Source organism: Streptomyces sp. NPDC059398, from assembly GCF_042751845.1.
In the GTDB taxonomy this organism is placed as follows: Bacteria; Actinomycetota; Actinomycetes; order Streptomycetales; family Streptomycetaceae; genus Streptomyces.
The window spans coordinates 1-53106 of the sequence record NZ_JBHYWP010000036.1; the positions used below are offsets into that span (position 1 = coordinate 1).

General features: G+C 69.8%; 45 protein-coding genes and 3 pseudogenes. 21 read left to right on the forward strand and 27 right to left on the reverse strand.

Annotated features, from left to right (window positions below; genetic code table 11):
* Positions 1-131: 131 nt before the first annotated feature.
* Complete coding sequence (locus tag ACFXBC_RS15495) at positions 132-1346, reverse strand: helix-turn-helix domain-containing protein (RefSeq protein WP_385023730.1); 1215 nt, start codon at positions 1344-1346, stop codon at positions 132-134.
* An 873-nt stretch (positions 1347-2219) separates the two neighbouring features.
* Between ACFXBC_RS15495 and ACFXBC_RS15500 the strand changes: the two genes are divergently transcribed.
* On the forward strand, positions 2220-2741 hold the full coding sequence (locus ACFXBC_RS15500; protein ID WP_385023732.1) for a universal stress protein: 522 nt from the start codon (positions 2220-2222) through the stop codon (positions 2739-2741).
* Between the two features lie 214 nt (positions 2742-2955).
* Here ACFXBC_RS15500 and glmS read toward each other — a convergent pair whose 3' ends face one another.
* Both glmS and ACFXBC_RS15510 read right to left on the reverse strand, forming a co-directional pair.
* A complete protein-coding gene (gene glmS, locus ACFXBC_RS15505; protein WP_385023734.1) occupies positions 2956-4773 on the reverse strand; it encodes a glutamine--fructose-6-phosphate transaminase (isomerizing) in 1818 nt (605 codons plus the stop codon).
* A 26-nt stretch (positions 4774-4799) separates the two neighbouring features.
* Positions 4800-5075, reverse strand: a complete 276-nt coding sequence (locus ACFXBC_RS15510) for a hypothetical protein (RefSeq protein ID WP_385023736.1) — start codon at positions 5073-5075, stop codon at positions 4800-4802.
* Between the two features lie 216 nt (positions 5076-5291).
* On the opposite strand from ACFXBC_RS15510, the gene ACFXBC_RS15515 reads away from it, so the two are divergent.
* Complete coding sequence (locus tag ACFXBC_RS15515; protein ID WP_385023738.1) at positions 5292-6947, forward strand: beta-N-acetylhexosaminidase; 1656 nt, start codon at positions 5292-5294, stop codon at positions 6945-6947.
* Positions 6948-7038: 91 nt separating this feature from the next.
* On the opposite strand, the gene ACFXBC_RS15520 is transcribed toward ACFXBC_RS15515, so the two are convergent.
* The 7 genes from ACFXBC_RS15520 to ACFXBC_RS15550 form a co-directional block, all read right to left on the reverse strand.
* A complete protein-coding gene (locus tag ACFXBC_RS15520) occupies positions 7039-8067 on the reverse strand; it encodes an ABC transporter substrate-binding protein (protein ID WP_385023740.1) in 1029 nt (342 codons plus the stop codon).
* 217 nt (positions 8068-8284) lie between these two features.
* On the reverse strand, positions 8285-8995 hold the full coding sequence (locus tag ACFXBC_RS15525) for a response regulator (RefSeq protein WP_385023742.1): 711 nt from the start codon (positions 8993-8995) through the stop codon (positions 8285-8287).
* Positions 8992-10233: a sensor histidine kinase gene (locus ACFXBC_RS15530; RefSeq protein WP_385023744.1), complete on the reverse strand. Its 1242-nt coding sequence runs from the start codon at positions 10231-10233 to the stop codon at positions 8992-8994. The genes ACFXBC_RS15525 and ACFXBC_RS15530 overlap by 4 nt, the downstream gene beginning before the upstream one ends.
* A gap of 74 nt (positions 10234-10307) precedes the next feature.
* Positions 10308-10868: a hypothetical protein gene (locus tag ACFXBC_RS15535; protein WP_385023746.1), complete on the reverse strand. Its 561-nt coding sequence runs from the start codon at positions 10866-10868 to the stop codon at positions 10308-10310.
* A 315-nt stretch (positions 10869-11183) separates the two neighbouring features.
* The gene (locus tag ACFXBC_RS15540; RefSeq protein WP_385023748.1) at positions 11184-11915 is read right to left on the reverse strand and encodes an amino acid ABC transporter ATP-binding protein; all 732 of its coding nucleotides are present in this window, start codon (positions 11913-11915) and stop codon (positions 11184-11186) included.
* Positions 11915-13414 carry an ABC transporter substrate-binding protein/permease gene (locus ACFXBC_RS15545; protein WP_385023750.1) on the reverse strand — a complete coding sequence of 500 codons (1500 nt, stop codon included), beginning with the start codon at positions 13412-13414 and terminating at the stop codon, positions 11915-11917. Before ACFXBC_RS15545 ends, ACFXBC_RS15540 begins: the two co-directional genes overlap by 1 nt.
* Positions 13415-13532: 118 nt before the next feature.
* Positions 13533-14279, reverse strand: a complete 747-nt coding sequence (locus ACFXBC_RS15550; RefSeq protein WP_385023752.1) for an IclR family transcriptional regulator — start codon at positions 14277-14279, stop codon at positions 13533-13535.
* Between the two features lie 296 nt (positions 14280-14575).
* On the opposite strand from ACFXBC_RS15550, the gene ACFXBC_RS15555 reads away from it, so the two are divergent.
* Together ACFXBC_RS15555 and ACFXBC_RS15560 are read left to right on the forward strand one after the other, a co-directional pair.
* The gene (locus ACFXBC_RS15555) at positions 14576-15040 is read left to right on the forward strand and encodes a MarR family transcriptional regulator (protein ID WP_385023754.1); all 465 of its coding nucleotides are present in this window, start codon (positions 14576-14578) and stop codon (positions 15038-15040) included.
* Between the two features lie 1081 nt (positions 15041-16121).
* Entirely contained in the window at positions 16122-17150 is a 1029-nt protein-coding gene (locus ACFXBC_RS15560) for a hypothetical protein (RefSeq protein ID WP_385023756.1), read from the forward strand.
* Positions 17151-17166: 16 nt separating this feature from the next.
* Here ACFXBC_RS15560 and ACFXBC_RS15565 read toward each other — a convergent pair whose 3' ends face one another.
* Positions 17167-17622, reverse strand: a complete 456-nt coding sequence (locus tag ACFXBC_RS15565) for a hypothetical protein (protein ID WP_385023758.1) — start codon at positions 17620-17622, stop codon at positions 17167-17169.
* Between the two features lie 449 nt (positions 17623-18071).
* Here ACFXBC_RS15565 and ACFXBC_RS15570 point away from each other — a divergent pair.
* Positions 18072-18403 (forward strand): annotated as a pseudogene (locus ACFXBC_RS15570) (transposase); the annotation flags it as partial.
* Positions 18404-18492: 89 nt separating this feature from the next.
* Here the strand turns inward: ACFXBC_RS15570 and ACFXBC_RS15575 are convergent.
* Both ACFXBC_RS15575 and ACFXBC_RS15580 read right to left on the reverse strand, forming a co-directional pair.
* Positions 18493-18657 (reverse strand): hypothetical protein, encoded by a 165-nt coding sequence (locus ACFXBC_RS15575; protein WP_385023760.1) that lies wholly within the window; start codon positions 18655-18657, stop codon positions 18493-18495.
* Positions 18654-19064, reverse strand: a complete 411-nt coding sequence (locus ACFXBC_RS15580) for a hypothetical protein (protein ID WP_385023762.1) — start codon at positions 19062-19064, stop codon at positions 18654-18656. Before ACFXBC_RS15580 ends, ACFXBC_RS15575 begins: the two co-directional genes overlap by 4 nt.
* Before the next feature lie 162 nt (positions 19065-19226).
* On the opposite strand from ACFXBC_RS15580, the gene ACFXBC_RS15585 reads away from it, so the two are divergent.
* The 3 genes from ACFXBC_RS15585 to ACFXBC_RS15595 are packed head-to-tail and all read left to right on the forward strand — an operon-like array spanning position 19227 to position 20435.
* The gene (locus ACFXBC_RS15585) at positions 19227-20180 is read left to right on the forward strand and encodes a Scr1 family TA system antitoxin-like transcriptional regulator (protein WP_385023764.1); all 954 of its coding nucleotides are present in this window, start codon (positions 19227-19229) and stop codon (positions 20178-20180) included.
* Positions 20137-20253 carry a DUF397 domain-containing protein gene (locus tag ACFXBC_RS15590; protein WP_385023766.1) on the forward strand — a complete coding sequence of 39 codons (117 nt, stop codon included), beginning with the start codon at positions 20137-20139 and terminating at the stop codon, positions 20251-20253. Before ACFXBC_RS15585 ends, ACFXBC_RS15590 begins: the two co-directional genes overlap by 44 nt.
* Positions 20253-20435, forward strand: coding sequence for a DUF397 domain-containing protein (locus tag ACFXBC_RS15595; RefSeq protein ID WP_385023768.1), 183 nt, complete (start codon positions 20253-20255; stop codon positions 20433-20435). Before ACFXBC_RS15590 ends, ACFXBC_RS15595 begins: the two co-directional genes overlap by 1 nt.
* Before the next feature lie 3 nt (positions 20436-20438).
* Here ACFXBC_RS15595 and ACFXBC_RS15600 read toward each other — a convergent pair whose 3' ends face one another.
* Positions 20439-21854, reverse strand: coding sequence for a DHA2 family efflux MFS transporter permease subunit (locus tag ACFXBC_RS15600; RefSeq protein ID WP_385023770.1), 1416 nt, complete (start codon positions 21852-21854; stop codon positions 20439-20441).
* A gap of 65 nt (positions 21855-21919) precedes the next feature.
* Between ACFXBC_RS15600 and ACFXBC_RS15605 the strand changes: the two genes are divergently transcribed.
* A complete protein-coding gene (locus ACFXBC_RS15605; RefSeq protein ID WP_385023772.1) occupies positions 21920-22651 on the forward strand; it encodes an ArsR/SmtB family transcription factor in 732 nt (243 codons plus the stop codon).
* Positions 22652-22690: 39 nt separating this feature from the next.
* On the opposite strand, the gene ACFXBC_RS15610 is transcribed toward ACFXBC_RS15605, so the two are convergent.
* The 4 genes from ACFXBC_RS15610 to ACFXBC_RS15625 form a co-directional block, all read right to left on the reverse strand.
* Positions 22691-23851, reverse strand: a complete 1161-nt coding sequence (locus ACFXBC_RS15610) for an acyl-CoA dehydrogenase family protein (RefSeq protein ID WP_385023774.1) — start codon at positions 23849-23851, stop codon at positions 22691-22693.
* Between the two features lie 2 nt (positions 23852-23853).
* A complete protein-coding gene (locus ACFXBC_RS15615; protein ID WP_385023776.1) occupies positions 23854-24795 on the reverse strand; it encodes a hydroxymethylglutaryl-CoA lyase in 942 nt (313 codons plus the stop codon).
* Positions 24792-26882 carry a biotin carboxylase N-terminal domain-containing protein gene (locus tag ACFXBC_RS15620; RefSeq protein WP_385023778.1) on the reverse strand — a complete coding sequence of 697 codons (2091 nt, stop codon included), beginning with the start codon at positions 26880-26882 and terminating at the stop codon, positions 24792-24794. Before ACFXBC_RS15620 ends, ACFXBC_RS15615 begins: the two co-directional genes overlap by 4 nt.
* A 92-nt stretch (positions 26883-26974) precedes the next feature.
* The gene (locus ACFXBC_RS15625) at positions 26975-28597 is read right to left on the reverse strand and encodes a carboxyl transferase domain-containing protein (protein ID WP_385023780.1); all 1623 of its coding nucleotides are present in this window, start codon (positions 28595-28597) and stop codon (positions 26975-26977) included.
* Positions 28598-28783: 186 nt separating this feature from the next.
* On the opposite strand from ACFXBC_RS15625, the gene ACFXBC_RS15630 reads away from it, so the two are divergent.
* Entirely contained in the window at positions 28784-29425 is a 642-nt protein-coding gene (locus ACFXBC_RS15630; protein WP_385023782.1) for a TetR/AcrR family transcriptional regulator, read from the forward strand.
* Between the two features lie 137 nt (positions 29426-29562).
* Positions 29563-30345, forward strand: a complete 783-nt coding sequence (locus ACFXBC_RS15635; RefSeq protein WP_385023784.1) for a phosphatase — start codon at positions 29563-29565, stop codon at positions 30343-30345.
* A 60-nt stretch (positions 30346-30405) separates the two neighbouring features.
* On the opposite strand, the gene ACFXBC_RS15640 is transcribed toward ACFXBC_RS15635, so the two are convergent.
* Positions 30406-30927 carry a hypothetical protein gene (locus ACFXBC_RS15640; RefSeq protein WP_385023786.1) on the reverse strand — a complete coding sequence of 174 codons (522 nt, stop codon included), beginning with the start codon at positions 30925-30927 and terminating at the stop codon, positions 30406-30408.
* A gap of 18 nt (positions 30928-30945) precedes the next feature.
* Here ACFXBC_RS15640 and ACFXBC_RS15645 point away from each other — a divergent pair.
* Together ACFXBC_RS15645 and ACFXBC_RS15650 are read left to right on the forward strand one after the other, a co-directional pair.
* Positions 30946-31057 (forward strand): annotated as a pseudogene (locus ACFXBC_RS15645) (IS5/IS1182 family transposase); the annotation flags it as partial.
* The gene (locus ACFXBC_RS15650) at positions 31054-31314 is read left to right on the forward strand and encodes a hypothetical protein (RefSeq protein ID WP_385023788.1); all 261 of its coding nucleotides are present in this window, start codon (positions 31054-31056) and stop codon (positions 31312-31314) included. The pseudogene ACFXBC_RS15645 and the gene ACFXBC_RS15650, both read left to right, overlap by 4 nt.
* Before the next feature lie 161 nt (positions 31315-31475).
* Here ACFXBC_RS15650 and ACFXBC_RS15655 read toward each other — a convergent pair whose 3' ends face one another.
* The gene (locus tag ACFXBC_RS15655) at positions 31476-31673 is read right to left on the reverse strand and encodes a hypothetical protein (RefSeq protein WP_385023790.1); all 198 of its coding nucleotides are present in this window, start codon (positions 31671-31673) and stop codon (positions 31476-31478) included.
* Between the two features lie 836 nt (positions 31674-32509).
* The gene (locus ACFXBC_RS15660; RefSeq protein WP_385023792.1) at positions 32510-32638 is read right to left on the reverse strand and encodes a hypothetical protein; all 129 of its coding nucleotides are present in this window, start codon (positions 32636-32638) and stop codon (positions 32510-32512) included.
* A gap of 859 nt (positions 32639-33497) precedes the next feature.
* On the opposite strand from ACFXBC_RS15660, the gene ACFXBC_RS15665 reads away from it, so the two are divergent.
* Positions 33498-34124, forward strand: a complete 627-nt coding sequence (locus ACFXBC_RS15665) for a hypothetical protein (protein ID WP_385023794.1) — start codon at positions 33498-33500, stop codon at positions 34122-34124.
* 91 nt (positions 34125-34215) lie between these two features.
* Here ACFXBC_RS15665 and ACFXBC_RS15670 read toward each other — a convergent pair whose 3' ends face one another.
* From ACFXBC_RS15670 to ACFXBC_RS15685, 4 genes and pseudogenes are all read right to left on the reverse strand, one after another.
* Positions 34216-35088, reverse strand: coding sequence for an acyl-CoA thioesterase (locus tag ACFXBC_RS15670; protein WP_385023796.1), 873 nt, complete (start codon positions 35086-35088; stop codon positions 34216-34218).
* A gap of 82 nt (positions 35089-35170) precedes the next feature.
* Positions 35171-36328 carry an acyl-CoA dehydrogenase family protein gene (locus ACFXBC_RS15675; protein ID WP_385023798.1) on the reverse strand — a complete coding sequence of 386 codons (1158 nt, stop codon included), beginning with the start codon at positions 36326-36328 and terminating at the stop codon, positions 35171-35173.
* 181 nt (positions 36329-36509) lie between these two features.
* Positions 36510-36722, reverse strand: a pseudogene (locus ACFXBC_RS15680) (VapC toxin family PIN domain ribonuclease); the annotation flags it as partial.
* A 25-nt stretch (positions 36723-36747) separates the two neighbouring features.
* Positions 36748-38265 (reverse strand): PucR family transcriptional regulator, encoded by a 1518-nt coding sequence (locus ACFXBC_RS15685; protein ID WP_385023800.1) that lies wholly within the window; start codon positions 38263-38265, stop codon positions 36748-36750.
* 182 nt (positions 38266-38447) lie between these two features.
* Between ACFXBC_RS15685 and ACFXBC_RS15690 the strand changes: the two genes are divergently transcribed.
* The 3 genes from ACFXBC_RS15690 to ACFXBC_RS15700 all read left to right on the forward strand — a co-directional run bounded on the left by ACFXBC_RS15690 (position 38448) and on the right by ACFXBC_RS15700 (position 42693).
* A complete protein-coding gene (locus tag ACFXBC_RS15690) occupies positions 38448-39980 on the forward strand; it encodes a sodium:solute symporter (protein WP_385023802.1) in 1533 nt (510 codons plus the stop codon).
* Positions 39981-40051: 71 nt separating this feature from the next.
* Positions 40052-41020, forward strand: coding sequence for an agmatinase (speB, locus tag ACFXBC_RS15695; RefSeq protein WP_385023804.1), 969 nt, complete (start codon positions 40052-40054; stop codon positions 41018-41020).
* Positions 41017-42693: a thiamine pyrophosphate-binding protein gene (locus ACFXBC_RS15700; RefSeq protein WP_385023806.1), complete on the forward strand. Its 1677-nt coding sequence runs from the start codon at positions 41017-41019 to the stop codon at positions 42691-42693. Before speB ends, ACFXBC_RS15700 begins: the two co-directional genes overlap by 4 nt.
* A 20-nt stretch (positions 42694-42713) precedes the next feature.
* Here the strand turns inward: ACFXBC_RS15700 and ACFXBC_RS15705 are convergent, their stop codons facing one another.
* On the reverse strand, positions 42714-43055 hold the full coding sequence (locus ACFXBC_RS15705) for a helix-turn-helix domain-containing protein (protein ID WP_385023808.1): 342 nt from the start codon (positions 43053-43055) through the stop codon (positions 42714-42716).
* A gap of 311 nt (positions 43056-43366) precedes the next feature.
* Between ACFXBC_RS15705 and ACFXBC_RS15710 the strand changes: the two genes are divergently transcribed.
* The 4 genes from ACFXBC_RS15710 (at position 43367) to ACFXBC_RS15725 (ending at position 50828) form a co-directional block, all read left to right on the forward strand.
* Positions 43367-47185: an ABC transporter ATP-binding protein gene (locus ACFXBC_RS15710; RefSeq protein WP_385023834.1), complete on the forward strand. Its 3819-nt coding sequence runs from the start codon at positions 43367-43369 to the stop codon at positions 47183-47185.
* A 313-nt stretch (positions 47186-47498) separates the two neighbouring features.
* The gene (locus tag ACFXBC_RS15715; RefSeq protein WP_385023809.1) at positions 47499-48686 is read left to right on the forward strand and encodes a hypothetical protein; all 1188 of its coding nucleotides are present in this window, start codon (positions 47499-47501) and stop codon (positions 48684-48686) included.
* Between the two features lie 121 nt (positions 48687-48807).
* Positions 48808-49296: a hypothetical protein gene (locus ACFXBC_RS15720; RefSeq protein WP_385023811.1), complete on the forward strand. Its 489-nt coding sequence runs from the start codon at positions 48808-48810 to the stop codon at positions 49294-49296.
* 98 nt (positions 49297-49394) lie between these two features.
* Positions 49395-50828, forward strand: a complete 1434-nt coding sequence (locus ACFXBC_RS15725) for a S28 family serine protease (protein WP_385023813.1) — start codon at positions 49395-49397, stop codon at positions 50826-50828.
* Positions 50829-50921: 93 nt separating this feature from the next.
* Here the strand turns inward: ACFXBC_RS15725 and ACFXBC_RS15730 are convergent, their stop codons facing one another.
* Positions 50922-52748 (reverse strand): glycoside hydrolase family 3 protein, encoded by a 1827-nt coding sequence (locus tag ACFXBC_RS15730; protein WP_385023815.1) that lies wholly within the window; start codon positions 52746-52748, stop codon positions 50922-50924.
* Positions 52749-53106: the final 358 nt, after the last annotated feature.

Consider the following 53106-nt stretch of genomic DNA (forward strand, 5'->3'; position numbering starts at 1 on the left):
TAAATCTCGCAGTCGAACCACACCATGCGATCGTTCTTGCGCCCTACCTTAGCCCGGCCGGCACGGGGCGCCGCCGTCCCCCGGCGGCGGTGGGTCCCGCGGGGGCCGAGCTCCGGCCCCCTCGGGCACTCCTAGGTCGCGCTCCGCTGCCCGGGCACCACCGGGCGGCCCGGTGCATAGGTGTCCGAGCCCGGCTTTCCCGGCTCGGGCTGCACGGGGGAGCCGGGCTGTGGCGCCGTGGGCCGGTCGCCGCCCGGCGCCGGGACGCGGCGGGACTGCGGGACGCCCTCCGCCACCGGGACCACGGCCACGGCCTCGGACGGCTGCGGCCTGCGGGCCCGGTACGCCGTCCGGTACGCGGCGGGCGAGGAGCCGAGCTGGCGCCGGAAGTGGCCGCGCAGCGCGACCGGCGACCGGAAGCCGCAGCGGCCCGCGACCTCGTCCACCGAGTAGTCCGACGTCTCCAGGAGGCGCTGCGCCTGGAGCACCCGCTGGGTGATCAGCCACTGGAGCGGCGCACTGCCGGTGAGCGAGCGGAACCGGCGGTCGAACGTCCGGCGGCTCATGTACGCGCGGGCCGCCAGCGTCTCCACGTCGAACTGCTCGTGGAGGTGCTCCAGCGCCCAGGCGACGACCTCCGCCAGGGGATCGGAGCCGATTTCCTCGGGTAAAGACCTGTCGAGGTAGCGCTCCTGGCCGCCGCTCCTGCGCGGGGGGACCACCAGCCGCCTGGCGAGCGCGCCCGCCGCGTCCGCGCCGTGGTCCGTCCGCACGATGTGCAGGCACAGATCGATTCCCGCCGCGGTCCCGGCCGAGGTCAGGACGTCGCCGTCGTCCACGAAGAGCTCACGCGGGTCCACATGGACCGACGGATAGCGCTTCGCGAGCGTCGGAGCGTACATCCAGTGGGTGGTCGCCGGCCTGCCGTCGAGGAGTCCGGCGGCGGCGAGCACGAACGCGCCGGTGCACAGCCCGACGATCCGGGCGCCCTCCTCATGGGCGCGGCGCAGCGCGTCCAGCGCCTCGGGCGGCGGCGGCGAGGTGATCGACCGCCAGGCCGGGACGACGACGGTGCCGGCCCTGCTGATGGCCTCCAGGCCGTACGGCGCGGTGAGTTCGAGACCGCCCGTGGTGCGCAGCGGGCCTTCCTCGCCCGCGCTCACCAGCAGCCGGTAACGCGGCACCCCGGCGTCCTGCCGGTCGATGCCGAAGACGGAGAGCGGAATCGAGCTCTCGAATATGGGGCCGCCGCTGAAGAGCAGTACCGAGACGATCTCCTTGCGGCGGCGCCCGGAGAGCTTTCTTACGGTCTCCGCCACGGCGGTGGAGTCCTGGCCCTGACTCATGGTGCTAAGCCCCCCTCGGTGCTCACGGCTCCCTGATCCTGTCGGGACTGTCGCTCCTGCAAACTGCTTTTAATCGTCACAGCCCCTCGGTCCAGCACGAGATCCCCCGCCTTTTACCCATGATCGAATCTACTGTGTCCCGTGCTTCTGGCGTGACAAGTTCGACTGTCGGCGTTATGTCGACATGGCAACTTGGCGCGAAGCATTCGATCAGGAAGCGTTTCACTCAGGAAGCCCCCAGGGAAGTGGGCAATCCGTGCATGGCCCGTCCCAGTAGGGTGCGTGAGCCGCCGTTGGTCCTTTCATCCCTGGTGGCACGGGGGTTGACGTATCGTTCCGCCAAGGTCGGGGTAGGTCACTTAAGTTGGCTGAAAACGATCGGGCGTGCAGGTGGGATTCAGTCAGTGGACCGGCGTGCGCCTCTCAGGCTGCCACTGGAACCTGTGCGCTCCCGGCACGCCGGGCCCGCGCGCCGCGTGTACGGCGGCCGGACGGCAGCCGTACGGCCCCTGCCTGCGCGACCCGGCCCCTGCGGGCGCCCGGCAGCCGTCCGGCGGGCTGCCGTCCGGGATCCGGCACGCGCGCCGGGGAGCGCGGCGGAGCCCGTACGGGAGGCGCGCCGCGGCCGCTCTCCGGCTCCCGCGGCCCGGCGGGGAAGCTGTAGACACCACCTGGCATTGCCATTTACCGGCCTGCTCGGGCATGCTCCCTGGAACGCCGGACCGGATCGGCGGGCAGTGGGCAGGAGAGGAGTGTCGCCGTACTCTGGAGGGTATGGGCTTGGGAAGATGATTCCCGGACACAGCTCCGCCGGACACGCTCCACCGTCAACTGCCGTTCCCTCCCAAGAGGATCTTCTTCGCCGAGATACCGATGGCCGGTTACGAATTCTCCGAACCCGCGGACCGCAGGCAGATCGCCGATCCATCGGCCGAACTCCATGCGGCGGACGAACCACGTCACGCATGTGATCCCGCTTTCAGACACGGGGTCGTCGTCGGTTTCGACGGCTCGACCTCCAGTGAGCGGGCCCTCGCCTATGCCATCGGCATGGCCGTACGACTGGGCTCCGGCCTGATCATCGTCCATGTCGCCAACCGGCTGCCGACCACGGTCTGGGCGGGCTGCGAGCCCCCCGTCTTCGTGGACGTGCCGGACCACAGAACCGAAGTGCTCGGCCTCGAACTGGCCTGCGCGGACTACCTCGCCGATGTGCCGTGGATCCTGGTGGAGCGCGGCGGCGACATCTGCCACGAACTGGAGGAGGTCGGCCGGGAGTACGAGGCGAACGCGATCGTCGTCGGCTCCACCCACGGCATCGTCGGGCGGATCTTCGGTTCGGTGGCCGGCCGCCTCGCGCGGCGCGCCCAGCGGCCGGTCATCGTCATCCCGTAACGCCTGCGGGTCCGGCCCGTGTGTGCCGTCTGCCCGGAGCCGGTCCCGCGGGCCGTCTGCCCGGAGCCGGTCCCGGGGCCCGTCCACCCGGCCGCCCGGCACACAACACCGGCTGCCCCCGGGGCGGTTGGCGCCGGGAGCAGCCGGGAGCAGCCGGACGCGGTGGACGGCAGCCGGTCACGGCAGGCCGGGGCGTCCGTGACCGGCCGGGCGGCTACTCGACGGTGACCGACTTCGCCAGGTTGCGCGGCTTGTCGATGTCCCGGCCCAGGGACAACGCCGTGTGGTAGGCGAGCAGTTGCAGCGGGATGCCCATCAGGATCGGATCCAGCTCGTCCTCGTTCTTGGGCACCACGACCGTGTGGTCGGCCTTCGGCTGCTCCTGGTGCGCGACCGCGAGGATGCGCCCATCGCGCGCCTTGATCTCCTCCAGCGCCGCCCGGTTCTTCTCCAGCAGATCGTCGTCGGGCACGATCGCGACGGTCGGCATGGCGGGCTCGATCAGCGCGAGCGGCCCGTGCTTCAGCTCCGACGCCGGGTACGCCTCGGCGTGGATGTACGAGACCTCCTTGAGCTTCAGGGACGCCTCCCGTGCCACCGGATAGCCGCGCACCCGCCCGATGAACATCATCGACCTGGCGTCCGCGTACTCGGCGGCCAGCTTCTCGATCTCGTCCTCCCGGTCCAGGATCTCGGCGATCTGGCCCGGCAGCTTGCGCAGCCCCGCGATGATCCGCTTGCCGTCCGCCACCGAGAGGTCACGGATCCGGCCCAGGTGGAGCGCGAGCAGTGCGAAGGAGACGACCGTGTTGGTGAAGCACTTGGTCGAGACGACACAGACCTCCGGGCCCGCGTGCACATACACCCCGCCGTCGGTCTCGCGGGCGATGGCGGAGCCGACGACATTCACCACGCCCAGCACCCGGGCGCCCTTGCGCTTCAGCTCCTGCACCGCCGCCAGCACGTCGTACGTCTCACCGGACTGGGACACGGCGACATACAGCGTGTCGGGGTCCACCACCGGGTTGCGGTAGCGGAACTCGGACGCCGGCTCGGCGTCCGCGGGGATCCTGGCCAGCTCCTCGATCAGCTGGGCGCCCATCTGCCCCGCGTGGTACGAGGTGCCGCAGCCGAGGATCTTCACCCGGCGTACGCCCCGCGCGTCCCGGGCGTCCAGGTTCAGTCCGCCCAGGTGCACGGTGGAGAAACGGTCGTCGATCCGGCCGCGCAGCACCCGGTCGACCGCCTCGGCCTGCTCGGAGATCTCCTTGTGCATATACGTGTCGTGGCCGCCCATGTCGTACGACTCGGCCTCCCACTCCACGGTGGTCTGCGTCGGCGATGTGGTGGAGCCCTCGGTCGTGTACGTACGGAAGTCGTCGGCCTTGAGGGTGGCCATCTCGCCGTCGTCCAGCGTGACGACCTGGCGGGTGTGCGAGACGAGGGCCGCCACGTCGGACGCGACGAACATCTCCTTCTCGCCGACGCCCAGGACGACCGGCGAGCCGTTGCGGGCGACGACGATGCGGTCAGGGAAGTCCGCGTGCATGACCGCGACGCCGTAGGTGCCCTCGATCAGCCGCAGGGCCTCGCGGACCTTCTCCTCCAGCGTCGCCGCGGGGGAGCGGGCGATGAGGTGGGTGAGTACCTCGGTGTCGGTCTCGGAGAGGAACTCCACGCCTTCGGCGTTGAGCCGGGCGCGGAGGTCGGACGCGTTGTCGATGATGCCGTTGTGGACGACGGCGACCTTGTTCTCCGCGTCCAGGTGCGGGTGGGCGTTGTGGTCGCTGGGGGCGCCGTGGGTGGCCCAGCGGGTGTGGGCGATCCCGGTGGTGCCGGTGAACCGCTTGGGGACCCGGGCCTCCAGGTCACGCACGCGGCCCTTCGCCTTGACCATCTTCAGCGCGGCGGACTTGGGCGAGGAGATGACGATGCCGGAGGAGTCGTACCCCCGGTACTCAAGCCGCTGCAGCCCCTCCAGCAGCAGCGGTGCCACATCGCGCTTGCCGATGTACCCGACGATTCCGCACATATCGTTCCTCGGTTTCCTCTTGGTTCCTAGCCGTAGATCATGCGGCGCAGCTGCCGCAGCGAGAGCTCGGGCGGTGCCACTGCACGATGAGGCAGCTCGTCCGAGATCTGCTGGAAGATGTCCGGGTTCGTCTGTCCACGGGCCTGCAGTTCGCGGTGGCGCCTGCGGACGAACTCCTCCGTCGTCTCGTCGAAGTAGGCCAGCACATCGAGGACCACCCGGGCGGCTTCGCCGCGCTGGAGGGCGGAGCTGCGCACCAGGTGGTCGATGAGGTCGTCGTACGACGGACGGGATGCGGACACCTGTTGATATTGGAGTGGTGCGAGGTCATGCGCAATATTTCTGCCCGGTATCGGGCAGATATGGCCCGGTCGGCCGCTACGGAATCAGTTGTTCCGGCCCCATGCGCCCCCAGGAGTGGTCTATACCCTTGACCCTCCCAGGGGCGTGCGGTACCCATGGGGCACGTTCGGTTGCCCAGCACCACAGTTGCGAGACCCTCCGAAGGGAATCCGCTTGTGAGACTGCACAGAACACCCGGATCCAGGTCCCTGCACCGGTCCCTGCCCAGGTCCCTGCCCCGGTTCCTCGGTACTTTCCTGCTCGTCGCGGCCGCCGGGTTCGCCGGCACCGGAGCGGCCCCCGCCGCCGGCCCCACCGCGTCCGCCGCCCCCGCCGTCCGTCCGCTGGGCGCGATCATCCCGGCGCCCTCCTCCGTGCACCCCGGCGGCGCCCCGTACGCGATCACCGCCAGGACCCGCATCCGGGCGGACTCCGCCGAGGCGCGCCAGGCCGGCTCGTATCTGGCGGGGCTGCTCCGCCCTTCCACCGGATACCCGCTGCCGGTCACCGGCGCCGCGCACGGCGGCCGCGACGACATCACCCTGACGCTCAGCCCCCGTGAGCACGGCCTCGGCGACGAGGGGTACCGGCTGGTCAGCTCCGTACGAGGGCTCACCATCACGGCGCGGAAGTCCGCCGGGCTCTTCCACGGTGTCCAGACGCTGCGTCAGCAACTGCCGGCGGCCGTCGAGGCGCACCGGCGGCAGCCCGGACCGTGGCAGATCGCGGGCGGCACCGTCACCGACGTACCCCGGTACGCCTACCGGGGCGCCATGCTCGATGTCTCGCGCCACTTCTTCACCGTCCAGCAGGTCGAGCGGTACATCGACGAGCTGGCGCTCTACAAGATCAACAAACTGCATCTGCACCTCAGCGACGACCAGGGCTGGCGCATCGCCATCTCCACCTGGCCGAAGCTCGCCACCTACGGCGGCTCGACCGAGGTCGGCGGCGGCAAGGGCGGCTACTACACCAAGGCGGACTACCGGGAGATCGTGCGTTACGCGGCCTCGCGCCATCTCGACGTCGTCCCCGAGATCGATCTGCCCTCGCACACCAACGCGGCCCTCGCCTCCTACCCGGAGCTGAACTGCGACGGCGTCGCGCCCCCGCTCTACACCGGCACCGAGGTCGGCTTCAGCTCGCTGTGCGTGCCCAAGCCGGTGACGTACGACTTCGTGGACGACGTGGTGCGTGAACTGGCCGCGCTCACCCCCGGGCAGTATCTGCACATCGGCGGCGACGAGGCGCACTCCACCAGCCAGGCCGACTACAACGCCTTCATGGACAAGGCGAAGGCCATCGTCACCAAGCACGGCAAGAAGGTCGAGGGCTGGCACCAGATCACCGCGGCGGCCCCGGTGAAGGGCGAGATCGCCCAGTACTGGGGATATGACGCGACCGGCGCCGCCGAGCGTGCGGAGGTCGTGGCGGCGGCGAAGAAGGGCACCAAACTGGTGATCTCGCCGGCCGACCGCGCCTACCTCGACATGAAGTACACGGCCGACACCAAGCTCGGCCTGGACTGGGCCGGTCTGGTCCCGGTGCAGCGCTCGTACGACTGGAACCCGGAGACCTATCTGGCGGGCGCGCCGGCCGGTTCGGTCCTCGGGGTCGAGGCGCCGCTCTGGGCGGAGACGCTGACCACCAGCGAGGACATCGACTACATGGCCTTCCCGAGGCTGCCCGGCATCGCCGAACTGGGCTGGTCGCCGCAGTCCACCCACGACTGGGACGCCTACCGGACCCGACTCGCCGCGCAGGCGCCCCGGTGGGACGCGCTCGGGATCGGCTACTACCGGTCGCCCCAGGTGGACTGGCCCGCGGGGTAGCGGTCCCGGGGTCCCGGTGGGCCCGGCGTACGGAGAGGACCGGTCTCCGTACGCCGGGCTGTCCGGGCGACCGGCTCCGGCCGGCTGCTGGTCAGCTGACCTTCTTCGCCGTCTCTATCGCCTTGGCCAGCGCCTCCAGGGCCGGGGCGCACTTGTCGTAGGAGAAGATCGGGTCGGTCGTGGAGCGCGGGATGACCTGTCCGGCCTTGACCGCGGGCAGCTGGCCCCAGGTCGGCTTGGACTTCAGCGCGGACGGCTGGAGGGCGGAGGTCCGGTTGTCCATCATGATGATGTCGGCCGGGTACTTGTCGGCGTTCTCCCAGCTCAGGTCCTCGAACCAGCCGTCCTTGTCGACCTTGTCCGGCACGACGATGTTGACGCCGAGCTCCTTGAAGTACCGCAGGTCGGCCGAGGGCTCCGGGGTCGAGATGTAGAGCAGGTCGGCGCTGGCCGAGCCGATGAGCACCTTGATCTTCGGGTTGGCCTTCGCGGCGGAGCGCAGCCGGGCCGCCGCCTTCTCGAAGCGGGCCTTGGCGTCGGTGACCTTCTTGGCCTTCAGGTCGGCGCCGAGGGACTGGGCGAGCTCGGCGTGGCGCTGGAGCGCGGCGGGCATCGAGGTGCGGGCGACCATGAGCGCGGCGCTCGGGGCGAGCTTGAGGATCTTGGACTTGGACTCGTCGGGCACGTACCAGAGGGCGCCCTTGTCGTACATGCCGGTGATCAGCAACTGGGGGCCGAGCGCCGCGTACTTCTCGACGTTGAACTCGCCCCATACGTTGCCGAGTATCTCGACCTTGCTGATGTCGAGGTCGCCGGCCTGGACGTCGGGCTTGCCGTCCTTGGTCTTGGTCGGACCGAAGACCGCCGCGACCTCGACGCCGTAGTCGTGCAGCGCCGCCGCGGTCCCGGTGAAGGCGACGATCTTGGTGGGGGTCGAGTCGGCCTTGGCGGTGATACCGCGGTCGTCCTTGAAGGACCAGGGGCCCGAGTCCGATTTCGCAGAGCCCGAGCTCTTCGAACCGCTGCCGCCGCAGGCGCTGAGGGCGGCACCGGCACCGATGACGCCGCCTGCGGCGAGGATGCCGCGGCGGGAGAAGTGGGAGGCGCGGGCGAGGGGCATGGCTGGGCTCTGCTTTCCGTACGTGCCGGGACGGCCACTGGTGGCTCCGGATCGGGCGAATCCAGGTCGAGCGATTCCCGGTCAGGCTAGCCTAACCTCACCTTTTGCCCACCGGGTGGGGGCCGTACCTGCTGCCCGGCCCGGACACGGTGCGGGGCGGGGCGGGGTCGTACGAGAGGGGCGCGGCCGGTGTGCGGGGGAGTGGTTACGGGGGCGGTCACGGGGTCCGCTCGGCCAGCCCGGACCGCCAGGCCCAGGCGATCAGCGAACCCCGGTCCTCCAGGGCCAGTTTGGCCAGGACGTGGTTGAGGTGGGTCTTGACCGTCGCCTGGCTGACCACCATCTCCTTGGCCACCTGCCGGTTGTTGAGGCCCTGGGCCACCAGCCGTACGACGTCGACCTCGCGGCGGGTGAGGCCCTCGGCCCCGGGCGGAAGCCCGGCCGCCGCCTCCGCCGTGGGCGCGGCGGGGGCAGGCACTGCGGGCGCGGAAGCGGCCGATTCCCTTTCGTTCACGACGAGTTCGACCAGGCGGCGCTGGACCGCGGGGTCGAGCGCGGTGTGTCCGGCGGCCACATCGCGGACCGCGGCGAGCACCGCCTCGCCGGTGGCGTCCTTCGTCAGATAGCCGGAGGCGCCCGCCCGCAGCGCCGGCATCACCGCGTCGTCGTCCGCGTACGTGGTCAGGATGAGCACCCGGACCCCGATGTCCGCGGCGACGACCCGGGCCGTCACCTCGGCGCCGGTCAGCCCCGGCATCCGCAGATCGACGAGGGCGACATCGGGCCGCTCCTCCGTGGCCAGCCGCACCGCCTCGGGCCCGTCACCCGCTTCGGCGACCACCTCCATGTCGTCGGCCGACGAGAGCAGCAGCACGACCCCGTCCCGCACCACTGCCTGATCGTCCGCCACCAGCACCCGAATCGTCACCCGTCCGCCTTCCCGCCAGGGCGCGGCGTCCGGACGCCGGCCGATGTCTGCACGGCCCCATCCTGCCTGCCCGGCCCGTCGCCCACGGCCCCCGGGACCGGTACCCGCACCTCGGTCCGCCAGCCAGGACCGCCGGGCGCCGGGCCGGCGGACAGCGTCCCGCCGACGGCCTCGATCCGCTCGGCCATGCTCCGCAGCCCGGTGCCGCTGCCCTGTACGCCCGACGGTCCGCGGCCGACCGGGCGCCCGTGGTCGCGGACCTCCACCCGCAACTCCGCTTCCGTCCAGGCCAGATCCACGTCGATGACGCTCCCGGTCGCGTACCGCGCCGCGTTCGTCAGCGACTCCTGGACCGCCCGGTACACCGCATGGCCCGCGTCGGCGCCGAGCGGGTGCGGCCGGCCGGTGACCCGCAGGTGGGCGTCGCCGGGGAAACCGCCGACCAGGCCCTTGAGGTCGTCCACCCCACGGAGCGGTGCGTGGCGCAGCGCGCCGACCGCGGCGCGCGCCTCCTGGACCCCGTCCCGTGCGAGGTCCGCCGCCCGGTCGAGCGGGCCGGTCAGCGATGCGGGGGCGCCGTCCCGGTTCGCGATCGCCCGCACCGCCTGCAGCTGCACGGAGAGCCCGGCCAGGCTGTGCGCCAGTACGTCGTGCATCTCCCTGGCGATACGGCTGCGCTCCTCGACGGCCGCCGCCTCCTGGAGGGCCTGCCGGGACGCCTCCACCTCGGCCAGCAGCGCAACGGCCCGGTCCCGCTCGGTCTGGAGGGCGGTGTGCTCCACGGACCGGTCGGCGAGCAGCCAGACGCCCACCCCGGCCAGCAGCCCGGCCAGGCTGGCGGTGATCACCATGATCGTGATCCCGTACACGGCCGACACCACCGCGACGCCGGTCGTCCGCATGGGCCCCGCGGGCAGCCGCAGAACGAGGACGGCGACGCCCGCGAGCACCGGTACGGAGCCGAGCCCGGTCGGCACGAGGAGCGAGATCGCGAGACCGGCACCGATGGTGACCGTCGCGCCCACGGCGCCCAGGACGGACGGCAGCATCCGCCGGCCCAGCAGCATCCCCAGCTCAGCGAGGACTCCCAGCGCACCGACGACGATCCTGAGGGACGTTCCGTGGGCCGCGAGCACGGTGACCGCCATACAGGCCACCATGGCCGCCGCGCCCCTGAAAGAGCCCCGGTCCAGCGGTTTCCAGCCCGGTGCTTCCCAGACCGGCGTGCTCCAGTCCACCGGGTTCCTCCACCAGCGCCCGTTCATCCCCGCACTCCGTTCTCCGCCGGCCGGTCCGTTCCGGTCCGCCCCGGTCAGACGTAGGTGCCGGGGCGCGGCGCCGGTGCGGCGGACGGCGACTCGGCGTGGGTGGCGTGGTTGTTGCGGGCCATCAGGAGCCCGCCCCGGGCGACGATCGTACCGATCCGTACGACGACCTCGCCGAACGCCATCAGGACGAGGGCCACCACCCAGGCCTGGCCGCTGGTGATGTCATGGGCGACGGAGAAGTGCGCGAGATGGGTCTGGCCGGAGGGGTGGCTCGACCAGATGGCGAAGCCGAGCCGGAAGCCCATGCAGATCACCCAGAGCGCCGCGGCGCTCGCGGTGGCCCTGATGCGCACGTGACCTTCCGCGTAGCGGACGCGGGTCAGCAGGCCGGAGACGAGGCCGAAGACGATTCCCACGCCGGCGAACCCCGCGATCAGCGGCAGGTCGTTCCCCGCGGTCGGGAAGGCGTCCAGGTAGTTGAAGCCGGTCCAGGTGATGATGCCGAGGGGCAGCAGGACGGTGCGGGCGGTGAGCCGCTCCTCCTTGAGCTGCCGGAAGACGATGAGGAGGAGGGCGATGTCGATGATCCAGTCGGTGAGCGTCATGGCTTCGACTATTCGCTCCGGCGCCCCGGATTCCCTCAACCTACGGGTGGAACGCGGGTGGAACCCGGGTGCAGCCGGACCTCCACCCGGGGCGTGAGGCCGCAGGTGGAGCCCGCCCCGTCCGGAGACCTCCCGGTGGCGCCCTGCCGGCCCGGAGCCCGGCCCGTCCGGCGCCCTGCCGGTCCGGATGCGGCCCGCCCGCACCGGCAGAAGGACCCCGTAGCGGACCGCACCGGCAGGAGCACCCCGTAGCGGACCGATCCCGGAGGGCGGACCCCGTAACGGACCGCACCCGGCGGGCGGACCCCGTAACGGCTACAGCACCTTCGCCAGGAAGGTCCGGACCCGCTCGTTCTCGTTCGTGTCGGAGAAGAACTCGTCGGGCGGCAGATCCGCGGCGATCCGGCCGCCGTCGATGAAGACGACCCGGTCGGCCACCTTGCGGGCGAAGCCCATCTCGTGTGTGACCACGACCATGGTCATGCCCTCCTTGGCCAGCCCGGTCATGACGTCCAGGACGTCCTGGACGACCTCCGGGTCCAGCGCGGACGTCGGCTCGTCGAACAGCATCAGCTCGGGGTCCATGGCCACCGCCCGTGCGATGGCGACCCGCTGCTTCTGCCCGCCGGAGAGCCGGTTCGGGTAGACGTCGGCACGCCCGAGCATGCCGACCCGGTCCAGCAGGGCGCGGCCCTTGGTCTCGGCCTCCTCGCGCGTCCTGCCGAGCACGTTCATCTGCGGCAGCACCACATTGCGCAGCGCCGTCATGTGCGGGAAGAGGTTGAACTGCTGGAAGACCATGCCCATCCGGGCACGCAGCCGGTCCAGGTTGGACTCGGTGGCGCTGAGTTCGTCGCCCGAGAACACGACGCGTCCCGATGTCGGGGTCTCCAGCAGGTTGAGACAGCGCAGGAACGTCGACTTGCCGCCGCCGCTGGGCCCGATGACCGCCACCACCTGTCCGGGCTCGACGGTGAAGTCGATGCCGCGCAGGACCTCGTGGTCGCCGAACGACTTGGTGACGCCCTGGGTTTCGAGGAGTGCCATCAGACGTACACCGCCATCTTCTTCTCTATCGCATGGGTCGCGAAACCGATGATGTTGGTGAGGATGTAGTAGAGGAGGCCGATGAAGAGATAGACGGTCAGGGCGTCGAACGTCCTGGATATGACCGTCTGGCCCACCAGGAACAGCTCGCTGATCGTGACGAACGAGACCAGCGTGGAGTTCTTCGTCAGCGAGACGAACTCGTTGCCCAGCGGCGGCAGCATCCGCAGGAACGCCTGCGGTACGACGACATGGCGCATGGCCGACGCATGGGACATCCCGCAGGACCTGGCCGCCTCGATCTGCCCCCGGTCCACCGACTGCACGGCGCCCCGGAAGATCTCGGTGACGTACGAGCCGCTGTACAGGCCGAGCGAGAGCACCCCCGCGACCATGGGCGGCAGTTGCAGCCCGAGCTGGGGCAGACCGAAGTAGATCAGGAAGAGCTGGACGACGAAGGGGGTGCCGCGGATCACGGAGACATAGGCGTTGCCCAGCCAGCGCACCGGCGCGATCCCGCTGAGCCTGGCGAAGCCGCCCACCATGCCGAACAGCAGGCTCAGGCAGAGCGACATGAGGATGACCTCGATGCTCACCAGCAGGCCGTGCCATATCTGGCCCCAGGAGTCGATGATCGTCTGCGGGTTGAGCAGCGCGTGCTTCTTCTTGGCCTTGGCCTGGGCCGCGGCCCCGAACCACTTGTGGGTCAGCTTCCCGTAGGAGCCGTCGCTCTTCATCGCCTTCAGCGCGCCGTTGAACGCGGCGGTCACCGCTGTGTCCGCCTTCGGGAAGGCGTAGCCGTAGTCCTCGCCCGTCAGACGCTTGCCGACCTGCTTGAGGCCGCCCTGCTGGGAGGCGAAGTACTGGCCGGCCGGGGCTCCGGTGACGACGGCCGCGGCCTGGCCCAGCTTCACGGACGAGAACATCTGCTGGTTGGTCTGCACCGTGACCAGCTTGGCCCGCGGCTGGTTCTCCTTGAGCCACTCCACGGACTTGGTGCCGACCTGGACCGCGACCCGCTTGCCCGCGAGGTCGTCCAGGGAGTGGACCGTGTCGTCCTTGTCGGCGGTGAACATCGCGAGCCCGCCCGGGTAGTACACGTCCGAGAAGTCGATGACCTTGGAGCGCTCCTTGTTGATGTAGATCCCGGAGGCCCCGACGTCGATCTGGTGGGCCTGGAGCGCCGGGACGATGTTCCCGAACGGCATCTGCGTGAAGCTGACCTTCTTGATGCCCGCACGCTTGGCGAGCGCCCTGACCAGCTCGATGTCGAAGCCGACCCGGCCGCCCTTGGCGTCGGTGAACTCGAAGGGCGGGAAGGTGGCGTCGGTGCCCACCCGCAGGGTGGCCCGCCCCGAGCGCAGCTGTTCCAGCTTCTGGGACCCCTTGTCCGCCTGCTGAGCGGCGGAGGCGGGTGAGGCCGCGGCCAGCAGAAGGAAGGACGAGAGGAGCCCGGCCAGCACGGCTGCGCCCCTTCGCCCGACGGGTGCTCTTACCATGTTCCACTCCATTCGGGCCTTGCGTTTGTACGAGTTCAGGTGACGGGGCTGTGGCGGCGTAACACCTGGCGCCCGGCGCACCCCTCGTAGCGGGCGGCCCGTGGGCGGTCCCGGGCCGTCACGTCGGCGGCTCATCGAGTCGGCCGATGTCCTGCGCGGCGGCGTGCGTGAGGGTGAGCAGCGCCTGGTGGTTGCGGCGGCCCCGGAACTCAGGGGCCATGGTGGAGACCGTTCCGGTGAGCCGGCCCTCCGGGTCGAGGACCGGGACGCTGACGCCCCAGACGCCCTCGTCGACGGCCCCGGTGCTCATGGCGTACCCGCGGTCGCGGATGCGGTGGAGGTCGGCGGCCAGCGCCTCGGCCTCGGCCGGGCCCAGCCCGTGCGCGGCGCAGACCTCGCTCACGCGTGCGGCCGGGAGGTGGGCCAGGAGCGCCTGTGCGCTCGCCCCGAAGGTGAGCGGCTGGCCGAGCCCCGGTGAGAAGCTGCACTTGATCACGCGTGATCCCTCGGCGGCCTCGACGCACAGGACGTGCTGGCCGCTGGGTATCAGGAAGGCCGCCAGCTCCTCGGTGTCGGCCGCCAGCCGCTCCAGCCGGCGCTTCACGCCCCCGCCGCTGAGCATCTCGCGCCGGTAGTTCACCGCCATCTGCACGGCGAGCGACCCCGCGCAGTACCGGCCGCGCGTCCGCGTCGGGCTGACGAGCCCCAGCCTGGTCAGGTCGCCCAGGTGGCGGTAGACCGCACTGACGGGGATGCCGGTGCGGCGGGAGAGGTCCTGAGCGGTCACAGACGCCTGCTCGGCGAGCACGGCCAGGATGGCACCGGTTCTGTGGGCGGGACCCGGAGCGGTCTTTCCGGTAATCACCCGGCAGACCTTAGGGAACAAATCCAGCCACGACGAGACCGTTGTCTCACCCACTGGGAAGTTGGCTATCAGTCAGTGGGAGATGTGCGATGTGACGGAGTTGGTGACTGCTTTTGTGAATTATCCGTATCTATAGGGATATTCCTTGTTGAGGTCTGTCCGGTTGATGCGCTCTGGGGTCCGGAGGGGAACCTGTCGCACGAGGCTGGAAGACGGCCAAAAATACGGCCTTGACCTCAATCAATCTTGAGGTTCTACGGTGACCGCGTTCCGTCGATGACGACACGGAGGGGTACGTGGGCATGACATTGAGGGAGTACGCGCAAGAGGAGCTGGCTGCTCAACCCATCGGCGCATGGACCGGCGAAGCGTCCCGGCTGGTGGTCGGAGCCATCCGTGCGCAGTTGGCGGTGGAGGGCCTTACGCAGCCGCACTGGTGGACGCTCAACCACGTCGCCGGAGCGCCTGGCACGTGGACTCGCGCAGCTTTGATCGAGCGGCTGGCGAAGTGGGACGACCTCGGGATCGACTTCAACGGTGTCTTCGACGACCTGATCGCCCGTGGCTGGCTGACGGAGGAAGCAGGGTTCATGAAGTTGACCGAGGCGGGGGAGGACGGGCGCGTCCGGGCCACGGAGCGCAGCCTGCGCGTGCACCGGCAGGTTCACGAAGACATTGACACGGCCGACTTCGTGACCACGATCAACGTCCTGCGCCGGATGGTCGCGAACCTGGGTGGTGAGGGCAACCTGCCCGACTGACGGGGTGCCCAGGCGGCTTGACTACGAGTCCGTCGCTCCGGCGAGGTGTGTACTGGTGGGGCGCACGTGCTCCGGGAACGAGAACGGGCAAACCGCCTACCGTCACGCGGTGCTGGTCGTCGTCAATCGCGGCCTCCCCGTCGTCGCCATCGACGGCGGGGAGGGCACGCGTGTCGCGGTAGTGCTCAGGTCAGTGCCGGCTCGACCGGGTCAGTTCTGAGCGGCGTTGTTGTACCCCACCAGATTGACGGTCCCTGAGGGCACGCCCACGTGAGCTGCGGCCTGTGCGGCCCTCCAAGATGGTGACGGCGTGGGAGCCGCCGATGGAGGTGGATCGGATCCGCCATCGCCGGAGCGCAGACGGCGACCTCTGGACCGTAGTCGGAGGGCCGGGCATATTCGCCGTTAAGGCGTGTTTCAGTTGGCGAGTGCGCTGTAGTTGACGAGGCTGGTGGCGATAGCGGTGAAGTGACCATGTAGGACACGCTCCAACTAACTCCACTGGCCAGCAGGCTGTGGATCATATGCGCCAAGCGCCAAATGGAGACGCATTCCGCATCGCGGTGTCGTGCACCCCTGAACTGCAGCGGCCGCCCCTCGGTTGCCTTCCGTCACAACAGTAATTCTGGCCATTGCGTAGATATCTCCGCCGGGAACTTTCGTATGCTGATAGACCAATGGGGCCAAGTCACCCGGTCGAAGGACAAAAATGATCCCCGTTGCACAATCGAGGGCGCATAGATACGGCATCACAGTGCTGGCGCTGCTCGTACTGGCGTCAGTCGCCATGCCAACGTCTTGGGCGCGAGCCGACACAAGTAGAAGACCTGCCGTTCAAAACCGCGTGCTACCCCTGATGTCTCCAGCTCAGATACGGAAGCTGATGGCTGATCCAGCTCGTGTGAATGCCATACGCGAGCTGTCCGTGGGGCAGGGAGGGACGCTCCCGCGTGAGGTTGTCGGCCCCACCGCCGACTACGCTCAGCGGTCTACCCACGCAGCAGCCCAGTACGTGCCAGGTAAGCCTGTCATCCGGCCAACTGCCGTAGGAGCCATCAGCTACCCAGAACCTTCACACACTATGACGTGGAAGGAGTGCGCTGACGGACTCGGAACAACAAATGCCGTCTACATAAAATCGCGCTTTGCCGTCTGCTCTGGTGCGTCGTTCTTCCAGACATGGACTGTCAACGGGCGTCCCAGCGGGGAAAGCGCATTCAATATTCGGGTCGTCGGCACAATCCCGCTTAACAGCCGCACCATCACGTACACCTACTACTACACCGAGTTCCAGATGACAGGTACCACCGGAGCGCCGGCCATGGGTGTAACCACCTCAGGCACGATTCCCTTCATGTATCCGTCGACAGCCAAGTCCAAGCAAGCTGGCACCGCGCTACCCACTACCAAAACCTTCACCCAGCTCAAGACGGCAGGCACCTTCGCGCAGACACAGAACGCCGCTGCGGGCCAGGGCACTTCCGGCAGCACCGACGCGATCTTCGGCGTATATCAGCCCAAGGTGAACCTCACCCCTCCAGCCGGCTACACCATGGAGGGTGCTCGGGAGGGAAGCCCCTTCATGTTCGCTCCCCGCTGGGACAAGGCGTCCTACCTCAACTCTTCCACCACCGGCGCTGCAGTCTTCAGCCTCCTCACGCCTATGCGCTACAGCAAGGCAGCTGGAGCCCCTGAGCGCGCCGTCGCACTCCACATAGAGAAGGCATTCAAGACGCCGAACCTCACCAAGCCGCCCAGCTCCACCAAGAAGGTCCCTGGGAAGACAACCGACGCCCCACTTACGCGCCTATATACTGATACGAAACGCCGTGAAGCCAACCGCTCTGAAGCCATCAAGGCGTGCAAGAAGTACTTCGGAGCCGACTACCCCACCGGTGGTAACGACTGCGACGAATACCCCTTTGCAACTACGTACGAGGGGGCCGCAGGCGCTCTCTACGATCCACACCAACTCACAAACAACTTCAGCGTTATGCCGCTGAATGCTACGCAGAACCAGGCTGCTGGGATCCTCTTAGGCCAGTTCCTCACCAAGGTCCGCCTCATCGACGGCCCCGATGACGGGTTTCTCGTGCAGATCACACCCTGATGCTGCGGCCCAGCGATCATCGCGCAGGCCATAGCTGAACGAGGTATTTTTCCACTCCATGAGGCACGCCCTCCTGGGCGCGACGAGCCACTTCGTCGCGCCCAGCGGCGTACATGCGCGCGCTCCACACCAAAGGTTCGGCCGCCAAGTCAAGAATGTAGGGCATTGGGCCGCCCGCCACCGCCCAGACCCGCACCTTCCCAGACTGGTACGAGACCTCAAATTCGCTCGAAATATCCCAACCCAAGGACAACGTGGGGCAGTTGTCCCATACCTCGACAATCAAATCTGCCGTGTGCGTATGTCCCGCGCTCCGTACATCAATGCGCCCAGGTGAAGCAGAAACAAAATCAACCGACTCAAACCCTTCCGGCCACTGCACAGGAACGGCTGTATCGTCGGCATCCTGCAAACAGAACCCGTAGAAGTCGACCATAACTGGAACTTCATGACGGGTCAGGCGGTGCGCCATTTATGAACCTCCATATTCTCTGAATATAAAGTGCCCTGGCTCGCTGTAACTTCCCCATGCGAAAGGCGCCCCGGGCGACGAGAAGCCGTCATATCTGGTTCTCGGCAGCGCCCCCGGGCTCCGCTCCTGAGGGGGTCAACCCAACTGCGGAGCAAGGGCAATCAAGGGCATGGTGGGCAGGTGAGGCTGTCATGAGGTGACCGTAGCCGGTGTCGCGCTCCTCCAGCGCGGTCCACAAGTTTCGGGTTGCCTTCGTGGACCGCGTCGCCCGCCACCCACATGGCCTGGTGGTCGACAACCGGAAAGGGAGTGACTGACCTCGGGCTTTCTGCGACTGGGTGTCCGATACATGATCGGAAACGCGAAGAACGCTCCTGACCTGCAACGATAGGGCTTGTCTAGAGTCCAGGGCGTCGCATGTAAGAAGCACTCATCAGGTAAAGCAGCGTATCGGTTTCTATCCACATGTCCGCATCAAGGGCGGTGGCCGGTCGGTGGCTCCCGGGCCGGAGGAGCGCTGCTGGTCGAGACCGTCCGCAAGAGCGGCCGGGACACCGCGATATCGGCGGCGCTCTCGCCGTGGTGGCGTCTCCGGGCGTTGCATGATCCGGGCAGGATCCTGCTGAACGTGGCCCTGACGGTCGCACTGGGCGGGGACTGCCTCGCGGATGTCGGGATGCTGCCGGCCGTGTTCGGGCCGGTGGACTCCGATCCGACCGTCTCCCGGCTCATCGACAAGCTCGCCGCGGGCGGACCGAAAACTCTGACGGCGATCAGGGCGACGGACGGGCGACGGATGTCTCGGCCTGCTTCATCGTCCAGGCTGGCCTCTTGGTGAGGTCCCTTGGGGCCGCGGGTGGGGATAGCGGCTCAGGGCGCGGGTTGGCGGGCCGTCATCGCCACGGCGATCACGGCCAGCAGACCACCGACGCTGCCGACCATGAGCACCCCGCCCCAGAACGCACCGTCCGACGTCACTTTCCAGCCGTCCGTCCGCCGTGCGCGCCGATCCGGGCGGCGGGCGTGACGGCTCATGTGCGGTGCTCCTGCTCCTGGTGACGCCGGAGCAGCACACTGGAGTCGGTCTCCGCGCTGCCGTCGAACCGCGCGCGGGCGCGGTCACGTTGCCCGGCGAGATCCGCGCAGGTCTCGCAACCCGGTACGGGGAGCGGCGGGCGGCCCACGTCGAAACGGGGCAGGGCCGACGCGTCCCGGGTGCGGTCGTTGGCGGCCCGCACCCCGGCGCTGATCCGTTCCGCCGGGGTGGCCGGACGGATGTGCTCCGGGTCGGCCTGCCACACGGGTCCGCCGCCCAGGGGGCGCAGTGTCGCGTACGCCACGTTCTCCCGGAACTCCCCGACCCGCCCTGTCGCCGGGTCGTAGACGAGCGCCCCGCGCGCCGGAGGCGTCACCCCTGCCGCCTCGTCCGCCTGCCGTGCCATATGTCACTCCGTAGGCTATTTCTGCTGATTTGTTCGTTTGCGCTCGCGTGGCCTGGTCCGCCAACTACTGTGCGTAGGGAAAGCGTTGCCCGCTGGAGTGAGCGGACGCAATGCTGATCGCGTGCCACTGGGCAACTGTCACGAAGCGCGGAGGGGGACGGCGTGAATCGACGGAACGCGGCGGGGGGTACGGCCGCGACCACGGCGGCAGTCTTCGGTGAGGTGCTCAAACACTTCCGCGAGGCGGCGGGGCTCACGCAGGAGGGGCTGGCGCGCGAGATCCCGTGCGACCGTTCGCACGTGGCACGCGTGGAGGCGGGCACGCGGGTGCCGCAGCGGGATTTCGCGGAGAAGTGCGACCGGCGACTCAACACCGGCGGGGTGTTGTCCCGCATGTGGGAACGGATCGACTGGTACGCGGAGGTGGAGCATCCGGACTGGTTCCAGCGCAGGGCTGACATGGATGCCGAGCTGGTCTCGCTGCACGCCTACCAAACTCAGGTCATGCCGGGCCTGTTGCAGACCGAGGAGTACGCCAGGGCGCTGTATTGCCGTCGAGTCGCGGACACCGAGGAAGTCGAGAAGCTTGTGAAGGCACGAATGAGCAGGCAGGCGCGTTTCCTTGCTCCGGACGCGCCTTTGTACGTCGCCGCGCTCGATGAGAGCTGCCTACGTAACGTGATGGGAAATACAGCCGTCATGCGTGATCAATGCGCTCACCTCCTGGGAGTCGGACGGCACCCCACTATCCGCATCCAGATTGTTCCGGCCGGCGTGCCGGAACTCGGGCGGCCCGACACCTCCATGTCCTTGATCAGGCTTTCCGACGGGCACGAGTGGGTCTACTCGGAATCCCTGGACCGGGGCCATTTCACCGACGATCCGGCCGTCTTCGCGCGGCACAGGCAGACCTATGATGTGCTCAGGGCAGACATCTTGTCGGCTCAGGAGTCCGCTGCTCTGATCAGTGAAGTGATGGAAGGGTACGGGAGCCATGAACAGGCACGACCTCAGCGCGGCGACGTGGGTGAAGAGCAGCTACAGCGGCGCCAACGGCGGCGACTGCGTAGAGGTGGCCCCCGGATTCGCCCGCGTCGTCCCCGTCCGGGACAGTAAGCGCCCGGACGGCCCGGTCATGGTCTTCGAGCGGGCGGCCTGGGCGGTGTTCGTCTCAACATGGAGCGGCTGATGTGGGTCAAGAGCAGCTACAGCGACAACAACGGCGGCGACTGCGTAGAGGTGGCCCCCGGATTCCCCGGCGTCATCCCCGTCCGGGACAGTAAGAACCCGGACGGCCCGGCGCTGGTGCTTGGGCAGCGCGCCTGGGCCACGTTCGTATCAGGCGTCCAGTGCGGTGAGTTGAAGCACTGACCTTCACGTCTGTGTGCCCCGCCCATCGGCGGAGCCCCGTACGAACAGGGCGGCGACCACCGCGGCGGCCACGAAACCTGCTGCCCCCACCGACACCGCGGTGTGCAGGCCGCCCAGGAAATCTCCCGCGACCAGCGTGCCGAAGACCGCGACGCCGATGGCGCTGCCGAGCTGGCGTGCGGCGTTGAAGGCCGCGGCCGCAGCCCCGCCGCGGCTGTCGGGAACGGTCTCCATCACCGCCGCAGTGGAGGCCGGCATGGTGAACGCGGTGCCGAATCCCGCGGCAGCCATCGGGGCGACCAGCGCCGGGTACGACGTCTGCGGACCGGCGACAAGCCAGCCTGCCAGGCCCGCGGCTCCCGCCGTCAGACCCGCCACCATGGGCAGCCGCGGCCCGGTGCGTGCCGTGATCCGTCCCGCCACAGCGGAGGAGAGGGCGACGACCCCCACCAGCGGCAGCAGCGCGAACCCGGTGCGCAGGGCGCTGTAGTGATGCATCCGCTGGAAGTACAGCGGGGCGAGGAACAGCAGCCCGTAGAAACCGATGTTGAGCAGCACGCCGATGGCCACCGACGCGCTGAAGTCCCTGCTACGGAAGAGCGAGAGGGGCAGCATCGGCGCGATGGAACGCCGCTCCAGCAGGACGAAGGCCAGGCCGCCCGCGAGGGACGCCGCGAAGGCGCCGAGGACGACGGGGTGCGTCCAGTGCAGCGCCCCCGCCTCGATGAGCCCGCCGGTGAGGCAGGCCAGCCCCACGGCCATCGCGGCCTGCGCCAGTACGTCCAGTCCCGGCCGGGCGGCGGAGCGGGCGGTCCGGGTGTGCGTGGACGGTACGTACCGCACGGTCAGGGCGAGCGCGACCGCCCCGACGACGATGTTGACGAGGAAGATGGACCGCCAGCCGAACCCGGCGACGAGGACACCGCCGACGACAGGCCCGGCCCCCGCGGCGAGACCGGAGACCGCAGCCCAGACGCCGAAAGCTCGTGCGCGTGCGGCCTTGTCCGGATAGGCGGACTTCAGCAGCGCCAGCGAAGCCGGGACCATCAGCGCCGCTCCGATGCCCTGCACCAGCCGCGCAAGGATGAGCCCCGACGCGGTGGGAGCGGCGCCGCAGCCCGCGGAGGCGAGTGTGAAGACCAGCAGTCCGACCAGGACGACCGACCTGCCGCCGAGCTTGTCACCCAGCCCGCCGCAGAACAGCAGCAGCCCGGCGAACACCACGCTGTAGCCGTCCACCACCCACTGCAGCCCGGTCACCGAGGTGTGCAGGGCGGTGCCGATGACCGGTACGGCCACGGAGACCACCGTGACATCCAGGATGACCATGAAGTAGCCGAGGCAGATGGCCACGAGGGGCAGTGCCGCGTGCCGCGCTCTGCCCGCCGGCTCATCCGCCGGCCGATCGTTTGTCGCCATACGGCCAGTGTGGTGCCGGATCATTACGCCCATGGGCGAAACGTCCTCGACATACCCTGGACGACATGGACAAGGCCCGTACCGAAACAGATGTGGCGCATGTCGCGGCGGCGATCGGCGACCCCTCCCGGGCCAAGGTGCTGATGGCCCTCGCGAGTGGCGGCGCTCTTCCGGCCAGTGCGCTCGCAGCCGAGGCCGGGGTCAGCAATTCCACCATCAGCCGCCATCTCGCCAGGCTCCGCGAGGCCCGGCTGCTGACCGTCGAGCTGGACGGACGCCACCGCTACTACCGGCTGGCCACCACCGATGTCGCCCGTGCACTCGAACAACTCGCCCGCCTGGCACGCCCGTTGCCACCGAACTCGCTCAGCGCGGACACTCGGGCGAAGGCATTGCTGCGCGCCCGGCTCTGCTACGACCACCTGGCCGGACGCCTCGGAGTCGCCCTGATGGACGCCCTGCTGGAGCAGGCCGTTCTCACCGCCGATGAGACACAGCGCGGTGATGGTTCCACGGACGTCAGCTATCTGCTCACGCCCCGAGGCCGACGGGAACTCGGCATCGTCGGCGTCGACGTGGATGCCCTGCCCCGGCGGCGCGCCACGGTCCGCTACTGCGTCGACTGGTCCGAACAGCGCCACCACCTGGCAGGGGCACTCGGTGCCGCGATCACCGGCCGCCTGTTGGCGCTCGACTGGCTCCGCCGTGGAAAGTACCGCCGCGTCGTCCGTCTCACCGACACGGGCCGGGAGCGGCTGGAGACGGCGTTCGGTGTGCGGGTCGACCAGGTCGGGTGACCGGCCTCCCCGGCACACCGGCCGCACCACAGGACCCCGTCACGAGCCCGAGGGCAGCCCCAACTCCCGTGCGATCAGCATCCGCTGGACCTCGCTCGTGCCCTCGCCGATCTCCAGGATCTTGGAGTCGCGCCACATCCGGGCCACCGGGTACTCGTTCATGAAGCCGTACCCGCCGTGGATCTGGGTCGCCTCGCGGGCGTTGTCCACCGCCACCGTCGAGGAGTACAGCTTCGCCAGCGCCGCCTCCTTCTTGAACGGGTCGCCGCTCACCAGCCGCGAGGCCGCGTCGCGCCACGAGACGCGGGCCGTGTGGGCCTTCATCTCCATGTCCGCGATCTTGAACTGGATGGCCTGGTTGTCGCCGATCGGGCGGCCGAAGGCGTGGCGCTGCTTCGCGTACGCCACCGACTCGTCCACGCAGCCCTGCGCGAGGCCCGTCGCCAGGGCGGAGATCGCCACCCGGCCCTCGTCGAGGATGCGCAGGAACTGGGCGTAACCGCGGCCCTCCTCACCGAGCAGGTTCGCCGCGGGGACCCGTACGTCCGAGAAGGACAGCTCACGGGTGTCCGATGCGTTCCAGCCGACCTTGGAGTACGGGGCCGCCACCGTGAAACCGGGGGTGCCCGAGGGGACGATGATCGCGGAGATGCGCGGGCGGCCGTCCGGCTTGCGGCCGGTGACCGCGGTGACCGTGACCAGGCCCGTGATGTCCGTACCGGAGTTGGTGATGAAGCACTTGGAGCCGTTGATCACCCAGTCGTCTCCGTCGCGCACCGCCGTGGTGCGGGTGCCGCCCGCGTCCGAGCCGCACTCCGGCTCGGTCAGGCCGAAGGCGCCCAGGATCTCGCCCGAGCACATCCGGGGCAGCCACTCACGCTTCTGCTCGTCGGTGCCGAAGAGGAAGACCGGCATCGCGCCCAACGAGACGCCTGCCTCCAGGGTGATCGCCACCGACGAGTCGACGCGGGCCAGCTCCTCAAGGGCGATGCCCAGGGCGAGGTAGTCGCCGCCCATCCCGCCGTACTCCTCCGGGAACGGCAGCCCGAACAGGCCCATCCGGCCCATCTCGCGGACGATCTCGTACGGGAACTCGTGGCGCTCGTAGAAGTCGCCGATCTTGGGGGCGATCACATCGTGCGCGAACGCCTCGACCGTGCGGCGGAGTTCTTCGTGTTCGGTGCTGAGTCGGTGGTCCATCGTTACTGCTCCTGGTGGGAGAGGGCGCGTACGGTGCGGGACGGGCTGGGTCGGCCCAGTTGTCCGGCCATCCACACGCTGGTGGCGGTGAGGCGGCCGAGGTCGACACCGGTCTCGATGCCGAGTCCTTCGAGCATCCAGACGAGGTCTTCGGTGGCGAGATTGCCGGTGGCGGACTTCGCGTACGGGCAGCCGCCGAGGCCGCCCGCCGACGCGTCCACCGTGGTCACGCCGTACTGGAGCGCGGCCAGCGTGTTGGAGAGCGCCTGGCCGTAGGTGTCGTGGAAGTGCACGGCGAGCGCGTCGGTGCCGACGCCCGCCTCGTTGAGGCCGGTGAGCAGGGCCCGTACGTGGCCTGGTGTCGCCACTCCGATGGTGTCGCCGAGGCTCAGTTCGTCGCAGCCGAGGTCCCGCAGCCGCCGGGTGACCGCGACCACCCGGTCGACCGGGACCGGGCCCTCCCAGGGGTCGCCGAAGCACATCGAGAGATAGCCGCGCACCTGGAGCCCGGCGTCGCGGGCCTTCGCGACGACCGGTTCGAACATGGCGAGCGACTCGTCCACCGTGCGGTTCAGATTGGCCTTGGCGAAGGACTCGGTGGCGCTGCCGAAGACCGCGATCCGCCGGGCGCCCAGCTCCAGGGCGCGGTCCAGGCCCCGGCTGTTGGGCACCAGGACCGGCAGGTCCACCCCCGGGATGTCGTCGAGCTGTGGGAACAGCTGCCCGGCGTCGGCCAGTTGGGGCACCCACTTCGGGTGGACGAAGCTGGTGGCCTCGATGGTCGTCAGGCCCGCCGCCGCCAGGCGGTGGATGAACTCCGCCTTCACCTCGGTCGGTACGACCGTCTTCTCGTTCTGCAGCCCGTCGCGCGCACCGACCTCGTGGATACGGACCCGGGGCGGCAGCCCCTCCGCCGGTACGGGCATGGGCAGACCGTCGGTCATGACTCCTCCTGCGGGATTCCGGCCGGGGCGCCGGTCGGGTCGCCGGTCTGGTCGCCGACCGGGATGCTGCCCGGGAGGACATCGGCCGGGGCCGCGGTCGGGACGTCGGCGGGGGTCCCCGCCGGGACATCTGCCGGACTCGCGGCCGGGACGTCCAGGGCGTCGGCCGGTGTCACGACCACCAGCACCTGGTCCATCGCGACCGTCGTGCCGGGGGCGACGTCCAGCTCCGTGACGGTGCCCGCGTGCGGTGCGGTGATCAGGTGCTCCATCTTCATCGCCTCGACCACCAACAGGCCCTGACCGGCTACTACTTCGTCCCCGGTGGCGACCTTGACCAGGGTGACAGTGCCCGGCATCGGCGCGGTGAGCGAACCGGCCCCGCCCCGCCCGGCCGCCGCGTCCAGCGTGGTCTGTACGGGGTCGTGGTCCTGGACGTGCCAGGCGTCGCCGTCCCGGCCGAGCCAGTCCCCGGCGCGGTGGAAGGTGTGCACGGTCCCGTCGACCGTGACCGACACCGTGTCCGGCGTGACCCGGCCCGAGCCACCGGCCCGTACCGCCTCGTGCCCGGGGATCTGGAGCCACTGCGCCACCGGCAGCGGGTCGCCGCCCAGCCGCCAGCCGCTCGGCACCGAGAACGGGTCGGTCCAGCCGGAGGCGTCCGGCCCGGGGGCCAGCCGGGCGGCCCTTACCGCGGCCGCCGCCGTGTACACCTCGGGCGGCACGGTGTCCGGCACCAGACCGTCCGCCTCCCGCTCCACCAGACCGGTGTCCAGCTCGCCCGCCACCACCGCCGGATGGGCGAGCAGTCGCCGCAGGAAGCCCGCGTTGGTCGGGACGCCCAGCGTGACCGTGCCGGCCAGCGCCGCCCGCAGCCTGCGCAGCGCGGTGGGGCGGTCGGGGCCGTACGCGATGACCTTCGACAGCATCGGGTCGTAGCGGCTGCCGACCTCCACCCCTTCGCTGAGGCCCGAGTCGGTCCGTACGCCATGGCCCTGCGGCTCGCGCAGCGCCAGCACCGTGCCGCCGGACGGCAGGAAGCCGCGGGCCGGGTCCTCAGCGCAGAGCCGCGCCTCGATGGCGTGCCCGGTGAGCGTGATGTCCTTCTGCCCGTATGGCAGTTGCTCTCCGGCGGCGACCCGCAGCTGCCACTCCACCAGGTCGATACCGGTGATCAGCTCGGTCACCGGGTGCTCGACCTGGAGACGGGTGTTCATCTCCATGAAGTAGTACGAGGAGGGGTCGTTGCCGGGGACGATGAACTCCACCGTGCCCGCGCCCGTGTACCCGCAGCTGCGCGCGGCCTGGACCGCCGCCTCGCCCATCGCGGACCGGGTTGCCTCGTCCAGCAGGACCGACGGCGCCTCCTCGATGATCTTCTGGTGGCGGCGCTGGAGGGAGCACTCGCGCTCACCGAGGTGCACGACGTTCCCGTGGGCGTCCGCGAGTACCTGGATCTCGATGTGGCGCGGACGGTCGATCCACCGCTCCACCAGCAGGGTGTCGTCGCCGAACGAGGACCGGGCCTCGCGCCGGGCCGATGCGATCTCGTCGGCGAGCAGCGCCTCGTCGCGTACCAGGTGCATGCCCTTGCCGCCGCCGCCCGCCGACGGCTTCAGCAGCACCGGCATCCCGATCTCCCGTGCGGAAGCGGCCAGTTCGGCGTCCGAGAGGCCGCTGCCCGACGAGCCGGGGACCACCGGGACCCCTGCCGCCCGCACCGTCGCCTTGGCCCGGATCTTGTCGCCCATCAGGGAGATCGCGGAGGCGGGCGGCCCGATGAAGACCAGGCCCGCATCGGCGCACGCCTGCGCGAACTCCGCGTTCTCGGCAAGGAATCCGTACCCGGGATGGACCGCCTGCGCGCCGGAGCGCGCCGCCGCGTCCAGCAGCCGCTCCACCGAGAGATAGCTCTCGGCTGCGGGCGCCGGACCGAGCCGGACCGCGGTGTCCGCCTCCCGTACGTGCCGGGCGTCGGCGTCCGCGTCGCTGTAGACGGCGACCGAGCGGATGCCCAGCTCCCGCAGCGTACGGATGACGCGTACGGCGATCTCGCCCCGGTTGGCGATCAGAACGCTGTCGAACATGTCCACCCTCATCAGATCTGCCGTCGTCACCGCATTCGCCACCCTCGTCACGTCTGCCACACCCCTCGCATCCGCCACACGAGCCACACCCATCACATCCGGAAGACGCCGTAGCCGGGCGCCGTACGGTCCTTCTCGGCCAGCGGGGCGTTGGCGCAGGCGGTCAGCGCGAGGCCGACGACCTGGCGGGTCTCCAGCGGGTCGATCACCCCGTCGTCCCAGAGCCTGGCCGTGGCGTAGTAGGCGTTGCCCTGCTGCTCGTACTGGGCGCGGACCGGGGCCTTGAACGCCTCCTCGTCCTCGGCGCTCCAGTCGTCGCCCAGCTGGTCGCGCTTGACCGTGGCCAGGACGGAAGCGGCCTGCTCGCCGCCCATCACGGAGATCTTGGCGTTCGGCCACATCCACAGGAAGCGCGGCGAGTACGCCCGCCCGCACATCGAGTAGTTCCCCGCGCCGTACGACCCGCCGACGACCACCGTCAGCTTCGGCACCCGGGTGCAGGCCACCGCCGTCACCATCTTGGCGCCGTGCTTGGCGATGCCGCCCGCCTCGTAGTCACGGCCGACCATGAAGCCGGAGATGTTCTGCAGGAAGAGCAGCGGGATGCCGCGCTGGTCGCACAGCTCGATGAAGTGCGCGCCTTTCTGGGCGGACTCGGCGAAGAGGATGCCGTTGTTGGCCACGATGCCGACCGGATGGCCGTGGATCCGGGCGAAGCCGGTGATCAGCGTCGTACCGAATTCCGCCTTGAACTCGGCGAACCGGGAGCCGTCCGTGATCCGGGCGATCACCTCCCGTACGTCGTACGGCGTACGGGAGTCGACCGGCACCGCGCCGTACAGCCCGGCCGGGTCGACCGCCGGCTCCTCCACCGGCTCCACGGACCAGGGGAGCGGGGTGCGCTCGGGCAGGGTGGAGACGATGGTCCGGACGATGCGCAGCGCGTGCGCGTCGTCCTCGGCGAGGTGGTCGGTGACTCCCGAGGTCCGCGCGTGCACCTCGCCGCCGCCCAGTTCCTCGGCCGTGACGACCTCGCCGGTCGCGGCCTTCACCAGCGGCGGGCCGCCGAGGAAGATCGTGCCCTGGTTGCGGACGATCACCGCTTCGTCGCTCATCGCAGGGACGTACGCGCCGCCCGCGGTGCAGGAGCCGAGCACGGCGGCGATCTGCGGGATGCCCGCGCCCGACATCCGGGCCTGGTTGTAGAAGATCCGGCCGAAGTGGTCACGGTCGGGGAAGACCTCGTCCTGCATGGGCAGGAAGGCGCCGCCCGAGTCGACCAGGTAGACACAGGGCAGCCGGTTCTCCAGGGCCACCTCCTGGGCGCGCAGATGCTTCTTCACGGTCATCGGGTAGTACGTGCCGCCCTTGACCGTGGCGTCATTGGCGACCACGACCACCTCGCGGCCGCTCACCCGGCCGATACCGGCGATGACCCCGGCGGCGGGCGCCGATCCGCCGTACATGCCGTCGGCGGCCAGCGGTGCCAGTTCCAGGAAGGGCGAGCCGGGGTCGAGCAGGGTGTCCACACGGTCGCGCGGCAGCAGCTTCCCGCGCGCCACATGGCGGGCCCGCGACTTCTCGCCGCCGCCGAGGCGTGCGGTGGCCAGCCTGGTCCGCAGCTCGTCGGCGAGCGCTCCGTGCGCCGCCTCGTTGGCCTGCCAGGCCTCCGAAGCGGGATCGGCCGCGCTCGTCAGGACTGGTGCCTGCCGCATGGGTCGGGCCCCCTCTGCTCGCTCGTGTTCTCTTCTGGTTTCTCTTCTGGTGCTTCTCTGACCGAGTTCTCACCGATTGGGTTGATCGGTTCGGTCCGACCATCCCTACCCGGTCCGGGCGGTTAGTGATCGTTAACTCCTGCGGTCAGGTTAACGCTCGCTAACCCCGCTGTCTAGAATGGAGCCATGAGCAGCAGGACGGACGCCCCGACGCGGCGCGAGCAGATCCTCAAGGAGGCGGCGCGCCTCTTCGCCGAGCGCGGTTTCCACGGCGTGGGCGTCGACGAGATAGGGGCGGCGGTGGGCATCAGCGGCCCCGGCCTCTACCGCCACTTCGCGGGCAAGGACGCGATGCTCGCCGAGCTGCTCGTCGGGATCAGCGAGCGGCTGCTCGACGGCGGCCGGATGCGCGCCGGGCAGGCCGTGGGAGGCCCGGCGGCGGTGCTGGCCTCGCTGATCGACGGGCACATCGACTTCGCGCTTGACGACCGCCCGCTGATCACCGTCCACGACCGGGAGCTGGACCGGCTGCGCGACAGCGACCGCAAGGCGGTCCGCAGGCTTCAGCGGCAGTACGTCGAGCTGTGGGTGACCGTCGTACGCGAGCTGTACCCGCACACCCCGGAGCAGGAGGCCCGCGCGGCCGTGCACGCCGTCTTCGGCCTGCTGAACTCCACCCCGCACCTCGGCACCGGCGGCCTCCCCGGGCGTACCGCCACCGGGGTACTGCTGCGCCGCCTGGCCCACGGGGCTTTCGAGGCGCTGGATGACCAGGCACCGGAGCAAGTGGCGGGCGCGGCCCCGGACCGGACTCCGGCGGCGGGCTGACGTACGCGCCGGAGCGGGTGAGCGGGGCCGGCCGGCACTGTCCGTCGTCGTCGCCACGCCCCCGCCCGCCGCCGACACCGAGGTGTCGCCCCCGATACCGGACTGACGGGGAGAAGCCCTGACGGCACAATGGGCTCATGCCGATACCCAGCCGCGCCGAACTCGTCGACCACCTCGTCCGCACCCGCATCGCCGGGAACGTCGCCACGCCCCGGGAGAACAACCTCTCCCACTACCGCAAGCTCTCCAACGGCGACCGGCACTTCTGGCTGGGGCTCGAACTCGGTGACCGCTGGGCGGACGAGCAGGACGTACTCGCCGTCATGGCCGAGCGCTGCGGCGTCAACGACGACCCCGGCCACCGGCAGGGCCAGGACACCATCGACCCGGAGCTGACGGTCGACGCCCTGGACCGGATGGCCGCCCGACTGCGGAAGGCCGCCGAGGGCAACGAGAGCGTGCTGTTCGCCACCGGCCACCCGGGGGGCCTCCTCGACGTCCACCGGGCGACGGCCGACGCGCTACGTGCGGCGGGCTGCGAGATCGTACGGATCCCGGGCGGGCTCAGCGCCGACGAGGGCATGGTCTTCCAGTTCGCCGACGTGGCCATGCTGGAGCGCGGCGCGACCCTCTGGCACACCCACTCGCCCGAGCCGATGCGCGCCATCCTCGACGGCCTGGAGCGCGCCGGCCGACCGCTGCCCGACCTGGTCGTGGCCGACCACGGCTGGGCAGGCTGCGCGGGCCAGCGCGGCCTCGACTCGATCGGCTACGCGGACTGCAACGACCCGGCCCTGTTCCTGGCCGAGGCCGAGGGCACCCTCCAGGTCACGATCCCCCTGGACGACCACGTCATGGACCCGCGCTTCTACGACCCGATGACGGCGTATCTGCTCGATGCGGCGGGGCTGGGCGGCTGACTGGGGCGTGAGGGGCGGCGCTTGGTGCAGTCTGCCCGGTGGGCAGACGCGCCGTATTTCTCAATTCGAAGGCGGTGGTGTCCCCTGCGGCCAGATGCAGGGCGACGAGACACCGATCGACAACCATCCGTTGTCGCTGGGCTCAAGGGCGATAAGGAAGTCGTCCGGTTTGCTGCCGCCATGGATTTCTGGCCTGTCTGTACCGATCTCGGTGGTTGATGTGATCAGGTCGCCCTTCTTCTTCCACAGCCGGAGAATCTGCTGCCCGATACTCCGGTTGTCAGCCTTGCTGATCCCGCGCAGCCAATAACCACGTGAGACCACAAGGCGCTTCTCCGAACCCCCGTCGGTGGGGTCCAGGCACTGAGTATCGGCAGAGCCGGGCTGGTAGATTTCCAGCCTTGGCCTGGGTGTGAGCTCGTCGACGGTCTCACGGACAATTTGCTCCGCACGAGCAACAGCCTGCTTGTGCGTGATCGTCTCATGACTCTTCGGCCGAACTGTTTCGCTCCGGGAGCACCCCATGAGGGCGAGCGCGAGGAGCACCATCGTGGAGGCGATTCGTCGGGTTGTTCCCGCCATGAGTGCACCGTGGACCGGCTCCACGACTTCAAACACCTCCGCATCCGCCGGGAGTTGCCGAGTCGACATCCACGAAGTCTCCCTCAAGCTCGCCTGCTGCCTGATCACCCACCGCCAGATCAACTCATGATGTTAGCCGTCGTAAGAATCATCGGTTCTGGTAGTGGCGAAAACGACGATCACGAGGCCACCCAAGAGGCCCGCGCCGGCGAAGAGCAGAGCCGCCTGGGCAAGGGTGCCATCGAGCAGCCCTACAGCCGTAGCTGTTACCCCGAGGACGGCAGTCGTCACGGCTGTGCCGACTATTGTGGTAAAGGCCCCCTTCTTACCCCTTCTGCGCATTTTGGTCTCCTCGACTATTTACCCGAAAAAGATGGAGTCAACTGACCCTGACCTAAGCAGTGAGCGCGTCCGGCACGGCTCATCAACACCTACAGAGACAGCGGGACCTACAGAGACAGCGGGTGGGTCATTTTTTAATGCTCTCGGCAGATCCAAAATATTTCTCGGGAGCTACGGATACCGAGCTGTCGCAGCAGTAAATTGTCTCACAAACGGTCACTTTGGTTTGTTCGCTTGATGTACGAATAAATCAAAAATCCCGCAGATGCCAGCATGAAAATTCCCAGCCCTATAAACATCCCTCCGCGTGACCCTCCTCCTGCCCAACCTTCGAGAATCGAACCAAATCCTATCGCCAGTATGATCAGGATGAAAATTATGTAGTTTCTCTCTGGTGCTTTCATTGTTTGCGTCCTTCCAAGGTGCCTCGGTAAGGGTGTCTACCGGTGTCGGGCCTTTATCGGCTCGGCACCGGTAGACCGGAGTTTCATTTCTCCCGTAGGGGTGGCCCGCCATGAGCCGACAAGAGGGAGAGTTCGGAACCTCTAAAATCCTAATCGGCTGACTACCCCTGGAAGATTGTGTTGGATTCAGCCGTAGGTATAAACCTGGGCTGAATTCTCACTCTCGGCGCCCGGACTTATCTGGAGTCAGGGGCCGCTCAGTGCGGTCCTCGACGTTTCTTGGATCGATATAGCAAGAAAATTACACCAGCGCATACGAGCAGAACAAGAAATATCAGTGGTGCCAGAGTGAGCAAGAGATGTCCGAAACCATCAGGATCGGCGGATGAGAGGTTCATTCTCTTCTCTTTCGCTATTCATGATTTACACTTGCTGCGAGTTCCTGTGGTTTGCAGACCATGTGACCCGCCGTAACTTAAATGCCTGATTCTTGCAGCCGAAAACACAGATTTCTGCTGAGAGTTCCCAGGTTTTTGTGCCCGTAGGGTTGGTGTTGTTGATAAGCTTGTCGTCAGCGTAAGCGTTTCGGTTTCCGTTGCCTGGGGCAGATAGGTGCCGCCGACAAAAAAGTAGGAGTTCTGTGGCCCGGTAATTCCGCCTTTTTCAGTGCGGCAGTTACTTAAGGCATCGATCGCAAAGTGGGGAACTAATACAGGAATCCAGTCACGTAAAGGATTCTCCAGTATTGCGCTAGTCGACCCGATGGTCAAGAATTCTGTTTGATTCGAAGATTCGAATAATATTGAGGAGGAGGGTTGCCCAGCCTCCCCCTCGGGTTAGCTGCGCCTCTTGATGTACGCCACAGCGATGATGATCGCGAAGAAGACGAATATCCCGATCGCTGCATACGGGGTCCAGGAAGGGCCGTCGGGGCGGTCGCTCTGGGCCAGCAGCAGTGCTCGCATTATTTTCCTTCCGGCTCGAATTCAGAAGGTGCACTTAGCGCTTGCGGAGCACTTGCCGGAATCTCCTCCAGTTCCGATGCTTTCCGAACCGTCGGTTGCGACAGCGAGTTCGGCTGGGCTGAGGCCGTCCCCACATGTGACGACGCGCCCCCTGGCACGTCGTCACATGCTCATCACAGATAACTCACGGAAGCTAACGTTCCGTCAATACTGGCTGCGAGTAACTGATCTAACTGAGCGTTAATGAAGGAGTTTGATACATGGAACCTTCGATAGCTGCCTCAGATCCGCATGGGCCCTTGTAAATGCCTGTTGCTGTACGGCAATTATTGTCATGTGAAAGCTTCTGGCGCTTGTGTGATTCATGCCACGTGCATAGTTCCCCGAAGGGCGGTAACACCCCTCCAGATCTGCTCAGAACCTCCACGAGACGCAAAGAAGTCGTATGACCACCACGTTCATCGTCCTCGGGGCCTGGGTCGTGCTCTCGGTCCCTCTCGGGCTGCTCCTCGCCCACCACACGCACCGCAGACCCCAGGCGCCTCCACCGGAGCCTGACTCATCCGGCTTCCCCGACGAGCCAGCCCTATCACTGGGACACAACTTGGGTTCCCCGTAGTGGCCCTGATGCGGCATCGAGCCGTGCTTGCGGGATCTACGAGCGCACCTGCGATGAAGACCGGTTACGGACCGCTCCGCGTGTGCCTCCGCAAACACCGACGCTGTAGCGTTTGGCGCAGCCGTTCGCCCCCCGCCCGGCTTGTACTCACCGATGGGCAACCAGCCGGGCGCAACACCGTGTGAGGAGCAGAGAGTCATGACACGACCCATGACACGACCAGAGTCCGGTAAGAGGGGGATGGGCTACGCAGCCGCGGCCGCGTTGCTGGCGGCGGTGCCGCTCGTGGCGGCGTGTTCGGGCGGTTCGCATTCCTCCTCCGCCTCGCACAGCGACAGTCCTTCCCCGTCGGGAAGCCCGACGGACAGCTCTGGCGGCTCGGCGGGTGGCGGTGCCGGTGCCGGTGCGCAGAAGGGCAGCCAGTCCACCGTGTCCTCCGCCGTCGGTGCCTGGGTCGGCGCGATCATCGAGAAGGACGCGAAGCAGGCGTGTCTGCTCTCCGCGGCGCCCGGTAGCGATTCGGCGCCGAAGGCTACGACTCCCCAGATGTGCGACGCGGCGACGTTGAAGAAGATGGCCCCCGGTCTGAACGCCATGAGCAAGGCGTTCACACCGCAGAACGCCTCCGGCAAGCCGACCGTGAAGGTCGACGCGCCCACGCCCAAGGCCGACAAGGCCGTCGTTCCTACGGCCAAGATCACCGTCGACGGGAAGTCCTTGCGGGCCAGCATCCTGGCCCGCTCGCACAACGTGGACCCGAAGTCCTTCACGGCCAAGGTGATGGCCGACCGGATCGACGGGAAGTGGTACGTCGGGGACTTCGACGTGCACTCCGGAAACCAGACACTGCGGCCCGAAGGGCAGTAGCCGACCCGACCGGGTGCCTGGCGCCTGCTGATCCGCCCCGGGTGCCCTGACGGCTGCCGACCCGCCCCCGGGGCCCAGGGTCTCCGGGCCCTCACCTCGGGACCCGGATCACGCCCTCCTGGATCACCGTGACCGCCAACTGCCCGTCCTGGGTGTAGATCCGGGCCTGTCCGAGGCCGCGGCCACCGGACGACGACGGGGACTCCTGGTCGTACAGCAGCCACTCGTCGGCCCGGAACGGGCGGTGGAACCACATCGCGTGGTCCAGGCTGGCGCCTACCACGTCGCCGACCGCCCAGCCGCCCCGGCCGTGCGCCAGCAGCACCGAGTCGAGCAGCGTCATGTCGGAGACGTACGTCGCGAGGCAGACATGCAGCAGCGGGTCGTCCGCCAGCTTGCCGTTCGTGCGGAACCAGACCTGCGAGCGCGGCTCGCGCGGGGTGCCGACGCTGCCGAACGGCGGGGCGTCCACGTACCGCAGATCGACCGCGGCGCGCGCCTCGATCAGCCGGTCCACGACCCCCGGCTCCAGGAAGCGGTCCGCGTACCGGGGCAGCATCTCGGCCGCCGTGGGCAGCGTCTCGGGGGCGGGCGCGGCCGGCATGGCCAGCTGGTGGTCGAGCCCCTCCTCGTACGTCTGGAACGATGCCGAGAGGTGGAAGATCGGCTGCCCGTGCTGGACGGCGACCACCCGGCGCGTGGTGAAGGAGCGGCCGTCGCGGATGCGGTCGACCGTGTACACGATCGGTGCGCCCGGGTCGCCGGGGCGCAGGAAGTACGCGTGCAGCGAGTGCGCGGTCCTGTCGTCGGGCACGGTGCGCCCGGCGGCGACCAGGGCCTGGGCGGCGACCTGGCCGCCGAAGACGCGCGGCACGACGGCGGAGCGGCTCAGACCGCGGAAGATGTCCTGCTCGATCCGCTCCAGGTCGAGCAGATCGAGCAGGGACTCAAGTGCCTGGTTCATGGGGCCATTTCTACAAGTTCTACAAGCTCTGCACCTTCTACAAGGTGTTCTCTGCCGCTTGTCGCCGGCTGTCCCGGCCGGTCTAGAGGCCCATGTTCTTCGCGATGATCATCTTCATGACCTCGCTGGTGCCACCGTAGATCCGGTTGACCCGGTTGTCGGCGTAGAGGCGGGCGATCGGGTACTCGTTCATGTAGCCGTAACCGCCGTGCAGCTGGAGGCACTTGTCGATCACGCGGTGTGCGACCTCGGTGGTGAAGAGCTTCGCGGAAGCGGCCTCGGCCGCCGACAGCTCGCCCTGGTCGTGCGCCTCCAGGGCGCGGTCGCAGACCGCTTCGGCCGCGTCCACCTCGGCCTTGCAGGCGGCCAGCTCGAACTTGGTGTTCTGGAAGGAGGCGACGGTCTTGCCGAAGACCGTGCGGTCCTGGACGTACTCCTGCGCGAACCGGACGGCCGCGGCGGCCTGCGCGTACGCGCCGACGGCGATGCCGAGACGCTCCTGCGGCAGGTTCTGGCCGAGGTAGGAGAAGCCCTTGTTCTCCTCGCCGAGCAGATCGCCGACCGGGACCTTCACGTCGGTGAAGGAGAGCTCGGCGGTGTCGGAGGTCTTCAGGCCGAGCTTGTCCAGCTTGCGGCCGACCGCGTACCCCTCGGACTTGGTGTCGACGACGAGCAGGGATATGCCGTACCTGCGGTCCTCCGGGGTCGGGGCGGCCGTGCGCGCGCAGACGATCACGCGGTCGGCGTGCACACCGCCGGTGATGAAGGTCTTGGCGCCGTTGAGCACGTAGTGCGTGCCGTCGTCCGAGAGCTTGGCTGTGGTCTTCATCCCGGCCAGGTCGGAACCGGTGCCCGGCTCGGTCATGGCGATGGCGTACATCGAAGCGCCGCTGACGAAGTCGGGCAGCCAGCGCTTCTTCTGCTCCTCGGTGGCGTACGCCTTCAGATACGGCAGACAGAGCGCGACGTGCACACCGGAACCGCCGAAGGAGACACCGGCGCGTGCGCACTCCTCGGAGATGATCGCCTGGAACTTGAAGGACTCCTCGCCCGCACCGCCGAACTCCTCGGGCACCTCGATGCCGAAGATCCCCAGCTCACCGAGCTTGTAGTAGAACTCGCGCGGCGCCTGGCCGGCCGCCAGCCACTCGTCGTACACGGGCACGACCTCGGCCTCGATGAAGGCCCGGATGGTGTCCCGGAACGCCTCGTGGTCCTCGTTGTAAACGGTACGGCGCACGGAAGGCTCCTCTGCGGTTCTGGCGTGGCCCCGGGGTCTGGTCGGCCCGGTCGGCCGCTCCTGCTAAGCGCTTGCTCAGTCGAAGTTACCGGGAGGTCACCGGGGCTGTCCAGGGTGAGACCGAGCACGCTGCGGGGCGGGCGTCCGGTGCGGTAGGCCCGTGTGCGCCGCGTCGGGGACCGTCGGGCAGCAGCCGGAACGCCTGGTGGCCGGTCAGCGGCCTCACGGCCCTGAAGTCCCGGCGGTCCAGGGTCAGGACGCAATCGGTCTCGTACGCCTCGGCGAGTACGACGTTCACCGCGTCGGCGAGATCCAGCACCAATGCGCTGTGGCGGTTCTGGACTCCTCGCGCCTTGCGCAAGGTCTCGGCGGTCACCTCGGGGATGGGCACACGCAGGGTGCGGGTGTTCTTCGTACCCTCACCCCCGCCGCAGCGCGAACCACAGCTCCGTCCGTACGTCCATGTCGTCCAGGTCCGAGCCGAGCAGGGCGGCGCAGCGGCCGATGCGCTGGCGGACCGTGTTGCGGTGGATGGAGAGCGCCACCGCCGTACGGTCCCAACTGCCGTGCAGGGAGAGCCAGGTGCGCAGTGTGCCGAGCAGCGCGGCGGGCGGCGGGTCGCCCAGCGGCGCGAGGAGGGCGCGGGCGTGGGCCGCCGCCTCGGCCGGGTCGATGAGGGCGGCCAGGCCCGTGGCGTCGTGCCGGGACAGCGGGGTGCGGGTTGCCTCCGCGTGGCGCAGGGCCCGTTCGGCCTGGGCGTCGGCCGCCGGGAGGTCCCGCAGCGCGGCCGGGGCGCTCACCCCGAGGGTCCAGCCGGGGTGGCGGGCGATCTCGCGGTCGGCGGGCAGCAGGATCCGTACGGTGTCGGACGACGTGTCCACCAGCGGGCTGCCCAGGGCGGGCGGGGCCCCCGCGCCGTGGGCGTGCACCACCCTCCAGGGGCCGTCGCCCAGCAGCGGCGCCAGACCGGCGGGCGCGGCGCCGAGCAGCAGCCGTACCAGGGCGGATGAGCGTGCCGCCTCGTCGGCGCCCTGCCGGGGGGCGGTGAGCAGCGAGAGCAGGACGACGGCGACTCCGGCGATGGTGTGGTCACCCGGTTCGCGTGACGGGGTGGCCACGCCGAGCACCAGGCCCTCGCCGCCTGCCACGGCATACGCGGCGAGATGCGTGGAGCCGACGGTGTCGGTGGCGGACGCGGGGGCGGGGCGGGAGGCGCCGGGACCCTTCCCCGGTGTGTCCCGGCCGGCGGTGGGTCCCGCTCCTGGTGTGTCCCGGCCGGCGGTGGGTCCCGCTCCCGGTGTGCCCCGGCGTACGACCCGGGCCAGCGCCGTCAGTGCGCCGTCCACCTCCCGGTCCGGCGTGCGCCCCGCCGACTGGAGCGCCGTGCCGTCCGGGGCGAGCAGTGCGGCACGGCCGCCCAGCCGGGTGGCCAGCTGGCGCAGCACCGCGGGCACCGGGTCCGGGCGGGCCGCCGCCGCTGCCAGACCCTGCTGGGCCTGGGTCACCCGGCGCAGCTCATGGTGGCGTGCCTCCGCCATCAGGCCCCACACCGCGCGGGCCACCGCCGTGAAGGGCGTCCTGGTCGGGACCTCAAGCAGCGGCAGACCATGGCGGTCGCACGCGTCGGCCAGTGCCTGCGGCACCGTGTCGTAGACCGGCGCCAGGCCGAAGCCGAGTGCGGCGCCGCCTGCCGCGACGACGCGTGCCGCGTACCGGTCGGGGTCGTCGGCGAGCTGCACCCCGGCGGTCAGCAGCAGCTCACCGCCGAGCAGATACGGATAGGGGTCGGCCATCTCACTGGTGTGCACCCAGCGCACCGCGGTCCCGCTGCCCTCCCCGGCCGGCGGGCCCGCGACCTGGCGCAGCCCGAGGTCGCGGCGGGCCAGCAGGTCCGCCAGCTGGACGGGCGAGGTCGGTGGAGCGGCCGGATCCGGCATGGATGATCCATCCATCGGCGCAACAGGTCAGTGGAGGGAACGTACACTTCAACGTCTCTTTCCGGCCACCTAGGGTCAACGTGCGAAAGCAGTCGGGCGCAGTGGCGCAGATGGCAGAGGCGCGACGGCCGCCCCCGCGAGAGAGGGCGCGACGGCCGCCCCCGCGAGATGAGGGAGGGCGCATGGCAGTCGACTACGCGGTGATCGTGGCCTATCTGGCGGGCATGCTCGCCATGGGCTGGTGGGGCATGCGCCGCGCCAGGTCCAAGTCCGAGTTCCTGGTGGCGGGCCGCCGGCTCGGCCCCGCCATGTACTCCGGCACCATGGCCGCCATCGTGCTCGGTGGTGCCTCCACCATCGGCGGGGTGGGCCTCGGGTACCAGTACGGGCTCTCCGGCGCCTGGATGGTCGTCACCATCGGCCTGGGGCTCCTCGCGCTGAGCGTCTTCTTCGCCGGGCGCATCGCCCGGCTGAGGGTCTACACCGTCTCCGAGATGCTCGACCTGCGCTACGGCGGCCGGGCCGGGGTCATCTCCGGCGTCGTCATGTGGGCGTACACGCTGATGCTCGCCGTCACATCGACCATCGCCTACGCCACGATCTTCGACGTCCTCTTCGACATGAACCGGACGGTGGCGATCGTCATCGGCGGTGCGATCGTCGTCGCGTACTCGACGCTCGGCGGGATGTGGTCGATCACCCTCACCGACATGGTGCAGTTCGTCGTCAAGACGATCGGTGTGCTGCTTCTGCTGCTGCCGATCGCGATCGTCAAGGCCGGCGGCTTCTCCGCGATGAGGGCCGAGCTGCCCACCTCGTACTTCGATCCGCTGGGCATCGGCGGCGAGACGATCTTCACCTATGTCCTGATCTACACCTTCGGCATGCTCATCGGGCAGGACATCTGGCAGCGGGTCTTCACCGCCCGCGGCGACCGGGTCGCCCGGCTCGGCGGGACCGTCGCCGGTACGTACTGCCTGGTGTACGCGGTCGCCGGGGCCGTCATCGGGACGGCGGCCAAGGTCCTGTACCCGAAGCTGCCGAGCGCCGACTCCGCTTTCGCCACCATCGTGAAGGACGAACTGCCCATCGGCGTCAGAGGACTGGTGCTCGCCGCCGCGCTGGCCGCGGTGATGTCCACCTCGTCCGGGGCGCTGATCGCCTGTGCCACCGTCGCCAACAACGACATCTGGTCGCGGCTGCGCGGCCTGCGCGGCGGCGGCAGCGCCCGCGACGACGACCACGACGAGGTGCGCGGCAACCGGGCCTTCATCCTCGCCATGGGCATCGTGGTCATCTGTATCGCCATCGCGCTGAACAACGTCGTCGAGGCGCTCACGGTCGCCTACAACCTGCTGGTCGGCGGGTTGCTGGTGCCGATCCTGGGCGGTCTGCTGTGGAAGCGCGGCACGGTGCAGGGGGCGCTGGCGTCCGTCGCCGCGGGCGGGATCACCGTGCTCGGTCTGATGGTGGCGTACGGCGCACTCGCCAACGAGCCGATCTACTACGGGCTGCTCTGCTCCCTGGTCGTGTACGCCGTCGTCTCGCTGGCCACGAAGCCGACGGACGCGGCGGTGCTCGCGGCCTGGCGGGAGCGGCTGGCGGGGCGGGGCGGGACGGGTACGGAAGCGACAGGTGCCGAAGCTGCGGGTGCGGAAGCTGCGGGCGGGCCCGGCTCCGGATCCGGCTCGGACTCCGTACCCGCCCACCGTTAAAGTTCCCACCGGCCCACAAAGCATCGAACTCGCGCCAAAAGCGCAGAAATAAAGAGAAGAAGGGCACACCCATGAGCAGCACCGAACAGCCGCGCGGCCCCGTCGATTCGTCCCGCGTCCCCCGGTACGCAGGCCCCGCGACCTTCGCCCGGCTGCCCAGGCTCGACGAGGTCGGCACCGCCGATGTGGCGGTCGTCGGTGTGCCCTTCGACTCCGGTGTCTCCTACCGGCCGGGCGCCCGCTTCGGCGGCAACGCCATCCGTGAGGCGTCCCGGCTGCTGCGCCCGTACAACCCGGCGCAGGACGCGTCGCCCTTCGCCCTCGCGCAGGTCGCCGACGCGGGTGACATCGCGGCCAACCCGTTCCACATCAACGAGGCCGTCGACACCATCGAGGCCGCAGCCGACGACCTGCTCGCCACCGGCGCCCGCATGATGACGCTCGGCGGCGACCACACCATCGCGCTGCCGCTGCTGCGCTCGGTCGCCAAGCGGCACGGCCCGGTCGCGCTGCTCCACTTCGACGCCCACCTCGACACCTGGGACACCTACTTCGGCGCCGAGTACACCCACGGCACGCCCTTCCGCCGGGCCGTCGAGGAGGGCATCCTCGACACGTCCGCGCTCTCCCACGTCGGCACGCGCGGCCCGCTCTACGGCAAGAAGGACCTGGACGACGACGCGAAGATGGGCTTCGGCATCGTCACGTCGGCCGACGTCATGCGGCGCGGCGTGGACGAGATCACCGACCAGCTGCGCGCCCGCATCGGCGACCGGCCGCTGTACATCTCCATCGACATCGACGTACTCGACCCGGCGCACGCCCCCGGCACCGGCACCCCGGAGGCCGGCGGACTGACCTCCCGCGAACTGCTCGAAATCGTCCGCGGGCTCTCCTCCTGCCACCTGGTCTCCGCCGACCTGGTCGAGGTCGCCCCGGCGTACGACCACGCCGAGATCACCTCCGTCGCCGCCTCCCACACGGCGTACGAACTCACCACGATCATGGCGCGCCAGATTGCCGAGGCCAGGGCGAAGTGACGCACGACCACCACCACGACACCCCGAGGCTCACCGCCGAACAGACCGCCGCCGCACTGAACCCTCCGGCCGGGCGCAACGGCGGCGACCTCGTCGTGGAAACGCTCCAGGGCCTCGGCGCAACCACCGTCTTCGGGCTGCCGGGCCAGCACGCGCTCGGCATGTTCGACGCGCTGCGCCGCTCCGCGCTCTCGTACGTGGGGCTGCGCGTCGAGAACAACGCGGGCTTCGCCGCCGACGCGTACGGCCGGATCACCGGCGAGGCCGCCCCGCTGCTGCTCTCCACCGGCCCCGGCGCGCTGACCTCGCTCGCCGCCCTCCAGGAGGCGGCCGCGGCCAGCGCGCCCGTGCTCGCGATCTCCAGCCAGGTCCCGACGGCCGGGCTCGGCGGCGGCCGGCACGGATATCTGCATGAACTCCGCGACCAGCAGGCGTCGTTCCGCGACATCGTGAAGTCGGTGCACACCGTGCGTACGGCGTCCCAGATCCCCTCCGCCGTCGCGGCGGCCTGGGAGTCCGCGCTGACCGCGCCGCACGGCCCGGTCTGGGTGGAGATCCCGCAGGACGTCCTGCTCGCGGAGACCATCCTGCCGCCGGTCACCGCGCCGGACGCGACCCCGCGCGAGCTGGAACCGCGACCCGAACTGACCGCGGTGGCGGCGCATCTGCTCTCGCACGCCGAACGCCCGGTGATCATCGCGGGCGGCGGTGTCGTACGGTCCGACGCGGCCGGCAAACTGCGCGCGCTCGCCGAACGGCTCGACGCTCCGGTCGTCTGCACGGTCGGCGGGAAGGGCGCCTTCCCCTGGGAACACCCGCTCTCGCTCCAGTCCTGGATGGAGGACCGGCACACCACGGACTTCCTGGAGGCGGCGGACGTCCTGCTGGTCGTCGGCTCAGGACTCGGTGAACTCTCCTCGAACTACCACACGTTCAAGCCGCGCGGCCGGGTCATCCAGATCGAGGCGGACCTCGGCAAGCTGGAGTCCAACCACCCGGCGCTCGGCATCCACGCGGACGCCAGGGCCGCGCTGTCCGCCCTCATCGAAACGGTGGAGGAGCGCACCGACCCGGGTGCGGCCGACTCCGTACGCACGGTCCTCGCGAAGGTCGCGGAGCGGATCGCGGGCCAGGACCTGGACCTCGAACAGCAGATCCTGGCCTCGGTCAGGGCCGCGCTGCCCGCCACGTCCCCCAGCTTCTGGGACATGACGATCCTCGCCTACTGGGCCTGGTCCGCCTGGCCCGGAGCCCTGCACTGCGCCCAGGGCGCGGGCGGCCTCGGCTACGGCTTCCCGGCCGCGCTGGGAGCCGCGGTCGCCGACCCGACCACACCGGTCCTCGCGGTGTCGGGCGACGGCGGCGCGATGTACTCGCTCGCGGAACTGGCTACCGCCAAGCAGTACGGCCTGCCGGTGACCTGGCTGATCGTGGACGACGGCGGCTACGGCATCCTGCGCGAGTACATGGAGGACGCCTTCGGCGAGGCCACCGCCACCGAACTCACCCGCCCGGACTTCGTGGCCCTGGCGGAGTCCTTCGGGGTCCCGGCGGTCCGTACGTCCCCGGAGAGGCTGACGGAGGACCTGGCCAAGTCTTTGGCATCGCCGGGCCCCTCGGTGGTCGTGCTGCCCGCGGTACTGAAGATGTTCGCGCCGACGCATCTGGGGTGAGGCGCGGGGCGGTGCACGGTTCAGGCGGCCGTCGTACGCGCCCTGAACGCCACGTTGGACACGTCGTCGACCAGCTCCAGCTGGAGCGACGCGTCCAGGGCCCGTGCGAGGCGGGCGAGGAGCGGGAGCGTGGGCACCGTACCGCCCAGCTCCAGCTTGGAGATCTGCGGCTGGGTCATCTCGGCCCGCCGGGCCAGCTCGGTCTGCGAGATGCCGAGCTCGGCCCGGCGGTCGTAGACGGCCTGGCCGAGGTCGAAGGCGAGCCTGAGCTCCTGGCGTCGCTTGATCTTTTCCGGGCTTTCGGTGATGCCCTCTGCGACCTTTCGATCACGAGAGAGCTTCCATTGCGCATGACCGACCATGGGGCCGAACGTACATATGCCTCCGCGCGGGGCGAGAGGGGTTCTTACCCGGGATCACCCGGCCGGGTGACGGACGCAACGATTTTTCGTGCGGCGGTCCGGTCTCCGGCGGGCCGTCCGACCTCCGGCGACCGGCTTCTCTCCGCATGTGCCGGACCTAGGTCCGCGGACCGGCCCCCCTACGCCCTTCGGACGGCCTTGGGCCCCCGATTGTTGCGGCGGGATGAAATCGCCTGGTCGCCGCGTTGGGTCCTTCCGGTGGTATGAGACAACGGGAGGCACCAGTGGCGGACGCCGCGCAACAGGAGAGTATGCAGCAGGGCGGTGCGCGGCAGGGCTGGGCGCGGCGGCTCGTCGGGTATGCCTGGCGGTACCGGCGCGATGTGCTGCTCGCCCTCGGGTCGTCCCTCGCCGGGATGGCCGTCATGGCGCTCGTACCGCTGGTCACCAAGGTGATCATCGACGACGTCATCGGCGACGGCACCCGCTCCCTCGCCGTCTGGACGGGGCTGCTGATCGGCGCCGCCGTCGTCGTCTACGTCCTCACCTACATCAGGCGTTACTACGGCGGCCGCCTCGCGCTCGACGTCCAGCACGACCTCCGTACCGAGATGTACGGGACGATCATGAGGCTGGACGGGCGGCGGCAGGACGAGCTGTCCACCGGGCAGGTCATCGGCCGCGCCACCAGCGACCTCCAGCTCATCCAGGGGCTGCTCTTCATGCTGCCGATGACCCTCGGCAATGTGCTGCTCTTCCTGATCTCGCTGGCCATTATGGCCTGGCTCTCCCCGCTCCTCACGCTGATCGCGGTGGCCGTGGCGCCCGCCCTGTGGATCATCGCCAAGCGCAGCAGGACCCGGCTCTTCCCCGCCACCTGGTACGCCCAGGGGCAGGCGGCCGCCGTCGCGGGCGTCGTCGACGGGGCCGTCACCGGGGTCCGCGTGGTGAAGGGGTTCGGCCAGGAGGACCAGGAGACCGGCAAGCTCCGCGCGGTCAGCCGCAGGCTCTTCGCCGGGCGGCTGCGCACCATCAGGCTGAACTCCCGCTACACGCCCGCCCTCCAGGCCGTCCCCGCCCTCGGACAGGTGGCGATGCTGGCACTCGGCGGCTGGCTGGCCACCCGGGGCGAGATCACCCTCGGCACGTTCGTCGCCTTCTCCTCCTATCTGGCCCAGCTCGTCGGCCCGGTCCGGATGCTCGCCATGGTGCTCACCGTCGGGCAGCAGGCCCGCGCCGGTGTCGAACGCGTCCTGGAGCTGATCGACACCGAACCCTCCATCCCGGACGGTACGAAGACGCTCCCGGCGGACGCCGCTGCCACCGTCGAGTTCGACGATGTCTCCTTCGGATACAGCGAGGACCGGCCGGTGCTCGACGGCTTCTCGCTGACCATCGCGCCCGGCGAGACCGTCGCCGTCGTCGGCTCGTCCGGCAGCGGCAAGTCCACCGTCTCGCTGCTCCTGCCGCGCTTCTACGACGTCTCGCACGGCGCGGTCCTCATCGGCGGCCACGACGTACGCGAACTGACCCTGGAATCGCTGCGGGCCGCCATCGGCCTGGTGCCCGAGGACAGCTTCCTCTTCTCCGACACCGTCCGCGCCAACATCGCGTACGGCGTCCCCGACGCCACCGACGAGCAGATCCGCACCGCGGCGCGCGCCGCCCAGGCCGACCGCTTCATCACCGAACTGCCCGCCGGTTATGACACCACGGTCGGCGAGCACGGCCTCACCCTCTCCGGCGGCCAGCGCCAGCGCATCGCGCTCGCCCGCGCCATCCTCGCCGACCCCCGGCTCCTCCTCCTGGACGACGCCACATCCGCCGTGGACGCCCATGTCGAGCACGAGATCCACGAGGCGCTGCGCGGCGTGATGGCGGGCCGCACCACCCTGCTCATCGCGCACCGCCGCTCCACCCTCAACCTCGCCGACCGCATCGCGGTCATCGAGGGCGGCCGGCTCGCGGACATCGGTACCCACGCGGAGCTGGCGGAGCGCTCGCCGCTCTACCGGCGGCTGCTGACCGACCCGGACGAACTGGGCGGTGTCTCACCCGGCCACACCGGGCCCCCGGCGGACGAGCCGGAGGACATGTCCGTACGTGCGGAGCTGGACGCCGAGTTCGACGTCGAGCGGGGCATTACCCCGCAGCTCTGGGTCCGCAGCGAAGCCCCCGGCACCGGCACCGGCACCGGAACCGGCACGGGACCCGACGGTGCCGACCGGGCGACCGCGCCCGGCGGGATGCCCGCGACACCCGAACTCCTCGCCCAGGTGGCCGCGTTGCCGCCCGCCACCGACACCCCGGACGTGGACGAGGCGCACGCCGTCGCCGCCGAGACCTCGTACGGGCTGCGCCGTCTGCTGCGCGGCTTCGGACCCGTGCTGCTCGTCAGCCTCTTCCTGGTCGCCGTCGACGCGGGCATGGGGCTGCTGCTGCCCGTCCTGATCCGGCACGGCATCGACCAGGGCGTCACCCGGCTCGCCACCGGCGCGGTGTGGACGGCGGCCGGGCTCGGCCTGGTCACCGTGGCCGTCCAGTGGCTGGCGCAGACCGGCGAGACCCGGATGACCGGACGCACCGGCGAGCGGGTCCTCTACACCCTGCGCCTGAAGATCTTCGCGCAGCTCCAGCGGCTCGGCCTCGACTACTACGAGCGTGAGCTGTCCGGCCGGATCATGACCCGGATGACCACGGACGTCGACGCGCTCTCCACCTTCCTGCAGACCGGTCTGGTCACCGCCTTCGTCTCGGTCGTCACCTTCTTCGGCATCCTCGTGGTGCTGTTCGTGATCGATGTGCAGCTGGCGCTGGTCGTCTTCGCGACGCTCCCGTTCCTGGCCGTCGCCACCTATGTCTTCCGCAGGAAGAGCGTCCGGGCGTATGAGCTGGCGCGTGAGCGGGTTTCCGCCGTCAACGCCGATCTCCAGGAGTCCGTCTCCGGGCTGCGGATCGTGCAGGCGTTCCGCCGCGAGTCCACCGGAGCGGTCCGCTTCTCCGGGCGCAGCGACCACTACCGGCAGGCGCGGGTCCGCGGGCAGTGGCTGATCTCGGTCTACTTCCCGTTCGTCCAGCTGCTGTCGTCGGTGGCCGCGGCGGCCGTGCTGATCGTCGGCTCGCACCGGATCGAGGCCGGGACCCTCACCACGGGCGCGCTGGTCGCGTACCTCCTCTACATCGACCTGTTCTTCGCCCCCGTACAGCAGCTCTCGCAGGTCTTCGACGGTTACCAGCAGGCCACCGTCTCGCTCCGGCGCATCCAGGAGCTGCTCGTCGAGCCCACGTCCACCGAGGCGAGCGCGGTGCCGGTGGAGGTCGGGGCGCTGCGCGGGGACATCGCCTTCGAGGGTGTCTCGTTCGCGTACGGCCCTGCCGAGGTGGCCGATCCGGCCGCCGGAGCCCTCGGGCCCGGCGGCCCTGCCGAGGCCGAGACGGCGCTGAGCGGTATCGATCTGCGGATTCCGGCCGGGCAGACGGTCGCCTTCGTCGGGGAGACCGGCGCGGGCAAGTCCACGCTGGTCAAGCTGGTCGCACGGTTCTACGACCCCACGGCGGGCCGGGTCACGGCGGACGGCACCGATCTGCGGGACATGGACATGACGTCGTACCGGCACCGGCTCGGGGTCGTCCCGCAGGAGGCGTACCTCTTCGCGGGTACCGTCCGCGACGCCATCGCCTACGGGCGGGTGGACGCGACCGACTCCGAGGTCGAGGCGGCTGCGCGGGCGGTCGGCGCGCACGACATGATCGCGACCCTGGACGGCGGCTACCTCCACGAGGTCGCCGAGCGCGGCCGGAACCTCTCGGCGGGCCAGCGCCAGCTGATCGCACTGGCCCGCGCCGAGCTGGTCGACCCGGACATCCTGCTGCTCGACGAGGCGACGGCCGCACTCGACCTGGCGTCGGAGGCCCTGGTCAACCAGGCCACGGACCGGATCGCCGGCCGGCGGACCACGCTGGTGGTCGCCCACCGGCTGACCACGGCGGCACGGGCGGACCGGGTCGTCGTGATGGACCACGGCCGGGTGGTCGAGGACGGTACCCACGAGGAGCTGCTGGCCCTGGACGGAAGCTACGCACGGCTGTGGCGGACCTTCGTGGGGGAGCCGGCGGAGGTGGTGGCGTAGGGCGCGCGGCCCGGCCGCGAGCCCGGGGCCCGGGTGCGGCACAGGGCGTGCGTACGGAACCCGCGCTCCCGCCTCCCGGCAGGGCGTGCGTACCGGCCCGCGCCCCCGCCCTCAGCAGGGCGCGCGCCCGCGTGCGAACCCGCCGAACCGGGCCCCGGCAGGGACCTCATGAGTGCGCTGTGAGCGCGGGATGAGAGCGTTGGCGGGGCCGCACGTCCGCCGCCGGGACAACTTTTCCTCCCGTTCGGCCCTCTTACGGACCGGGATGTGCAGCCCCGACAGCGCACACACCGGAAGCGGGAGCTGAGATACGGTGCCGACGATCAGTCAGCGGATGCACTTGGTGCTGCTCACCGTCTGGACGGTGCTGTGGTTCGCCGTGGTGGAGCCGCACGGCGGCTTCTCCTGGCACTATCTGCACACCGGCGGCGAGCTGATCTACCAGGGCGGTGGCGGCACCGGAGGCCTCAACCTCTACGCCCACCACCCCGAGCTCCAGATGGGCCCGATCAGCTTCCTCGCCGCCGGGCTGTTCAACCCGTTCCCCGAGGCCACCGGACAGTTCCTCGCCGCCGCGCTGATGTCCCTGCTCGGCCTGGTCATCGTCGTACTGGCCGGGCGCAGCGCCGCCCACCACCTGCTGGGCACCGGCACCAACCACCAGCGGCTGCGCCAGCGGGTGCTGATCGCCGGGCTCGCCTTCATCCCGATGTGGATCGAGGTGGCGGTCCGCTTCGGGCACCTGGACGACGTACTGGCGCTGTTCTTCACCGCGCTCGCGGTCCGGGCCGTCACCCGGGGCAATCCGGCGGCCACCGGCGCCTGCCTCGCCCTGGCGATGGACTCCAAGCCCACCGCGCTGGCCTTCCTCCCGCTGCTGCTGGCCCTTCCCCGGCGGCACTGGCTGCGGGCCGCCCTCTGGTGCGCGGGTCTGGTGGCGGTCGCCTGGCTGCCGTTCTTCGTGGGCGACCCGCAGTCGTTCGCCGCCGCCAAGTTCGCCATCCCCAACCATCCGGCCTCCGCCCTGCGCTGGCTCGGCGTCGGTGACCCGGAGACGCCCGGCTGGGACCGCCCCGCGCAGGCCGCGCTGGGCCTGGTCCTCGGCACGGTGGCGGTCTGGCGGGGCCGCTGGCCCGCTGTGGTGCTCCTCGGGGCCAATGCCCGGATCGTGCTCGACCCGAGCGTCTACACGTACTACACGGCGTCGGTGCTGCTCGGCACCCTGCTGTGGGACGTCATCGGGCAGCGCCGGCTGGTGCCCTGGTGGAGCTGGCTGGCGCTGCTGACGCTGTACGGCAGTGTCTTCGTCGTCCCGGACGACGCGGTGCGCGGGCTGCTGCGGCTGGGCTTCGTGGCGGTGTCCACGGCCTATGTGCTGCTCTGGCCGGTCCGTGAGCGCGGTGGCCGGGGCGGGGTCCGCGGCCGCCGCCGGCCCCGGGCCCGTGCGGCGTCGGCCCCGGCTGACCCCGCCCTGTCCCAGCCGAACCCCCTGGGGCTGTGAGGGCGGCCCCCGGGCGGGGGCCGCACCGAACCTGTCACCATCTGTCCGGTTCTGCGGCGCAACCGGCCGACTGCCCCATGCGTCCGTACACACATACGTCCGCACAGCCAAAGGGGAAGAAGTGTTCGAGTCGTGGCGAAAGCCGGAGCGCGGGGCGGAGCCCGCGCCGGCGCGTCCACCGGCGCGCGGATCCGTCCGCACCCCGGCCACCGGTCGCTGGGCCGTCCGCACCCCGGCCGCCCGCCGCCGGGCCGCAGGTCTGACGGCGGCGGCCGCGGTGGCGCTGGCCCTGGTGGTGCCGGGCGCACACGCGGCGAGTGCCGCGTCCGGGTGCCCCGGACATCAGGTCAGAGCCGTGGGCTTCGCCACCGGTCAGCTCCGGGTCTACCGGACGGGCCCGTACGTCTGCGCCGTCACCCTCGCCAAGCACCCCGGCGCAAGGAGGCAGATGTCCGTCGAGCTCCAGGTGCGCGGGGGCCGGCCGGTCTCCGACAGCGGGCGTTTCACCCGACTGGCGGGGCCGGTGCGGGTCCGTGCCGTGCACCGCTGTGTCCGTGCGGTGGGCGCGGTCTCCGGCAAGAAGGGGGCGTCCGGCTGGTTCCTGTGCTGAGCGGCCGCTCTCCCCGGATGGTCAACTGGGTCTGGCGTGCTTGGTGTTACCCCGGCTAGGTTCGCGGCTACTCGTTGTGATCCCCAGGGGAGGGCTGAATGCGCAAGGCGCTCAGATGGCTACTGGCGTTCGTGGTGCTCATAGGCACCGTGAGTGCGGCGGGAGCCTCAGCCGGCGCGGCCACCGCCGCGATACCGGACACCTCGGACATCAAGGCCCGGATCCTCGCGATCCCCGGCATGAGTCTCATAGAGGAGAAGCCCTACACGGGCTACCGCTTCTTCGTCCTCCAGTACACCCAGCCCATCGACCACCGGCACCCGTCGAAGGGCACCTTCAACCAGCGCTTCACGCTGCTGCACAAGGACACCAGCCGCCCGACCGTCCTCTACACCGGCGGGTACAACGTCTCCACCACCCCCAGCCGCACCGAGCCGACGCGCATCGTCGACGGCAACCAGGTGTCCCTGGAGTACCGCTACTTCACCCCGTCCAGGCCGCAGCCCGCCGACTGGTCCAAGCTGGACATCTGGCAGGCCGCCAGCGACCAGCACCGGCTGTTCACCGCGCTCAAGAAGATCTACACCAGGAACTGGCTGACCACCGGCGGCTCCAAGGGCGGCATGACCGCCACCTACTACGAGCGCTACTACCCGAAGGACATGGACGGGGTCGTCGCGTACGTCGCGCCCAACGACGTCGTCAACGACGAGGACTCGGCGTACGACCGGTTCCTCAGCACCGTCGGCACCAAGGAGTGCCGCGACCGGCTGGAAGGCGTGCAGCGCGAGGCGCTCATCCGCCGCGAGCCGCTGGAGAAGATGTACGCCAGGTACGCGAAGGACAACGGCTACACCTTCACCACCGTCGGGACGCTCGACAAGGCGTACGAGGCCGTGGTGCTCGACTACATCTGGGGCTTCTGGCAGTACAGCCTGCTCTCCGACTGCGACACCGTCCCCGCAGACGCCCCGCACGCCACCGACCAGGAGATCTGGGACTCGGTCGACACCATCTCCGGCTTCTCCTTCTACACCGACCAGGGGCTTGAGGCGTACACGCCGTACTACTACCAGGCGGGCACCCAGCTCGGCTCGCCCACCATCCGGCAGCCCTGGCTCGGCAGGCTGAGCCGCTACGGCTACCAGCCGCCGCGCCACTTCGTCCCCAGCTCCATCCCGATGCGCTTCCAGCCGGGCGTGATGGCCGACGTGGACCACTGGGTGAAGCGCCACGCCCACCACATGCTGTACGTGTACGGACAGAACGACCCCTGGGGCGCCGAGCGCTTCAGCGTCGGGAAACACCCCGACGACAGCTACGTCTTCACCGCGCCCGGCATGAACCACGGCGCGAACGTCGACGGTCTCGCCCCCGCCGAGAAGGCGAAGGCCACCGCCCGCATCCTGGCCTGGGCCGGGGTCGCCCCGGCGTCGGTGCAGGCCGACCCGCAGCGGGCCAAGCCGCTCGCCCCGTACGACGCGACGCTGGACCACAGGGGCCTGGAGCGCGAACCGTCCCTGCGGCCCTGACCCCGGCTCCGGACGCCAACCACCCCTGAAAGCAACCGGATTGAGCAGTGCCCGCCGCGAAGTCGCGCGGCAGGCACTGTCTCTGTCGGAGGGTCAGTAGGTCAGACCGTGCCCCACCGGATACAGCACCTTCGTGGGGTCGTCCGCGCGCTGGACGGGAACCGGCAGCAGACCGCGTGGCGTGACCCGGCCCGCGATCACCCGTGCCGCAGCCCGGAGTTCGACATCCGTCCAGCTGTACGTCGCGAGCGCGGCCCGGACCCCGGGGAGCTGCGCGATGTCGTACGGATTGCGCACCGCGATCTGCACCACCGGGACCCCTGTCGTGACCAGCGCCGCCACCAGCTTGGTCTGGGCATCGCCCGCGACCACGTCGTAGGTGCCGACGATCACGGCGTCCTTGCCCGCGGCGGCGGCCACCGCGCTCTTGATCAGGGCCGCGGTGGGCGCGGTGCCGGTCGGCAGCACCGCGGTGGTGAAGCCGAGACCGGTCAGCTCCTTGCCGAGCACCGTGGTGGGCGGGCCGGTGGTCCCCGAAGGCGAGGCCGGGTCGGGGCCGACGACCAGCAGACTCCTGGTGCGGCGCCGGGAGAGCGGCAGCAGCCTGTCCTGGTTCACCAGCAGGGTGGTGGTCCGCTCGGCGATCCGGTCGGCCGCCGCCAGATGGAGCCGGGTGCCGACCGTCCGGTCGATCCGGACACCGGGCACGTACGGGCTGCTGAGGAGAGCGCGCCGCTCCTTGAGCCGCAGGATCCGCAGGATCGATTCGTCCAGCCGCTCCTCGGTGAGCTCGCCGCTGCGTACCGCGCTCAGCACCGCGTGCCAGGCGGTGTCCAGGTCCGGCGGGTTGAGCAGCTGGTCGACGCCGGCCTTGAGGGCCAGCACCGGCACCCGGTCGTCGCCGTACTTGTCCCGTACGCCCTGCATGCCCAGCGAGTCGGTGACGACGACGCCGTCGTACTTCAGCTCCTCGCGGAGGATGCCGGTGAGGATCGGCCGCGACAGGGTGGCCGGATCGTTGCTCGGGTCCAGCGCCGGGAACTGGATGTGCGCGGTCATGATCGAGTCGATCCCGGCGGCGATGGCGGCCTTGAAGGGCGGGGCGTCGATACGCTCCCACTCCTCGCGGCTGTGGGTGATGACCGGGATCCCGGTGTGGCTGTCGACCGCGGTGTCGCCATGGCCGGGGAAGTGCTTGGCGGTGGCGGCCACCTGCGCGCTCTGGTACCCCTGCACCTCGGCGGCGACCAGCCGGGCCACGGCGGCCGGTTCGGAGCCGAAGGAGCGGACGCCGATGACCGGGTTGGCGGGGTTCACATTGACGTCGGCGTCCGTCGAGTAGTCCTGCCGGATGCCGATCGCCCGCAGTTCGGCTCCGGAGATCCGGCCGACCGTACGGACGTCCTCGCGCGAGCGCCCGGCGCCCAGCGCCATCGCGCCGGGGAACAGCGCGGCCGGGTAGCCGACCCGGCAGACGATGCCGTGCTCCTGATCGGTGGCGATCAGCAGCGGTACGGGGGTGGGCTGGGCGAGACCGGCGCGCTGGATGCCGTTGGAGAGGGCCGCGATCTGGTGCGGGTCGCGGGTGTTGTGCGCCCAGCTGAAGTAGATGATGCCGCCGACGTGGTACTTGGCGATCAGCTCGGCCGCGGTGCGGACGCCGATCTCCTTCAGGTTGGCGTCGATGTCGGCCTGGTCGGGTGCGGTGGCGGAGTGTCCGTAGACCCGCATCACGAAGAGCTGGCCGACCTTCTCCTCGATGCTCATCCGGCCGATGAGCTTCTTGAGCCGCCGGTCGAGAGCGCTGGGGTCAGCGCCGGGACGGCGGGGACCGGCGTGTGCCGTGGTGCCCGTGGCTGCCGCGGCGACCGCGGCGGCGGTGGCGGTGAGCAGGGAGCGTCTGGAGGTGCGGTACTGCACTGGTGCCCCTTCCGGCCATGCTGCGCAAGGAATCTGAGGCCGGCCGGCACAGGGACGACAGTGCACTCCCCGCGCCGGCCGGCCTGAAGGAAACTTCCAAGCAGCACCGATATCCGGAAACTAACTGCCAGGTCAAGGGTGCGGGCCGGATCGGGGCGGCATTGGCCCATTTGCCCAGGGGCGGCGGCGCGACCGGGGCCCGGACTGCCCGCGTGTCTGGACTGCCCGCGTGCCCGGACTGGCCGAGGTGCCGACTGCCTGAGTGCCCGGACTGGCCGAGGTGCCGACTGCCTGAGTGCCCGGACTGGCCGAGGTGCCGACTGCCTGAGTGCCCGGACTGGCCGAGGTGCCGACTGCC

Excerpts from the sequence above, each read along its gene's own strand:
- ACFXBC_RS15620 (WP_385023778.1), bottom strand. The coding sequence starts at position 26,882 with ATGTTCGACAGCGTTCTGATCGCCAACCGGGGCGAGATCGCCGTACGC.
- ACFXBC_RS15565 (WP_385023758.1), bottom strand. The coding sequence starts at position 17,622 with ATGGCGCACCGCCTGACCCGTCATGAAGTTCCAGTTATGGTCGACTTC.
- glmS (WP_385023734.1), bottom strand. The coding sequence starts at position 4,773 with ATGTGCGGAATCGTCGGGTACATCGGCAAGCGCGATGTGGCACCGCTG.
- ACFXBC_RS15705 (WP_385023808.1), bottom strand. The coding sequence starts at position 43,055 with ATGGTCGGTCATGCGCAATGGAAGCTCTCTCGTGATCGAAAGGTCGCA.
- ACFXBC_RS15660 (WP_385023792.1), bottom strand. The coding sequence starts at position 32,638 with ATGCGAGCACTGCTGCTGGCCCAGAGCGACCGCCCCGACGGCCCTTCC.
- ACFXBC_RS15545 (WP_385023750.1), bottom strand. The coding sequence starts at position 13,414 with ATGGTAAGAGCACCCGTCGGGCGAAGGGGCGCAGCCGTGCTGGCCGGG.
- ACFXBC_RS15625 (WP_385023780.1), bottom strand. The coding sequence starts at position 28,597 with ATGCGGCAGGCACCAGTCCTGACGAGCGCGGCCGATCCCGCTTCGGAG.
- ACFXBC_RS15725 (WP_385023813.1), top strand. The coding sequence starts at position 49,395 with ATGCGCAAGGCGCTCAGATGGCTACTGGCGTTCGTGGTGCTCATAGGC.
- ACFXBC_RS15600 (WP_385023770.1), bottom strand. The coding sequence starts at position 21,854 with ATGGCGACAAACGATCGGCCGGCGGATGAGCCGGCGGGCAGAGCGCGG.
- ACFXBC_RS15495 (WP_385023730.1), bottom strand. The coding sequence starts at position 1,346 with ATGAGTCAGGGCCAGGACTCCACCGCCGTGGCGGAGACCGTAAGAAAG.
- ACFXBC_RS15540 (WP_385023748.1), bottom strand. The coding sequence starts at position 11,915 with ATGGCACTCCTCGAAACCCAGGGCGTCACCAAGTCGTTCGGCGACCAC.
- ACFXBC_RS15615 (WP_385023776.1), bottom strand. The coding sequence starts at position 24,795 with ATGACCGACGGTCTGCCCATGCCCGTACCGGCGGAGGGGCTGCCGCCC.
- ACFXBC_RS15710 (WP_385023834.1), top strand. The coding sequence starts at position 43,367 with ATGCAGCAGGGCGGTGCGCGGCAGGGCTGGGCGCGGCGGCTCGTCGGG.
- speB (WP_385023804.1), top strand. The coding sequence starts at position 40,052 with ATGAGCAGCACCGAACAGCCGCGCGGCCCCGTCGATTCGTCCCGCGTC.
- ACFXBC_RS15560 (WP_385023756.1), top strand. The coding sequence starts at position 16,122 with ATGACGTGGAAGGAGTGCGCTGACGGACTCGGAACAACAAATGCCGTC.
- ACFXBC_RS15575 (WP_385023760.1), bottom strand. The coding sequence starts at position 18,657 with ATGAGCCGTCACGCCCGCCGCCCGGATCGGCGCGCACGGCGGACGGAC.
- ACFXBC_RS15635 (WP_385023784.1), top strand. The coding sequence starts at position 29,563 with ATGCCGATACCCAGCCGCGCCGAACTCGTCGACCACCTCGTCCGCACC.
- ACFXBC_RS15690 (WP_385023802.1), top strand. The coding sequence starts at position 38,448 with ATGGCAGTCGACTACGCGGTGATCGTGGCCTATCTGGCGGGCATGCTC.
- ACFXBC_RS15655 (WP_385023790.1), bottom strand. The coding sequence starts at position 31,673 with ATGAAAGCACCAGAGAGAAACTACATAATTTTCATCCTGATCATACTG.
- ACFXBC_RS15605 (WP_385023772.1), top strand. The coding sequence starts at position 21,920 with ATGGACAAGGCCCGTACCGAAACAGATGTGGCGCATGTCGCGGCGGCG.
- ACFXBC_RS15610 (WP_385023774.1), bottom strand. The coding sequence starts at position 23,851 with ATGGACCACCGACTCAGCACCGAACACGAAGAACTCCGCCGCACGGTC.
- ACFXBC_RS15650 (WP_385023788.1), top strand. The coding sequence starts at position 31,054 with ATGATGTTAGCCGTCGTAAGAATCATCGGTTCTGGTAGTGGCGAAAAC.
- ACFXBC_RS15670 (WP_385023796.1), bottom strand. The coding sequence starts at position 35,088 with ATGAACCAGGCACTTGAGTCCCTGCTCGATCTGCTCGACCTGGAGCGG.
- ACFXBC_RS15685 (WP_385023800.1), bottom strand. The coding sequence starts at position 38,265 with ATGCCGGATCCGGCCGCTCCACCGACCTCGCCCGTCCAGCTGGCGGAC.
- ACFXBC_RS15520 (WP_385023740.1), bottom strand. The coding sequence starts at position 8,067 with ATGCCCCTCGCCCGCGCCTCCCACTTCTCCCGCCGCGGCATCCTCGCC.
- ACFXBC_RS15580 (WP_385023762.1), bottom strand. The coding sequence starts at position 19,064 with ATGGCACGGCAGGCGGACGAGGCGGCAGGGGTGACGCCTCCGGCGCGC.
- ACFXBC_RS15630 (WP_385023782.1), top strand. The coding sequence starts at position 28,784 with ATGAGCAGCAGGACGGACGCCCCGACGCGGCGCGAGCAGATCCTCAAG.
- ACFXBC_RS15665 (WP_385023794.1), top strand. The coding sequence starts at position 33,498 with ATGGGCTACGCAGCCGCGGCCGCGTTGCTGGCGGCGGTGCCGCTCGTG.
- ACFXBC_RS15640 (WP_385023786.1), bottom strand. The coding sequence starts at position 30,927 with ATGGCGGGAACAACCCGACGAATCGCCTCCACGATGGTGCTCCTCGCG.
- ACFXBC_RS15535 (WP_385023746.1), bottom strand. The coding sequence starts at position 10,868 with ATGACGCTCACCGACTGGATCATCGACATCGCCCTCCTCCTCATCGTC.
- ACFXBC_RS15500 (WP_385023732.1), top strand. The coding sequence starts at position 2,220 with ATGGCCGGTTACGAATTCTCCGAACCCGCGGACCGCAGGCAGATCGCC.
- ACFXBC_RS15595 (WP_385023768.1), top strand. The coding sequence starts at position 20,253 with ATGTGGGTCAAGAGCAGCTACAGCGACAACAACGGCGGCGACTGCGTA.